General features: G+C 65.6%; 61 protein-coding genes, 2 tRNA genes and 1 pseudogene. 32 read left to right on the top strand and 32 right to left on the bottom strand.

Annotation, left to right across the window (positions count from 1 at the left end; translation table 11 throughout):
- Position 1 precedes the first annotated feature (1 nt).
- Positions 2–304, bottom strand: a pseudogene (locus tag ABEJ63_RS04445) (alpha/beta hydrolase family protein); the annotation flags it as partial.
- Between the two features lie 78 nt (positions 305–382).
- Complete coding sequence (locus ABEJ63_RS04440; protein ID WP_375795147.1) at positions 383–559, bottom strand: hypothetical protein; 177 nt, start codon at positions 557–559, stop codon at positions 383–385.
- A gap of 80 nt (positions 560–639) precedes the next feature.
- Between ABEJ63_RS04440 and yqeC the strand changes: the two genes are divergently transcribed.
- Entirely contained in the window at positions 640–1,386 is a 747-nt protein-coding gene (yqeC, locus tag ABEJ63_RS04435) for a selenium cofactor biosynthesis protein YqeC (RefSeq protein WP_375795146.1), read from the top strand.
- Here yqeC and ABEJ63_RS04430 read toward each other — a convergent pair.
- The gene (locus ABEJ63_RS04430; protein WP_375795145.1) at positions 1,362–1,982 is read right to left on the bottom strand and encodes a molybdenum cofactor guanylyltransferase; all 621 of its coding nucleotides are present in this window, start codon (positions 1,980–1,982) and stop codon (positions 1,362–1,364) included. The genes yqeC and ABEJ63_RS04430 overlap by 25 nt on opposite strands.
- Before the next feature lie 103 nt (positions 1,983–2,085).
- Here ABEJ63_RS04430 and ABEJ63_RS04425 point away from each other — a divergent pair, with 103 nt between their 5' ends.
- From ABEJ63_RS04425 to ABEJ63_RS04400, 6 genes are all read left to right on the top strand, one after another.
- A complete protein-coding gene (locus tag ABEJ63_RS04425) occupies positions 2,086–3,786 on the top strand; it encodes an aldehyde ferredoxin oxidoreductase family protein (RefSeq protein WP_375795144.1) in 1,701 nt (566 codons plus the stop codon).
- Positions 3,783–4,616, top strand: a complete 834-nt coding sequence (locus tag ABEJ63_RS04420) for a hypothetical protein (protein WP_375795143.1) — start codon at positions 3,783–3,785, stop codon at positions 4,614–4,616. The genes ABEJ63_RS04425 and ABEJ63_RS04420 overlap by 4 nt, the downstream gene beginning before the upstream one ends.
- A gap of 40 nt (positions 4,617–4,656) precedes the next feature.
- Positions 4,657–4,833, top strand: coding sequence for a hypothetical protein (locus tag ABEJ63_RS04415; protein ID WP_375795142.1), 177 nt, complete (start codon positions 4,657–4,659; stop codon positions 4,831–4,833).
- A 56-nt stretch (positions 4,834–4,889) separates the two neighbouring features.
- Positions 4,890–5,156: a hypothetical protein gene (locus tag ABEJ63_RS04410; protein ID WP_375795141.1), complete on the top strand. Its 267-nt coding sequence runs from the start codon at positions 4,890–4,892 to the stop codon at positions 5,154–5,156.
- 139 nt (positions 5,157–5,295) lie between these two features.
- On the top strand, positions 5,296–5,640 hold the full coding sequence (locus ABEJ63_RS04405; RefSeq protein WP_375795140.1) for a hypothetical protein: 345 nt from the start codon (positions 5,296–5,298) through the stop codon (positions 5,638–5,640).
- 43 nt (positions 5,641–5,683) lie between these two features.
- Entirely contained in the window at positions 5,684–5,824 is a 141-nt protein-coding gene (locus ABEJ63_RS04400) for a hypothetical protein (protein WP_375795139.1), read from the top strand.
- On the opposite strand, the gene ABEJ63_RS04395 is transcribed toward ABEJ63_RS04400, so the two are convergent.
- Positions 5,825–7,051 carry a hypothetical protein gene (locus ABEJ63_RS04395; RefSeq protein WP_375795138.1) on the bottom strand — a complete coding sequence of 409 codons (1,227 nt, stop codon included), beginning with the start codon at positions 7,049–7,051 and terminating at the stop codon, positions 5,825–5,827.
- Positions 7,052–7,138: 87 nt separating this feature from the next.
- On the opposite strand from ABEJ63_RS04395, the gene ABEJ63_RS04390 reads away from it, so the two are divergent.
- From ABEJ63_RS04390 to ABEJ63_RS04380, 3 genes are read left to right on the top strand one after another with little or no spacing between them, the layout of a single operon-like run.
- Positions 7,139–7,285 (top strand): hypothetical protein, encoded by a 147-nt coding sequence (locus ABEJ63_RS04390; protein ID WP_375795137.1) that lies wholly within the window; start codon positions 7,139–7,141, stop codon positions 7,283–7,285.
- Positions 7,285–7,563 (top strand): hypothetical protein, encoded by a 279-nt coding sequence (locus ABEJ63_RS04385; protein WP_375795136.1) that lies wholly within the window; start codon positions 7,285–7,287, stop codon positions 7,561–7,563. Before ABEJ63_RS04390 ends, ABEJ63_RS04385 begins: the two co-directional genes overlap by 1 nt.
- Positions 7,556–7,786, top strand: coding sequence for a hypothetical protein (locus ABEJ63_RS04380; protein ID WP_375795135.1), 231 nt, complete (start codon positions 7,556–7,558; stop codon positions 7,784–7,786). Before ABEJ63_RS04385 ends, ABEJ63_RS04380 begins: the two co-directional genes overlap by 8 nt.
- Here ABEJ63_RS04380 and ABEJ63_RS04375 read toward each other — a convergent pair.
- Both ABEJ63_RS04375 and ABEJ63_RS04370 read right to left on the bottom strand, forming a co-directional pair.
- Positions 7,783–8,409, bottom strand: coding sequence for a molecular chaperone (locus tag ABEJ63_RS04375; protein WP_375795134.1), 627 nt, complete (start codon positions 8,407–8,409; stop codon positions 7,783–7,785). The two genes, ABEJ63_RS04380 and ABEJ63_RS04375, sit on opposite strands and share 4 nt — an antisense overlap.
- Positions 8,406–10,520 carry a hydrogenase iron-sulfur subunit gene (locus tag ABEJ63_RS04370; RefSeq protein WP_375795133.1) on the bottom strand — a complete coding sequence of 705 codons (2,115 nt, stop codon included), beginning with the start codon at positions 10,518–10,520 and terminating at the stop codon, positions 8,406–8,408. The genes ABEJ63_RS04375 and ABEJ63_RS04370 overlap by 4 nt, the downstream gene beginning before the upstream one ends.
- A gap of 218 nt (positions 10,521–10,738) precedes the next feature.
- Between ABEJ63_RS04370 and ABEJ63_RS04365 the strand changes: the two genes are divergently transcribed.
- Genes ABEJ63_RS04365 through ABEJ63_RS04350 form a run of 4 tightly spaced genes read left to right on the top strand, consistent with a single transcriptional unit; the run spans position 10,739 to position 16,150 of the window.
- Positions 10,739–14,077 carry a molybdopterin oxidoreductase family protein gene (locus ABEJ63_RS04365; RefSeq protein ID WP_375795132.1) on the top strand — a complete coding sequence of 1,113 codons (3,339 nt, stop codon included), beginning with the start codon at positions 10,739–10,741 and terminating at the stop codon, positions 14,075–14,077.
- 11 nt (positions 14,078–14,088) lie between these two features.
- Entirely contained in the window at positions 14,089–14,757 is a 669-nt protein-coding gene (locus ABEJ63_RS04360) for a 4Fe-4S dicluster domain-containing protein (RefSeq protein WP_375795131.1), read from the top strand.
- Positions 14,754–15,149: a hypothetical protein gene (locus tag ABEJ63_RS04355; RefSeq protein WP_375795130.1), complete on the top strand. Its 396-nt coding sequence runs from the start codon at positions 14,754–14,756 to the stop codon at positions 15,147–15,149. Before ABEJ63_RS04360 ends, ABEJ63_RS04355 begins: the two co-directional genes overlap by 4 nt.
- Complete coding sequence (locus tag ABEJ63_RS04350) at positions 15,146–16,150, top strand: cytochrome b/b6 domain-containing protein (RefSeq protein WP_375795129.1); 1,005 nt, start codon at positions 15,146–15,148, stop codon at positions 16,148–16,150. The genes ABEJ63_RS04355 and ABEJ63_RS04350 overlap by 4 nt, the downstream gene beginning before the upstream one ends.
- A 1-nt stretch (position 16,151) precedes the next feature.
- Here the strand turns inward: ABEJ63_RS04350 and ABEJ63_RS04345 are convergent, their stop codons facing one another.
- The 15 genes from ABEJ63_RS04345 to ABEJ63_RS04275 are packed head-to-tail and all read right to left on the bottom strand — an operon-like array spanning position 16,152 to position 27,182.
- Positions 16,152–16,550, bottom strand: a complete 399-nt coding sequence (locus ABEJ63_RS04345; RefSeq protein ID WP_375795128.1) for a hypothetical protein — start codon at positions 16,548–16,550, stop codon at positions 16,152–16,154.
- Between the two features lie 52 nt (positions 16,551–16,602).
- Positions 16,603–17,673 carry a methionine synthase gene (locus ABEJ63_RS04340; RefSeq protein WP_375795127.1) on the bottom strand — a complete coding sequence of 357 codons (1,071 nt, stop codon included), beginning with the start codon at positions 17,671–17,673 and terminating at the stop codon, positions 16,603–16,605.
- Entirely contained in the window at positions 17,670–18,665 is a 996-nt protein-coding gene (locus ABEJ63_RS04335; protein ID WP_375795126.1) for a 5-methyltetrahydropteroyltriglutamate--homocysteine methyltransferase, read from the bottom strand. The genes ABEJ63_RS04340 and ABEJ63_RS04335 overlap by 4 nt, the downstream gene beginning before the upstream one ends.
- A gap of 44 nt (positions 18,666–18,709) precedes the next feature.
- Complete coding sequence (locus ABEJ63_RS04330) at positions 18,710–19,288, bottom strand: HemK2/MTQ2 family protein methyltransferase (protein ID WP_375795125.1); 579 nt, start codon at positions 19,286–19,288, stop codon at positions 18,710–18,712.
- Positions 19,281–20,417 carry a mechanosensitive ion channel family protein gene (locus ABEJ63_RS04325; protein ID WP_375795124.1) on the bottom strand — a complete coding sequence of 379 codons (1,137 nt, stop codon included), beginning with the start codon at positions 20,415–20,417 and terminating at the stop codon, positions 19,281–19,283. The genes ABEJ63_RS04330 and ABEJ63_RS04325 overlap by 8 nt, the downstream gene beginning before the upstream one ends.
- The gene (locus ABEJ63_RS04320; RefSeq protein WP_375795123.1) at positions 20,414–21,253 is read right to left on the bottom strand and encodes a 16S ribosomal RNA methyltransferase A; all 840 of its coding nucleotides are present in this window, start codon (positions 21,251–21,253) and stop codon (positions 20,414–20,416) included. The genes ABEJ63_RS04325 and ABEJ63_RS04320 overlap by 4 nt, the downstream gene beginning before the upstream one ends.
- 48 nt (positions 21,254–21,301) lie before the next feature.
- Positions 21,302–21,880 (bottom strand): DUF655 domain-containing protein, encoded by a 579-nt coding sequence (locus ABEJ63_RS04315; RefSeq protein WP_375795122.1) that lies wholly within the window; start codon positions 21,878–21,880, stop codon positions 21,302–21,304.
- 43 nt (positions 21,881–21,923) lie between these two features.
- The gene (locus ABEJ63_RS04310; RefSeq protein ID WP_375795121.1) at positions 21,924–22,280 is read right to left on the bottom strand and encodes an RNA polymerase Rpb4 family protein; all 357 of its coding nucleotides are present in this window, start codon (positions 22,278–22,280) and stop codon (positions 21,924–21,926) included.
- Entirely contained in the window at positions 22,280–22,576 is a 297-nt protein-coding gene (locus tag ABEJ63_RS04305) for a 50S ribosomal protein L21e (RefSeq protein WP_375795120.1), read from the bottom strand. The genes ABEJ63_RS04310 and ABEJ63_RS04305 overlap by 1 nt, the downstream gene beginning before the upstream one ends.
- 55 nt (positions 22,577–22,631) lie before the next feature.
- Positions 22,632–22,898 (bottom strand): elongation factor 1-beta, encoded by a 267-nt coding sequence (locus ABEJ63_RS04300; RefSeq protein ID WP_375795119.1) that lies wholly within the window; start codon positions 22,896–22,898, stop codon positions 22,632–22,634.
- 2 nt (positions 22,899–22,900) lie between these two features.
- A complete protein-coding gene (locus tag ABEJ63_RS04295; protein ID WP_375795118.1) occupies positions 22,901–23,080 on the bottom strand; it encodes an HVO_2753 family zinc finger protein in 180 nt (59 codons plus the stop codon).
- Positions 23,081–23,125: 45 nt separating this feature from the next.
- Positions 23,126–23,692, bottom strand: a complete 567-nt coding sequence (locus ABEJ63_RS04290; protein ID WP_375795117.1) for a DUF2391 family protein — start codon at positions 23,690–23,692, stop codon at positions 23,126–23,128.
- On the bottom strand, positions 23,689–24,558 hold the full coding sequence (locus ABEJ63_RS04285; RefSeq protein ID WP_375795116.1) for a 3-hydroxyacyl-CoA dehydrogenase family protein: 870 nt from the start codon (positions 24,556–24,558) through the stop codon (positions 23,689–23,691). The genes ABEJ63_RS04290 and ABEJ63_RS04285 overlap by 4 nt, the downstream gene beginning before the upstream one ends.
- Before the next feature lie 45 nt (positions 24,559–24,603).
- On the bottom strand, positions 24,604–26,010 hold the full coding sequence (locus ABEJ63_RS04280; protein WP_375795115.1) for a zinc ribbon domain-containing protein: 1,407 nt from the start codon (positions 26,008–26,010) through the stop codon (positions 24,604–24,606).
- Positions 26,007–27,182 carry a thiolase C-terminal domain-containing protein gene (locus ABEJ63_RS04275; protein ID WP_375795114.1) on the bottom strand — a complete coding sequence of 392 codons (1,176 nt, stop codon included), beginning with the start codon at positions 27,180–27,182 and terminating at the stop codon, positions 26,007–26,009. The genes ABEJ63_RS04280 and ABEJ63_RS04275 overlap by 4 nt, the downstream gene beginning before the upstream one ends.
- Positions 27,183–27,332: 150 nt before the next feature.
- Here ABEJ63_RS04275 and ABEJ63_RS04270 point away from each other — a divergent pair, with 150 nt between their 5' ends.
- The 3 genes from ABEJ63_RS04270 to moaA all read left to right on the top strand — a co-directional run bounded on the left by ABEJ63_RS04270 (position 27,333) and on the right by moaA (position 29,829).
- Positions 27,333–27,968 (top strand): proteasome subunit beta, encoded by a 636-nt coding sequence (locus ABEJ63_RS04270; protein WP_375795113.1) that lies wholly within the window; start codon positions 27,333–27,335, stop codon positions 27,966–27,968.
- Between the two features lies 1 nt (position 27,969).
- Positions 27,970–28,734: an archaeal proteasome endopeptidase complex subunit alpha gene (locus ABEJ63_RS04265; RefSeq protein WP_375795112.1), complete on the top strand. Its 765-nt coding sequence runs from the start codon at positions 27,970–27,972 to the stop codon at positions 28,732–28,734.
- 114 nt (positions 28,735–28,848) lie between these two features.
- Positions 28,849–29,829 carry a GTP 3',8-cyclase MoaA gene (gene moaA, locus ABEJ63_RS04260; protein ID WP_375795111.1) on the top strand — a complete coding sequence of 327 codons (981 nt, stop codon included), beginning with the start codon at positions 28,849–28,851 and terminating at the stop codon, positions 29,827–29,829.
- Here moaA and ABEJ63_RS04255 read toward each other — a convergent pair whose 3' ends face one another.
- Together ABEJ63_RS04255 and ABEJ63_RS04250 are read right to left on the bottom strand one after the other, a co-directional pair.
- Positions 29,830–30,276 (bottom strand): hypothetical protein, encoded by a 447-nt coding sequence (locus ABEJ63_RS04255; RefSeq protein ID WP_375795110.1) that lies wholly within the window; start codon positions 30,274–30,276, stop codon positions 29,830–29,832.
- Between the two features lie 43 nt (positions 30,277–30,319).
- Complete coding sequence (locus ABEJ63_RS04250; RefSeq protein WP_375795109.1) at positions 30,320–30,931, bottom strand: hypothetical protein; 612 nt, start codon at positions 30,929–30,931, stop codon at positions 30,320–30,322.
- Between the two features lie 80 nt (positions 30,932–31,011).
- Here ABEJ63_RS04250 and ABEJ63_RS04245 point away from each other — a divergent pair, with 80 nt between their 5' ends.
- The gene (locus tag ABEJ63_RS04245) at positions 31,012–33,726 is read left to right on the top strand and encodes an AAA domain-containing protein (RefSeq protein WP_375795108.1); all 2,715 of its coding nucleotides are present in this window, start codon (positions 31,012–31,014) and stop codon (positions 33,724–33,726) included.
- Between the two features lie 26 nt (positions 33,727–33,752).
- Positions 33,753–34,733 (top strand): nitrile hydratase subunit alpha, encoded by a 981-nt coding sequence (gene nthA, locus ABEJ63_RS04240; protein ID WP_375795107.1) that lies wholly within the window; start codon positions 33,753–33,755, stop codon positions 34,731–34,733.
- Here the strand turns inward: nthA and ABEJ63_RS04235 are convergent.
- Entirely contained in the window at positions 34,730–36,256 is a 1,527-nt protein-coding gene (locus ABEJ63_RS04235; protein ID WP_375795106.1) for a cryptochrome/photolyase family protein, read from the bottom strand. The two genes, nthA and ABEJ63_RS04235, sit on opposite strands and share 4 nt — an antisense overlap.
- Positions 36,257–36,343: 87 nt before the next feature.
- Here ABEJ63_RS04235 and ABEJ63_RS04230 point away from each other — a divergent pair, with 87 nt between their 5' ends.
- Both ABEJ63_RS04230 and ABEJ63_RS04225 read left to right on the top strand, forming a co-directional pair.
- Positions 36,344–36,850: a halocyanin domain-containing protein gene (locus tag ABEJ63_RS04230; RefSeq protein ID WP_375795105.1), complete on the top strand. Its 507-nt coding sequence runs from the start codon at positions 36,344–36,346 to the stop codon at positions 36,848–36,850.
- Positions 36,851–36,894: 44 nt separating this feature from the next.
- The gene (locus ABEJ63_RS04225; protein ID WP_375795104.1) at positions 36,895–37,500 is read left to right on the top strand and encodes a uracil-DNA glycosylase family protein; all 606 of its coding nucleotides are present in this window, start codon (positions 36,895–36,897) and stop codon (positions 37,498–37,500) included.
- On the opposite strand, the gene ABEJ63_RS04220 is transcribed toward ABEJ63_RS04225, so the two are convergent.
- Positions 37,501–38,385 (bottom strand): haloalkane dehalogenase, encoded by an 885-nt coding sequence (locus tag ABEJ63_RS04220; protein WP_375795103.1) that lies wholly within the window; start codon positions 38,383–38,385, stop codon positions 37,501–37,503.
- A gap of 77 nt (positions 38,386–38,462) precedes the next feature.
- Between ABEJ63_RS04220 and ABEJ63_RS04215 the strand changes: the two genes are divergently transcribed.
- Both ABEJ63_RS04215 and ABEJ63_RS04210 read left to right on the top strand, forming a co-directional pair.
- Positions 38,463–38,741 carry a ubiquitin-like small modifier protein 1 gene (locus tag ABEJ63_RS04215; protein ID WP_375795102.1) on the top strand — a complete coding sequence of 93 codons (279 nt, stop codon included), beginning with the start codon at positions 38,463–38,465 and terminating at the stop codon, positions 38,739–38,741.
- Positions 38,738–39,760, top strand: coding sequence for an MBL fold metallo-hydrolase (locus ABEJ63_RS04210; RefSeq protein WP_375795101.1), 1,023 nt, complete (start codon positions 38,738–38,740; stop codon positions 39,758–39,760). The genes ABEJ63_RS04215 and ABEJ63_RS04210 overlap by 4 nt, the downstream gene beginning before the upstream one ends.
- Here ABEJ63_RS04210 and ABEJ63_RS04205 read toward each other — a convergent pair whose 3' ends face one another.
- The 3 genes from ABEJ63_RS04205 to ABEJ63_RS04195 all read right to left on the bottom strand — a co-directional run bounded on the left by ABEJ63_RS04205 (position 39,761) and on the right by ABEJ63_RS04195 (position 41,040).
- On the bottom strand, positions 39,761–40,363 hold the full coding sequence (locus ABEJ63_RS04205) for a hypothetical protein (protein ID WP_375795100.1): 603 nt from the start codon (positions 40,361–40,363) through the stop codon (positions 39,761–39,763).
- 214 nt (positions 40,364–40,577) lie between these two features.
- Positions 40,578–40,651, bottom strand: a tRNA-Arg gene (locus tag ABEJ63_RS04200).
- Positions 40,652–40,710: 59 nt separating this feature from the next.
- A complete protein-coding gene (locus tag ABEJ63_RS04195) occupies positions 40,711–41,040 on the bottom strand; it encodes a twin-arginine translocase TatA/TatE family subunit (protein ID WP_375795099.1) in 330 nt (109 codons plus the stop codon).
- A 95-nt stretch (positions 41,041–41,135) separates the two neighbouring features.
- On the opposite strand from ABEJ63_RS04195, the gene ABEJ63_RS04190 reads away from it, so the two are divergent.
- A complete protein-coding gene (locus ABEJ63_RS04190; protein ID WP_375795098.1) occupies positions 41,136–41,945 on the top strand; it encodes an HD domain-containing protein in 810 nt (269 codons plus the stop codon).
- A gap of 116 nt (positions 41,946–42,061) precedes the next feature.
- Positions 42,062–43,312: an MFS transporter gene (locus ABEJ63_RS04185; protein ID WP_375795379.1), complete on the top strand. Its 1,251-nt coding sequence runs from the start codon at positions 42,062–42,064 to the stop codon at positions 43,310–43,312.
- Between the two features lie 7 nt (positions 43,313–43,319).
- On the opposite strand, the gene ABEJ63_RS04180 is transcribed toward ABEJ63_RS04185, so the two are convergent.
- Positions 43,320–43,390, bottom strand: a tRNA-Gly gene (locus ABEJ63_RS04180).
- Between the two features lie 25 nt (positions 43,391–43,415).
- Positions 43,416–44,069 carry a class I SAM-dependent methyltransferase gene (locus ABEJ63_RS04175; protein WP_375795097.1) on the bottom strand — a complete coding sequence of 218 codons (654 nt, stop codon included), beginning with the start codon at positions 44,067–44,069 and terminating at the stop codon, positions 43,416–43,418.
- 78 nt (positions 44,070–44,147) lie between these two features.
- Between ABEJ63_RS04175 and ABEJ63_RS04170 the strand changes: the two genes are divergently transcribed.
- The 3 genes from ABEJ63_RS04170 to ABEJ63_RS04160 are packed head-to-tail and all read left to right on the top strand — an operon-like array spanning position 44,148 to position 48,268.
- Positions 44,148–44,438, top strand: a complete 291-nt coding sequence (locus tag ABEJ63_RS04170) for a hypothetical protein (protein WP_375795096.1) — start codon at positions 44,148–44,150, stop codon at positions 44,436–44,438.
- 57 nt (positions 44,439–44,495) lie between these two features.
- Positions 44,496–46,139, top strand: coding sequence for a type II/IV secretion system ATPase subunit (locus ABEJ63_RS04165; RefSeq protein ID WP_375795095.1), 1,644 nt, complete (start codon positions 44,496–44,498; stop codon positions 46,137–46,139).
- Complete coding sequence (locus tag ABEJ63_RS04160) at positions 46,139–48,268, top strand: type II secretion system F family protein (protein WP_375795094.1); 2,130 nt, start codon at positions 46,139–46,141, stop codon at positions 48,266–48,268. Before ABEJ63_RS04165 ends, ABEJ63_RS04160 begins: the two co-directional genes overlap by 1 nt.
- Before the next feature lie 9 nt (positions 48,269–48,277).
- Here the strand turns inward: ABEJ63_RS04160 and ABEJ63_RS04155 are convergent, their stop codons facing one another.
- Entirely contained in the window at positions 48,278–48,823 is a 546-nt protein-coding gene (locus tag ABEJ63_RS04155; protein ID WP_375795093.1) for a hypothetical protein, read from the bottom strand.
- Positions 48,824–48,929: 106 nt separating this feature from the next.
- Here ABEJ63_RS04155 and ABEJ63_RS04150 point away from each other — a divergent pair, with 106 nt between their 5' ends.
- The 3 genes from ABEJ63_RS04150 (at position 48,930) to cdd (ending at position 51,239) form a co-directional block, all read left to right on the top strand.
- On the top strand, positions 48,930–49,379 hold the full coding sequence (locus ABEJ63_RS04150) for a DUF5793 family protein (protein WP_375795092.1): 450 nt from the start codon (positions 48,930–48,932) through the stop codon (positions 49,377–49,379).
- Between the two features lie 67 nt (positions 49,380–49,446).
- A complete protein-coding gene (locus ABEJ63_RS04145) occupies positions 49,447–50,802 on the top strand; it encodes a phosphomannomutase (RefSeq protein WP_375795091.1) in 1,356 nt (451 codons plus the stop codon).
- A gap of 41 nt (positions 50,803–50,843) precedes the next feature.
- Positions 50,844–51,239, top strand: a complete 396-nt coding sequence (gene cdd / locus ABEJ63_RS04140) for a cytidine deaminase (protein WP_375795090.1) — start codon at positions 50,844–50,846, stop codon at positions 51,237–51,239.
- On the opposite strand, the gene ABEJ63_RS04135 is transcribed toward cdd, so the two are convergent.
- Positions 51,240–51,638, bottom strand: coding sequence for a VOC family protein (locus ABEJ63_RS04135; protein ID WP_375795089.1), 399 nt, complete (start codon positions 51,636–51,638; stop codon positions 51,240–51,242).
- A gap of 76 nt (positions 51,639–51,714) precedes the next feature.
- Between ABEJ63_RS04135 and ABEJ63_RS04130 the strand changes: the two genes are divergently transcribed.
- Positions 51,715–52,533 carry a nucleoside phosphorylase gene (locus ABEJ63_RS04130; RefSeq protein ID WP_375795088.1) on the top strand — a complete coding sequence of 273 codons (819 nt, stop codon included), beginning with the start codon at positions 51,715–51,717 and terminating at the stop codon, positions 52,531–52,533.
- Positions 52,534–52,599 lie beyond the last annotated feature (66 nt).

Raw genomic sequence — 52,599 nt, 5'->3', positions numbered from 1 at the left:
CTTAATCCTCGTTCTCGACCGTCGGGTCGTGTCGCTCGAACCAGTCGAGCAGCGTCTCCAGCCGATGAATCGCGCGGTCGGGATCGCCGACGTTGTGGTTTTCCTCCTGGTAGACGACGAGCTTCGCGGGCACGTCCTGTTTCTTAACGCTAAGATAGAGCTGTTCGGCCTGCGTAGGGGGACAGCGCCAGTCTTGCTCGCCCGCGGTGATGAGCATCGGCGTCGTCACCTGGTCGACGCGCGTGATAGAGGAGATGTCGCGGTACGTCTCTTGGTTCTCCCACGGCAGTCCGAACTCGTCCTCGTCGTCGGCGGGTCCGACGGTCAGCGCGACGTCCCGCTCGCGGGCCGCGAGCACGCCCAGTCGGTCGCCCTCGGGCCCTCAGACGGGGGAACTCGCGTCGGAGGCCCGCGTCAGCCGGGTCGGCGCGCGGGAGCCGTCCGTCGGGACGACGAAGACGGAGCTGTGCCGCTGCTCCTCGCGCTCGCCGTCGGGCGACAGCGCCACGTCCGTGACGCCGGTGTACTCGTAGATGGCCTCCGGGGTCAGTGTCGTCATACGTCCGCGTGGGCCAGCCGCCACTAATGTCTCCCGGGTCCCGGCGTAACCGTCTTGCTCGACGGGCCCGCGGGGCCGACATGGACCTGACGGACGCGCTCGCGGCCGACGGTATCGTCTGTGCGGTCGGCGCGGGCGGCAAGAAGACGGCGATGGCGGCGCTGGCGGCCGCGAGCGACCGCGCGACGGTCACCGCGACGGTGCGCATCCCGAAGGCGTTCGCCGAGCGGCCGGAGATCCACCGGCTGGTCGAGACGCCCGACCCTGCGGGGGTCGTCGGCACCAACGACGCGTGGCCGTTGGAGGTGGTCCCCGGCCCGGCCGACGAGTCGCGCCACGCCGGCTACGAGAACGACGTGGTGGCGGGACTGCGGGAGCCGGCGCCGGGGCCCGTCCTTGTCAAGGCCGACGGCGCGCGGATGCGCCAGTTCAAAGCGCCGAGCGACCGGGAGCCGCAGATACCCGCGAACGCCGACACGGTGCTCGCCATCGCCAGCGCCCGCGCGGTGGGCGAGCCGCTCGACGAGGAGGTCGTCCACCGGCCGGAGCGGGTCGCCGCAGTCACCGACCGGGCGGTCGGCGAAGAGTTACGGCCAGTTGACGTGGCGACGGTGCTGGCGAGCGACCGCGGCGGGATGAAGCGAGTCCCCGACGGCGCGACCGCCGTCGCGGTGGTGAACATGGTCGACGACGAGCGGCTGGCGGCAGTAGGTCGGGAGGTGGCCGAGGCTACGCTCGCTCGCTCGGACCGGGTGGACCGCGTCGTGCTCACGCGGCTCGACGAGTCGCGCGTCGTCGACGTCTATGACTCCAGCCGGTCAGCGTAGGCGTCGAATGCCGCGCGGGTGTCGAGACTCTCGAAGGAGTCCAGCGAGCCGCGGGCACGCAGCTCTTCGCGCTCGACGACGACCCAGTCGAGATGCTCCAGCGGGGCGATTATCTTCCGCTCGCCGGCCGCCAGCGCCCGCTCGCAGGCGTCGGCCATTGCGCTCGCGTGGTAGACGGCGTGGGTCGTTGCGTACCACTCATCAGGCCGCGGGACGGCCGCGTCGTGGCCCGCCGCCCGCTCGAAGCAGAGTTCGACCAGCGCCGGGTCGACCAGCGGCATGTCGCAGGCAGCAACGAACGCGTACTTGGCGTCGGTCGCGGCGACTCCCCGGCAGGCCGTCCGAATGCCGGCCATCGGCCCCTCGTCGGGCTCCGGGTCCTCGGCGTAGTTGACGGGCAGCGAGAGGCCGGCGAGCGCCCGTTCGATTGCCGCCCGCTGGTCGGGGCGACAGTTGATGACGAGCGTCTCCGTCACCGCGGCGAGTCGCTCTGCGACCCGGCGTATCATCGGGACCCCGGCGAGTTCGGCGACGGCCTTGTCGGCGTCGCCGAACCGCGTCGACCGCCCCCCCGCGACGATGGCTCCAGCGCGCACGCCCGCACTCACCGTTCGTTCGACATATGGCTGTCGCCCCCTGCGAGTGGTGTCACCGGACTATCGGAAACGCTTATAGCCCGGTTTCCCCTTCCTCGGACGAATGCGCTCCGCACCCGACCGCGCCCTCCGGGTCGACCTCACCGACCGGTCGGTGACGAGCGAGCCGGTGCCGGAGGAGTGGCTGCGCCGCTACCTCGGCGGGAAGGGGCTCGGCGCCCGCTACCTGCACGAGGAACTCGAGGCCGGCGCCGACCCGCTCGGCCCGGAGAACCTGCTGTGTTTCGCGCTGGGGCCAGTGTCGGGCCTGCTCCCCGGCGAGACCCGCTATGCCGCGGTGACCAAGTCGCCGCTCACGGGCACGTTCCTCGACTCGTACGCGGGTGGGGAGTTTCCCGAGACGCTCGTCGGCGCGCTCGGCGACCACCTGCTGTTGCTCGTGGAAGGGGCCGCCGAGGAGCCGGTCCGCATCGTACTCGCGGACGGGGACGCCCGAATCGAACCAGCGGAGACGTGGGGCGCGGACGCCGCAGAGACGTGTCGCGCCCACGACGGCGCCGTGGCGTGTATCGGGCCGGCCGGCGAGGCGGGTGTCTCGTACGCCACCATCGCGTCGGGGCCGAACGCCGACCACCACGCCGGCCGCGGCGGCGCCGGCACCGTGATGGGCGCCAAGCGGCTGAAGGCCGTCATCGCCCACGGCGCGCCGCCCGACGACTTGGCGGAACTGCGGGCGGAGTACGAGCGCCGCTACGCGGAGGACGCCACCGGCCGGTGGCTCGCGGTCAGCGACACGCTGGAAACGGTCGACTTCGCCGACGAGGCGGGCGTGCTCTCGAGCCGGGGCTGGTCGGACCGCGGCTTCGACGGCACCGACGAGGTGGGCATCGAGGCGGCCAGGGCCGCCGCTCACGGCCGCGAGCGTGCTGACGCCCCCGTCGAGGGCGGGTTCCGCGTCGCGACAGAAGCGGGCGAGACGGTCCCCCGGGGCGCGACGGCGATGACGCTCGGGGCCGGCCTCGGCATCGACGACTTCGACGCTGTCGCCGAACTCGGCGAGGTGTGCAATCGGCTCGGGATGGACCTTATCTCCGCGGGCAACGCCGTCGCGTGGGCCGCCCGCGCCAGCGAGGCGGGGCTGCTCGCGGAGTCGTATGCCTTCGGCGACCCGGAAGGGGCCCGCGCCCTGCTGGAGGATATCGCCGCCCGCCGGGCGCCGCTGGGGGACGCGCTCGCCGACGGCGTCGCTGTCGCGGCACGCGAACTCGGGGGCGAGGGGCTGGTGCCGACGGTGAAGGGGATGGAACTGCCGGCCTACGACCCCCGCGGCGCCGCGAGCATGGCGCTCGCGTACGCCACCTCCGACCGCGGCGGCTGTCACCGGCGGGCCCGCCCCGTCGAGCGGGAGCCGTTCGAGGGACCGTTCACCCCGGCGGAGGCGGCCGCGGCCGTCGTCGACGCGCAGGATACCCGCTCCGTCCGGTGGAGTCTCGTTTCCGATGACTTCGCCGGCGAGACGTTGCGGGACGACGGCGCCGAGTGGCTGGCGGCCGTCGGCGCCCCCCACGACGACCTGGCGACGACCGGCGAGCGGGTGTGGAACCTCGTCCGGCTCTTCAACGTCCGCGAGGGGTTTGCCCGGGCGGACGACCGGCTGCCGGACCCCATCGACGCCGACAGCCTCGACGCCGACTTCGACGCACTGCTGGACGCCTACTACGACGCCCGCGGCTGGGACGCCGACGGCGTCCCGACCGAGGAGACGCTTGCGCGGCTCGACATCGCACATCTCGACACCGCATGACCGACAGCATCGATCTCGACGAACTGGAGGGACAGGACGACGACGAGCCGGCGGTCAACCCCGGCGACTGGCTCTGGAAGGAGGACGGCGACGCCGACCCCGAGGAGACGCCCGACGCCGACGGCGGCCTCACGGGCGAGGACCTCGGCGACCGGACGCCGCGGGTCCCGAAAGAGACCGACGGCAAACCCGTCGGCATCCCCGCCAAGCAGGGCGGGGCCGGCTCCGGCGTCGCGTCCGGCGTCCCGGAGGGAGGCGGGATGCCCGACGACGACGGCCCGGACGCGATGCCGGGCGCGCCCGAGGGGGAACCCTCGGAGACGCCCGGCGCGCCAGACGCGGGCGGCGGCGCGTCGCTCGCTGACGTGGCTGCGGGCCCCGACGGGTCGACGCCCGGCGTTCCCGGGGATGCCGACGTCTCGGGACCGGTCGGCTCCGGGAGCGCTGGCAGCGGCCCGCACGGCGGCGACGCCGACGAGATGACGCTCGCGTTTACCTACCGTGCGGCCCGCGCGCTGGCGGACCCGCAGGCGGCCTGCCGGGACGCCGCCCGGTGGACGGACTGGCTTGGCATCGTTGGCGATGTCCCCTCGCACGCACTCAACAAGTTCCAGCGGCGCCACGCCATCGATTTGGACTTCTTCAACGGGTCTGGCACCCGGCCGACCGAGCGGCTCGCGCAGGTGGACGCCTCCTCGATGTTCTACGCGAAACGGCTAGTACTGGTCGGTCTGGCCGACGAGGCGGGGATGGAACCAGACGGCTGGGAGTTCCGGCCGCTGTCGGAGGCAGCCGAGAAGGCCGACTGGGACTACGATCCCCCCGAGTGACGGGGAAGGTTTAAGAGTCGGGGCTAACCACCTCACAGGTATGGCAGGCGTACTCAATACCGTGTACATCATCGTGGCCACGCTGGTGGCAGTCCTCGGCGTGCTGTTCGTGGCCAGCACAGACACGACGGAGTCAAGCCCCCGGTGGCTGGAGGTGGGCGCGGTGGCGACCGTCCTTGTCTTCCTGCTCGCGATGGGCGCCCAGTTGCTCGCCTGACGGGACGGCACAGTTTTATTACGGACCATCACACTACGGGAGACGAGGAGATTCCAATGAGCCTCCGAACCGCACTCCAGAACTCTCGCGTGCTCACGTTCGCTATCACCGCGGCCGTCCTGTGGCTGCTGTTGACGACACTGCAGGTCGCCGCGTCGTTCGACTGGCTCTCCGCCAGCGCGAGCGACTTCGTCGGACAGAACGCGCTGGGCGGCATCCTCGGCGTGCTCGTGATGCTCGTGCTCGTGGGGGCGCTGTTCACGCTGTACAGCGAACTGAGCGAGTCCGAGCCGGCACCCCAGTCCTGGCCGCCCTCCGAATGACGTACTACAGCTGTGAGGAGTGCGGCACGATGGTCGACCTGAACGCCCTCGAGGGTGAGATGCGCCGGGAGCACTGCCCCAGTTGCGAGGAGACGACCGTCTGGACGCCGGAGTTCGAGGCCGATGAGGGGGTGTCGCTGTGAGCCTCCGGTTCACCGTCAGCGACCGGCTCTACGAGGCCGCCGAGGAGTGGGCCGACGCCCGCTTCGAGGAGATCGACGACGCGCTCGCGACGAAGGTTGAGCAGTCGCTCCTTGAGATCGAACACCTCGTCTCCGGGGGCCACGAGGTGGCGTTTGAGATCGAGGGCCGCGACATCGTCTTCGACCCCTCGGATGAGACGGCCGGGTTCCTCGAGACGCAGGCCGACCGAGCGGGCATCGACGCCGAGACGGTGCTGAAGCTCCACGTCGACCTCTACGCGAACACGTTCCTCAAGGAGGCAAAAGATCAGGAGCGGCCGCCAGGCACCCCGAAGGAGTAGCCCCGGAACAATTAACTCCTCTCGCGTTAACGGAAGAGTTAGTATGTCACACCAGGACAGCGGTTGGAAACCGAAGGGCGTCACGAACAGCTTCGACGGCTACGACGTCTGGGACCACGGCGTCCACGCCAACGAGGTCAACGAGGCCGAGGTTGATGGCGACCTGAACCTGCTCGAGGAGTAGCTACCCCGACCCCGGGAACGCCCGCTCGTCGCGGGGCGGCACGTAGAAGTTCGCCCGCGAGCGGACCGTGATGAACTCGAGGATTCCGTTGTTTGTCCGGTCTGTTATCTGACTGCTCTCATCGCGTAACCACCAACCGTTCATCGCATCCCGCACTCGTTCGAAGTCCTGTAGTTCTCGCTGGAAGGAGAGGAATTCCGTACCGGCATGCCCACCGTCCGCAGAGTCGAAATCCCGGCGGAGCAGCCGCGGTTCGCCGTTCTCGTCTCGGGCGCGGGCAGCCTTCTCGAAGTGACCGACGACTCCCTCCTCAGCCGCGTGCTCTTCAACCTTATCGGAGAAGGGCAGCGATGGGTCCATGTCTATCTCTGAAGGCTCAAAGTCAGGGCCGAACAGCTGTGCTACCTGCTCGCTGGCCGGACGCTCCCACCATGAATCAAGCGAGAGCTGCAGTTGCGAGAGATGCATCGTCGTCCCGCCGGCCCACGGGCCGTCCCGGATGGTGACCCGCTCCTCAGTTGCCTGCGTTTCGCGGCGGCCCGTGCCGAAGCCGCTGAAGTTGGGGGCGCTCTCGGGCAGCGAGTCTGGAACGCCCTCGGCGTCGGCGTGTGCCGCGGGCAGCCCCTCGCCGAGAAAACCGGTACGACGCTCTGCGACCCGGAATACATCGCCCAGCCGGTCGTTGACGGGGTCGCCGCCGAGGTCGGTCCGCGACCGGAACATCGCGCTGTCGACGGCCGCTAGGTGCGAGGGGATGTCGCTCGCGAGTACGAGCGCGGCGTCGAACGCGAGCAGGTCCGGTGTGTCGACTCGCGAGAGCACCTTCGGGTGGCGGATCGGCGAGGCCTCCAACGCGTCCAGCCGCTCGAAGTAACCGCTGCCCCACGCCAGCGCGTGGAGCAGTCCGGAAGGCCGGTAGTCGTAGGCGGCCTCAAGCGTCCGCATCGCCCGCTCGACGGTCGCAGCGCTCTCCTTGGAGATGTCGGCCTCGAGTTCGAGCAGAAGGATTCGGTAGTGACGCGGCGGAACGTGGTTGCCGTGCGCGTCGGTGTGGAGCCGGTCGTTCCAAGCGTGCTGACTAGTCGGGAGTTCGGCGGCCAGCGGGTTGGGCGGCAGGTCCGCCGTCGGTGCCTCCGCACGCTGGGCGAGCAGGCGCGAACAGCCGGAGAGTCCGGCCGCGCCCGACAGCGCGGCGAGGTGGCGCAGCAGGCCGCGTCGGGATGCCATCGGTTGTCCGAGGGAGGCGTCGGCCGCACAAAAGGGTTGCTCGCGGGGGGCGCAAGTGTTTTGACGCTACTCGCCGTCTCTGAGCACGTGACTGGACCCGGGCACGCCGGCTCTGCGCCGAGTCTCCCCTTCCCGCCCGAGCTCGGGTGGGCGGTGCTCGGGGCAGGCCTCGTCGTCCTACTCGTCATCGGCTACGACGTCTACCGTCGCGAGTCGTTCGGGGTGAACGCCTGATGGCGACCGAACAGGGACGGGGGCGGTCTGTCGACGCCGCCAGCCTGCTCGGCTACGTGGAGCTGGCGGTGTACGCGCTGGCGACGCTGCTCGCGCTGTCGCTGCTCGTCGTCGGCACCGTCGCCGTCATCGCGGCGCTGAAGGGGACGTGGCACTGGGCTATCCACCTCGAGTCGACGGTGAGCTACATGGGGCTGTTCGTGAGCCGGCTGCTCGCGGTGCTGGTGCCGCTGTTCGCGGTGATGGTCCTCGGCCGGCTGGTGGTCGAGGATGCGTGACGTTTCCGTCCAGCCCGTTGAGGCGCTGGTGGCCATCTCCGTCGGCGGGCTCTGCCTGCTGGTGGCAGCCGTCGGCGGCCTTGCACTGTGGGCCGAGTACGTGGACACGTGGCGCTCCTTCTTCGTCCTCGAGCAGACACTCGCGATGGCCGCGCCCGCGACGACGGTCGTCGCTGCGCTCGTCGTCGTCGTTGGCGCTGTCGTCGTCCTCCGCTCTGGCTAAACCATCTGTGCGACGAGTTCGTCCTCGAACTCGACGATACCCTGACAGACGAGCGCAGCCGCGAGGAACAGCCCCTCGTCGGCTTCCGCGCGCATCTCCGCGACGAAGTCGTCGACCCATACGGAGAGATGCTCGTCGAGGAACACCCGCTCGAAGCCGAACGCCTCCTCGTGGCCGTGTCGCTGCTGGTCGATGAGATATCGGAGGAATGCGAGTTCGACGGCAATGAAATCGGCCTCTTCGGGGTAGTCCTCGGGGACCGACCAGCCGGCGGCGCCGTAGCTCGCCTCCACCTCCGCGAGTCCCTCGCCGATGAACTCCGTGTCCTCGCGGTAGTTCGTCTCGTGGGGGAGAACCGGCGGGCGCGGGCCCACGAGCAGCTCCGTGTACTCGCGGCGGAGCTCCTCGTGGACCGAGGCGACGGGGCGGCCGGCGTTGGCTTCCACCCACGCCTCGACCATCGCGAACCCCTCGTCGATGGGGTCGTTCACCGACTCGCCGGGCAGCTTGACATCACCCTTGACGAGCCGTTCGACGAACGCCTCCTCGGGGGTGTCCCAGAACGCCTCGATGACGAAGTCGACCAGCTCGATGCGCGCGTCGTAGAGTGCAGTCTCGTTCATCGCTTGTCACCCTGGTCGAAGAGGAGCCGTCCGCGACAGTCGCCGCAGTACTCGAAGACGCTGTGACTGCTGTCGGGCGCGAGCCCGTCCACCCGGTCGCCCACCTCCGCTTCCACCTTGGCGGCGGAGGCGGCGCTGGTGAACGGCTTCCCACAGCGGACACACTCCAGCATCTCGTCCTCGTGGACGGTGGTCCACGCCTCCCCGTCGTTTCGCTCGGGGAGTAGGGAGAGGTCGAGGCCGGTCTCCATCGTAATGGCCGTCTCGGGACACCCCTCCTCGCAGAGCTCGCAGTTGACACATCGCTCGTGGTTGAACTGGAGTTGGCCGTCGTCGGTCCGGCGGATGGCGTCTGTCGGACAGAGGTTTGTACAGGTGGGCGTGAGCGTACACGAGTCGTTCACCGACAGCAAGCCGAAGTCCTTCAACCCCCTGATGACCTCTCGGTCGGGCTCAACGTGCTCGAGCAGTGCCCGGACGCTCTCGAGCGTCCACCCGTGGCTATCGAAGTCAGGATTGGGTCGGTCGGTGTCGATACGGCCGCTCGCCTCGTGCTCGCCGGCGGGGATGGGCGTCTCGCCGAGGCCGTCGACAAACGCCGACAGCTCAGCCGCGAAGGCGGCCGGCTCGCCGGCCTCGGGGGCGAAGAAGCCGACCCGCTCGCCCAGCCCGAGGTCGGTTGTGGCGGTGTTGAGCCGCTCAATGAGTTCCGCCTTCGGGTCAGGCCCGGAGTGAAGACACGCACCGCCACAGCCGACGATGGCGACCCCGTCTGCACCCGCGGCGAGCGCGTGCATGACGTGTGCCTCGCCGACGGTGTCGGTGCAGTTCACCTCCACCGGGAGCACGGGCGGGTACGAGAGGTCCTCTTGTCTGCGCGCGCGTCGCCCGTGTGCGCGAAGACGCTCTTTGGCCCGCTCGGAGCAGACGAACGCGACCACCTGCTCGTCGATGCCCGACGAGTCGCCGAGCAGCCCACCCGACTCCTCGCGCTCAACGAGCGTCTCCACCTCGCGGGCGATACGTTCGTTGGACGGCTCGCGCAGCCGGGTCGCGCCGGTCGGACAGGCGCTCGTGCAGGCGCCGCAGTTCTGACAGGCCGTCTCGTCGAAGGCCACCTCGTCGATCGCCGGCCGGTCGACCGCCTCGTGGGGACAGGCGTCGACGCAGGCAGTACAGCCTTGCTGACTCGACTCGCCGGCCGCACAGACGTCCATCTCCAGGTCGAGGAACTTCGGCTTCTCGATGCCGCCGAGGTGGGCCTCGACGGCGGCGATAGTGCCGGCGTCGACGGGGCCGGTGTAGTAGCCGACACGGCCACCCCGCGAGCGGGCGGTGCCGCCGGGGTGGACGACCTGGTCGAACTCGTAGCGGCGGGTCGTCCCGTCGAGGTCGATGGCGTCCGTCGGACAGACGTCGACCCAGTCGCCGTCGGGCGCCTCGGGGTGGATGTCGACGGGGAACTCCGTCACCATCCCGTCGGGTCCCTCGCGGACACACTCGAGACAGTCGATGCAGTCCTCGGTCACCTGCGCGCGGACGACAAGTTCGAACTCGCCGAACCGGCCCTCGACGGCCGCGGCGTGGCCCCGCTCGACGCGGACGTCGCCCAGCTCCTCCTCGTCGGCGAACTCGCGGCCGTCGGCGAACAGCGTCACGTCCGCCTCGTCGGAGAGCGAGCGGGCCGCCTCGGGGTCGCCGACGACGGCCACCCGCTCGCCGGCCTCCGTCGAGACGGTCCGGGAGACGGCCTCCTCCGCGAGCCCGGCCTGCTTGGCGTTGATGAGCCGCGCGGTCTTCTCGGTGGCCTCCTCGGCGTCGTGGACCCACGCGGTCGACTCCCGGTGGTCGACGAACGCCGTCGCCTCCGGGTGGAGGCCGTGGTCGTCCGCGAGTGCGCGGATACGCTCCTGACACGATGGCTCCGGCGTCGTGGCAATGAGCTGGTCGAGGTCGTACTCCTCGATGACCTGCGACATCGCCGGCCGGCCGTCCTGACACAGGAGTTCGGAGCTCGCGACGACGTCGACCTCGTCGACGCCCTCTCGGACCGCCTTGAGGTCGATGTCGCACGTGTCCCCGCACGAACACACGAACGCGCCTACGTTCATCATCCATGCGAAACCCCGCGCGCTTTTAGGAGTTGCGGGACCCGCCTTTTGGGCGGCCTAAACAACGGTCACTCACCCAACTAATACGGCCGATTTCGCCCGCGGCCCCCTCCTGACTCCCCAGCACTTATTACGTGGTACTATATATCACAGGCAGGTGTAGTCAACCAATGGGACCGGGACAGGGACGGACCACGAACGGCTGAAAATCAAATGACATGAGCACAAAACAGAATCCAAGTCCGGAGCCGGTATCGCTGGACCTCGACCGCCGCTCGTTTATGAAGGCGAGCGCGCTCGCGGGCGCGGTGGCGCTCGGAGCCGCGGGAACGGGGCGGGCCCTCCAGGAAGAGGGCGGCGAGGTCGACGGTGCCGACACGGACACGGAACTGTCGAAGACCATCTGTAACTACTGTTCGGTCGGCTGTGGCTTCCGCGGCGAGCGGGAGGGCGACTCCTTCGTCGGCATGGAGCCGTGGGAGGACCACCCGATCAACAACGGGTCGCTCTGTTCGAAGGGTGCGGGCATCTTCGCGACGGAGCACTCCGAGAAGCGACTGAAACACCCGATGATCCGCCGGAATGGCGGCTGGGAGAAGCTCACGTGGAACGAGTCCTACGACCTGCTCTCCAGCGAAATCAAGCGGGTCTGGGACGAGTACAGCCGAGAGAGCGTGATGCTCCTCGGCAGCGCCCACCACTCCAACGAGGAGTCGTACGCGATCCGGAAGCTGGCGGCGTTCATGGGGACGAACAACGTCGACCACCAGGCGCGCATCTGCCACTCCACCACGGTCGCCGGGCTGGCGAACACGTGGGGGTACGGTGCGATGACCAACACGGTCACCGACTACCGGAACTTCGACCTGAACATCATCATCGGGCAGAACCCCGCCGAGGCACACCCCATCGCGATGCAGCATATCCTCGAGGGGCAGAAGCGCGGCGGGAAAATCTTGAACCTCGACCCGCGGTTCACGAAGACGTCGGCGCACGCCGACGAGTTCATGCGGTTCCGGCCCGGCACCGACGTCGCCCTGATGATGGGCGTTATCAAGGTGCTCCGTGACAAACACGGGCTGGCGACCGACACGGACGCCGACGCGAGCGGGCAGAACATGCTCGTCGACCGCGTCCAGGGCTGGGAGGACGTCGACGCCGAGCTCGACCAGTACGACAAGGAGACCGTCTCGGAGATCACGTGGGTCTCCGAGGAGGACATCGAGCGCATCGCGGACATGATCGACGAGGCGCGGCCCAACGTCCAGATCGAGTGGGCGATGGGCGGCACCCAGCACAACAACGGGACACAGAACATCCGCTCGTACGCGGCCGCGAGTCTCGGGTCGGGCAGTGCGGCCCGCAGCGGCGGCGGCCTGCAGGTAATGCGTGGCCACGCCAACGTCCAGGGGGCGACGGACCTGGCGGTGGCGAGCCACATCCTGCCGGGCTACTACGGCCTGTCGGCGGGTGGCTGGTCCTGGTGGTCCGAGATCTGGGACAAGAACCCGTACACGAGCGGCTCGACGTCATTCGCGGACATGTACGAGCGGTTCGAGCGGATGCCCCCCGAGAAGTACGTCCGCCAAAGCCCGAGCGACGAAAGCTCCGCCGACATCGACACGTCGTTCCCGGCGGACAACTCGATGATGTTCCAGAACGGGCTGACGGTGGCCCGCTGGTTCGAGGCGGCCCTCGACAAGGAAGACCGGATGCAGGAAACGCCGATCTACCAGGACGAGCAGCTGAAGATTGCGTTCTTCTGGGGCCACTCCGCCAACTCCATCTCGCAGATGGAGCAGATGAAGGAGGGGATGGAGAACCTCGACCTGCTGGTCGTGGTCGACGTGTTCCCCTCGGTAGCGAGCGTCCTCCCCGACTACGAGGAGGGCCCGCCGGTGTTGCTGTTGCCGGCCTCGAGCCAGTACGAGCACTATCGCTCGCTGACGAATACCCACCGCGCGACCCAGTGGTCCGAGCCGGTGCGGCCGCCGGCCCACAACTCGAAGCCGGACCTGCAGATCATGCAGGAACTGGCCGGGTCGCTGGGCTTCGGCGAGCACTTCGACTGGGGCGATGGCTCCGAGCTGTACAACGGGAAGTCGACCTACGAGAACGTCATCCGGGAGTTCAACCTGGGGACGATGACCATCGGCTACCGGCAGACGCCCGAGCGGCTCCAGAAACACCTGGAGTACGACTACGCGTTCTCCGACGAGGACCTCAAGGGGGCCGCCGGCTCGCCCGTCGAGGGCGAGTACTGGATGCTCCCGTGGCCCTGCTGGGGCGAGGACCACCCGGGCACGCCCATCATCTGGAACGACGACATGGACCCCAACAACGGGGGCCAAGACTTCCGGACCCGGTGGGGCGTGCAGGCCCCGACGCCCGAGGAGTGGGAGAACATGGCGACGGACGCGGAGTACCCGTTCGACGCCACGCTCGACGCTGTCGGCGACCGCTACGAGAGCCAGGAGGACGCCCTCGACCTGACTCGGGCCCCGTACGTGCCCGAGTGGGCCGACGACGAGGACCTGGCCTCGGACGGCCGGATCCACGGCGTGCCGGAGTACCCCGGCTGGAAGACGACGCCGCCGAAGAGTCTCATCGACCCGAACCAGTCCGTCCAGTCGGACGAACTGACTATCCCCCAGCAGCACGCGCTGGGCAACGACAAGTCAGTGTACACTGCCGCAGAGGCGCTCGCGAACCCTGACACGGGGAGCGCGGCGTTCGACCGCTACATCGAGGAAAAAATCGCACCGGGCGTGGATCCCGACTTCTTCGAGGAGTACGACTACCGGCAGCCGGACGCGCCGACCGGTCGCGGGCGTGCGCGTGCGGTGGTCTGGAACTTCCTCGACAAGGTGCCCGTCCACCGCGAGCCTATCGAGAGTCCGAGCCCGAAGCTCACGGAGGAGTGGCCAGCCAACGGCCAACAACTGAACTTCTACCGGCTCGACCAGAATAACGCCGTCGAGCAGCAGAAGGCGATGGACATCATCCACAACTCCAGCGAGGGGCCGGACCTGGACACCATCATGACGACCGGCCGGCAGGTGGAACATCAGGGCGGGGGCGCGGAGACGCGGAACAACATCCACACCGCCGACCTGCAGCCGCACATGTACGCCGAAATCCATCCGGACCACGCGGAGGAACTCGGAGTCGAGGGTGGTGACCTGGTCATCATCTCCTCGACCGATCGCGGCTCGGTGCTGGTGAAGGCGCGTGTGACGAACCGCCCCAACAAGAAGGAGGTGTTCCTCCCGTACCACTGGGGCGGCGTCTTCAAGGGGAAGAGTCTCGAGGACAAGTACCCCGACGGTCACGTGCCGTACGCCATCGGCGACTCGGTGAACGCTATCACGTCGACGGGTTACGACGTCGAGACCCAGATGCAGGAGACGAAGGTGTCGATGGTCGCCGTCGAGAAGGCCACACGCGAGCGGATGGAGGAGCTGAACATGGACACGGACATCGAATTCCCGCAGGACCGCAACAACGTCGGTACCCAGAAGGACTTCGACGTCCGCGGCAACTCGACGGTGCAATGAGGTGAGCTAAGATGTCAACAGGAAAAGAACGAATGCACGACGGCGTGATGAGCGTCGGTGACGGCACCCGCATCTTCCCGGACGTGGAGGCCTGCATCGACTGTGGCGGCTGCGTCGTCTCGTGCAAGCGGACCTGGGACGTCCCGCGCGACGAACAGCGGATCAGCATCTCCACGATGCTAGAGGGCCAAGAGGCGGCCGCGGGCCTCAACACGAAGAGCGGCCGCGCGATGGAGCAGGGTGAGTCGCCCGGCGAGACGGCGGTGCCGATGCAGTGTTACCACTGCGAGAACGCCCCGTGCGTGTCGGTGTGTCCGACGGACTCGCTGGTCAAGCAGGACGAGAACGGATTCGTCGACGTGCGCGACGACCTCTGCATCGGCTGTCAGTACTGCCTGTCGGCGTGTCCGTTCGGCGCGCCTCAGTTCCCCGACTCGGACGAGGGGATGGCGAGTCTCGTCGGCAACGGCGGCAAGATGGACAAGTGTACGATGTGCACCGAGCGCCAGGACGTCGGCAAGGGGCCGGCGTGTGCCGAGGAGTGCGCCACGGACGCCATCCTCGTCGGGACGCCCGGCGAAATCGCCGACGAGCTGGAACACCGCGACAGCGGGACGTTCTTCAACGACGAGGCGATGAACATCATCTTCGGCGAGGAGGACGCCGGTGAGTTCGAATGAGCGATCAAGAACTCCCTGACACGGCCGACTACGCGCGCTGGCAGGTGGCGGTGAGTGCCGTCGTCGGCATCGCCGTCGCCCTGCTGTCTGTCTGGTGGGCACAGGGGTTCAACGTCTTCTACGAGTCGCTGTACCGCGTCAACCCGAGCGTTGAGGGCGGCGGCATCGGCGCCGACTGGGTGGCGGGAAACTCGATTCCCGCGCTTGACTTCCTCATCGCGTTCATCCACGCGGCGGACGTCATCATGGGGGTGTTCATCCTCGTGATGGTGTTCCTCCACTGGGCGGCATTCCGGCGGCTGGCTGGCCAGATGCGCGGCCCCGACGAGGACGTCAGCGACGCCGTGGCCGCGGACGGCGGCGAGGTACAGGACGGAGGTGAACCCCGATGAGCAACCTCGACCACGGGAAGTTCACGCGGGTGACGACGCTGTTCCACTCGCTGCTGGGACTGGACGTGTTCCTCCTGTTCTTCAGCGGCTACGCTATCATGTTCAACGACGAACTGTGGTGGCTGCTGGCGCTGATGGGCGGGGCGGACGGCGTCTCCGCGGTCCACCGGGTGACCGGCGTGGGCCTCATCGCGCTCATCGTGTTCTGGGTCGTGCTGCAGGTCATATCGCCGACCGGCCGCAGCAACTTCGGCGAAATCCTGCCGGGCAAGGCCGACATCGACGCGTTCATTCAGGATATCCAGTTCATGCTGGGCCGGGCCGACGAGCGACACCCGAACGCGCGGCAGTTTGGCGGCTATAAGGCCGACGAGGTGCCGCTGCTATCCTACATCGGCAAGGGCGTCATCTTCATTTTCTCGGCAGAGCTGACGCTGCTCGCCGTGTCGGGGCTGCTCATCTGGAGTAAGACCGGCGTGGCCGCCTTCTTCCAGACGAAGGCGGCCGCGGCCGCGTTCGTCACGTTCCACGGCCTGCTGGGCGTCATCATGCTGATGGGGATCATGTTCCACATCTTTGAGCACGGCTTCCACCCCGCCTTCTACCCCATCGAGACGAAGGCGTACATCCCGCGGAAGCTGGTGCCGGAGTACCACTCGGACGGCGAGCCGGAGACGACCGGCATTGAGCGGCTGTCGCTGTCGCCCTCGTGGGGCTGGGCGTCGACGGTGTTCGGCGCAATGACGATCATCGGCATCGTGTCAGTACTCGTCGGGAGCATTCTCGACGAGGGGTACCCGGTGCCGCGCGAACTCGCCATCGGCGGTGGGCCGAGCAGCCTACTGATGACCATCGGCATCAACATCGGTATCCTCGTGCTCGGCGTCGGGCTCGTGCTGTCGATGTACGGGAACGTGCTCCGTATCCGCTGGGAACGGCAGCTGGAGGAGGAAGGTGATGTCGGCGGCGGTGGTGGCGAGGCCGCGATGGACGACGACTAAACTAACCGACCAGTTTCGCTCCTTCTTCCGATAGCTCGACGGTGACGTCCTGTCGGGTCTGCTGTTGTATCTGGTCGATGTTCCGCGTGAGCACCTTGAGGATATCCTCCGGCTCCGGGTAGACGAGCATGTTGCCGTCGTCGTCTTCCATCACGAGTTGGGTGTCCGACAGCGCGACCTGCTTCCCCTCGATGCTGGCGACGATGGCCGGCAGCGCCTCGGCGCCGCCAGGATCGCCCTCTTCGACGCGAGTGATGTAGATTGCCTCCAGCCCGATGAGGTCCTTGTACTCACGTACCGTCCGGGCGCAATTGACCATATCTTGGGTGACTGCGGTCTTTTGTGGGTTACCGTGAGTCCCCTCGTAGCAGTGTTTACACACCCTCAGTTCGATGCGCATGCCCGCCCTTACCCCCCGGGGAACTTGACTCGTTGGGTCCGGGCGCAGCCGCTCAGTCGTCGGCGGGCGCGGCGGTGCCGGCGAACCCGATATCGATTTCGCCGGCGTCGAGTTCCCGTTCTACCTCGCGTGCGGCCTGCACCATGTTCTCCATTTTACCGTAGGCGATATCGCGCGGAAGGAGCTTCAGCCCGCAGTCCGGGCTGACGGTGAGCTTCTCCGGCGGGACGACCTCGAATCCGTTGAGAATGTTCTGCTTGATGTCTTCGACGGGCTCCACCTCGGCGGTATGGGCGTCGACGACGCCAAGCCCGAGGTCTGGCTCGAAGTTGCCATCGGAGAACACAGCCAACTGCTCGTACTCGCCGTTGCAGAGCTCTACGTCAAACTCGTCAATCGGGAACTCGTTAATCTGGGGGTAGACACGCGAGTAGTCACCGTAGCAGACGTGGAGCCCAATCCGGACCTCTTCGGGGATGTCGGCGGCGATACGCTCGAGACAGTCGCCGACGATGGCGTAGTCGTCTGGCGTCGTCGCCAGCGCTGGCTCGTCGATTTGGATGTACCGGGCGCCCGCCTCAACTAATTTCTCAATCTCCTCGTTGACAAGGTCCGCAAGGTCGTACGCGAGCGTCTCCTCGTCCTCATAGGCCTCGTTGAAAGACCAGTTCGCGAGCGTGTACGGTCCGGTGATGGGCACTTTTACTGGACGGTTAGCGACACCGGCTGTGAATTCGAACTCGTCAACGAGCCAGGGCTCATCGTAGGAGACCTCGCTTACCACGCTCGGCTTATCGAAGTAGTTGTGGCCCCACACCTTTACCGGCCCGTTGAACTCGTAGCCGTCGATGCGGTGGGCGAAGAACTCCACCATCTCGCTGCGCCGCATCTCGCCGTCAACTACGACATCGAGTCCTGCCCGCTCGTGTTCGTTCGTGATGACGCGGGCGGCGTCGTCGTGCGCCTCCGCGAGGTGACCGTCGGTGAACTCGTAGTCATCGTCCTCATGAAGGTCGTCCGCGCGGTTGAGCCACTTCGGCTTCGGGTATGATCCGACCACAGTAGTGAGCAGAAAGTGGTCAGTCGGGTGGTCCTCGGGCCGGAACTGCTCGCGGTTGCTCATGCTTCCACCTCTTCAAGATCCGCGGCGGTAGCAAGCGTCTCCAGCTTCTCGGTTGCCTTGTTAACCGGCAGGTAGAACAACTCTGTATTGCTCGTTAGGTACGCCCGCTCGAACGTGCTTGCGGGCACCTGTTCATCGAACCAGTCAAACCGCTCGCGTACTGTCTCTGGCTCCTCAACGAGCGTATTCTGTCCGTCGACGACGCCCAGCCCGACGGAGTCGGTTGTGCCGTACTCCTGTGCATTGTAGACGTTCGTCTCGTGATCGCTCACGAGGTCGAAACCGACTGCTTCCACATCGGCGTCGAGCAAGTGTGCGTACACCTTCTCCTCGAGTGCACCGTAGAACGGCTGTACTACCACGTCGCTGTCGACAGCGCCGGCCACCGCGTCGACGGCCTCGCTGACCTGCGCGTCAAGCCCGTCGCCCGGGGGATTTGTCACCAACGATGGCTCGGCTAGCAGGAGCGTCTCGTGAGCGGGAAACTCCGCGGCCTCCGTGGCAAGGAACTCGGCGACGGCCTCGAGGAACTCTGCCTCGGTTCCATAGTGTTCGTCGGTTGCCAGCTCTGCCAGCGTGTACGGCCCCGGCAGCACCGCCTGCAGGTCGTCTGTCTGTTCGGCGGCGGCCGCGAGCTCGGCGGCGACATCACCGTCCGCCGTCAACTCACCGGTCACGACTGGCTCCCGGTAGAAGTTGTTGTTGTCGTAGTAGCGGACGATGCCGCGCGTCTCCACATTCTCATGGACCGCAAGGGGATGCGCGAGGTTGTCGTCCCAGCGTGCCTGTCCCTCGCCGATTCGGTCGAGTCCCGCTGACTGCTGAAGCTCTATGAGCTCCGCACGAACCTGCTCGTACGTCTCGGCTATCGCTCCTCCCTCCTCACCCGAAATAAGATCGGTCTTCTGGTGACCCTTCAGGTCAGACAGTTCGTCTTTCGCCCAATCAGGTAGTGGGTACAGCCCCGGTGTCGTCGCGACCAATTCTGTCATTGTCTCGCTTTCGTCATGCCGTGGCTTAATATTTCCGAAGCAATCTAATGCTTAGTAGTTATCTGAAGGACAGCCAGTCGTTCGAATAGGAACGATTCCTCACGGGCAGTGGTTGCCGCAAGCCCTCTCTTGTCGGCGTAGGCGGCGACGGCCTCGATATCAGTTAGTGTCGAGACGACGAGTAATCCGCTCCCGCCAGGCGAAAGCACGCGGCTCACCCCGTCGAGGAATGATTTAATCACCTCCCGGCCTGTCTCGCCGCCTGTCAACGCCCGCTCCTGCCAGTCGTCGCGCTCGGCGTCAGGGTCACGCGGGAGATACGGCGGATTAAACAGTACACGGTCGAATACGCCTGCTTGGAACGGTGCTGCGAGGTTGCCACGCACGACAGCAACCGACAGCCCTGCCTCGCGCGTGTCTGCCCACGCCTGCCGGCACGCGTAAGGGTTCACGTCGCTGGCCACCACGCGTGCCCCTGTCTCCTCGGCAACGCGACCGGCGACGTAGCCAGAGCCGGTTCCCACCTCCAGCACGTGTTCGTGACCCTCAATGCGGGCGAGGGCGGTTTCGGCGAGCAATCGGGAATCCTCTGCCGGTTCGTACACGTGATTCGGCTCAGCCATCGCCGTCCCCGCCGTCCGTTGATAACCCTCCGCTTGGTGTGGGCGGCGAGGCCAGATCTGCGCCTCGCACGGCCAGTCCGTCGGTCGCTTCTCGGCCAGACAGCACCCGCTGCGGGAACGGGATAGTGATATCTGCCGCCTCAAAGGCAGCCTTCACCTGCTCCATCACGGCGTTTTGCGCTTGCCACTTCCGCTGGATGGACGGGTCGGCAACGTAGAACCGCAGCGTCAACACGACTGCGCTGTCGCCGAATGACTCCACGACTACGTCCGGCGCAGGCTGAGACTCGACCACCTCAACGTCGGCCATCGCATCGGCGGCCACCTCCATTGCCCGGCTCACATCAGTCCCGTAATCGACGCCGACATCAACCTGCACACGGAGCCGATTGCTTCGTGTTCGGTTGAGGATTGGCTGACTCGTGACCTCATCGTTCGGTATCATCACCCGCTCATCGTCGAATGTCCGAAGCTCCGTGTTTACAATCGAGACGTCGGTGACGATGCCCTCGTGATCATCTATTTCCACCCAGTCGCCCAGTTTGAATGGCCGCGAGAACAGCAAGACGAACCCCGCTAGGACGGCACCGAGCGTCTGTCGTGCGGCTAACCCAACGATGACCCCGATGACGCTCGCCGACAGCAGCAGGTTGCCCAGCGGTACGTCAAACAGCGTGAGCACAAACACCAATGCAGGGACGAACAGCGCGATCTGGACGACATGGTGGAGAATTTCGCGCTGGTGGCTGGAGATAGCGTCCCGTCGCTCGCTGATTCGAACGAACCGCTTGGTGACACGCGTCACGGTGTAAATAATGCCCACTGCGAGCAAGGCAATGAGCACCCGAACGAGTGTCCCCGCGCCGGGACGTACCTGCGTCCAAGCCTCGCTCACCGTCGCGGCTTGGTTCCACAGGTCGACCAGCGCACCGCCAGCGACAACGCCCGCGGCTACTCCGGCCGCAGCCTGGATTGCCTCGGCTGCCTCCTCAGAGATATGACGCTTTAGTGGTTCGCCGACCCGGTAAAGCCCGGCCACCAGGAGGAGGAACCCGCCGATGATAAGCGCTGAGGTTGCCACCCGGCCTGCAGTGTCGCTGACTACCCCGAGTATCTGAATAAGATTCACGGCTCGCCCACCTCCCATGCGAGCGCGGCCAGTTCGGCGAATTCGGCCGGCGAGACGTTGCCGGCCCGCCGAGACATGAGACGCTCGTCGGCGGCGACCACCACCGCCTCAGGATCGTCAAGCCCGGAGATGTGAGCCGTGTTGCGGATGGCGTTGCGCATCGTTTTACGCCGTTGGGTGAAACACGCCGTCACGAACCCGAGGAAGAACTCCTCGTTAGGCACCGTGTACTCAGGCTCGCGGGGACGACACCGCACGAGGGCACTGTCGACACGAGGTCGAGGAGAAAACGCCGTCGGCGGCACTGTCTCGACTACCTCCACGTCGGCATAGTGGCCGGCCGTTACGGAGAGTCGGCCGTACTCGTCGGTGCCGGCGTCGGCGGCCATCCGCTCGGCGAACTCCCGCTGGAACATCAACACGAGGGGTCGCTGCTCGGGGAGCAGCCGGAAGGCGAGTTCAGAGGACGCGCCGTACGGCAGGTTCGAGACGCAGGCCGTAAAATCGGGCAACGGCACCTCCAGCGCATCGCCGGCGACGACGGTCAGCCGGCCGGCGGCGATATCGTCGGCGAACTCTTCGCGAAGAAACGCCGCGAGTTCGGAGTCACGCTCGACGACCGTCACCTGGTCGCCAACCGAAAGCAGGCGGTCGGTAAGCGCACCGGCGCCGCCGCCCACTTCCAGCAGGTGGCTTCGGTCAGCCTCGCCCGGCAAGTACCCCGGTATCCGGTCGAGCACCCGGCCGTCAACCAGGAAATGCTGGTCGGCGTCGGGATTCCCGCGCTTGGCGCGCCGGATGAGCGCGTCCGGATCGCGGCGCTGGCGTTCAGTCACTACCCAGCGTTAGCAGCCGCCGTCAAAAGGCTTCACGGGTCCGGCCCGCTACTCCTCCTCGCGGGCGAAGATGCAGTATTTAAGATCGTCATCGCGCAGCTCTTCGGTGATGCGCTCAACGAGAACATCTTTCGGGTGGTGGAGTCCGGAGACACGCTCGGCGATGTCCTCGAAAGAGTCGAACGGCTCCCGTTTACGCTCGTCAAGGATATCATTTCGTAGCTTCTTACCAATTCCAGGCAGCAGGTTGAGTTGGTGAAGCCTGAGCGTGATGGGCTGGGCCTCATTGAAGAAGTCCACAAATCGGTCTTCTTCTTCTTCAATGAGCTCTTCAATAACATACTCTAGCTCCGAGCGGGCCGCCCCCGACACCTCTTCGTAGCTGGTCTCCGTCGCTGCGATCACCTCCTCATCGCGTTCCTCGTGGGGGGCGACGACGAGCCGGTTGCCAACGAGGACGTGCGCGTCCTCCGAGAGCGTCAGTTCGTAGAGGCCGAACGAATCGGTGTCGAGTGCGTATGCGACTGGCGCTCGCTGTGACGGGGGGCGGTCGTCGTCGGGCCGGCCGTTCGGCAGCACGTCCAACACGACCGTCTCGACGGTCTCGTCGCTCCCGTCTGTACTCATAACAATTGGTAGACGGAGCGAGTATTTAAAACTCCGGCGAGAGTCAGACGTACTTCGCGACCGTGTTGAGCACCTCATCGAGCTCCTCGCCCGAAAGAGAGTACCGCTCTTGTGCAAAGACGGCTCGGAGCTCGTCACGGTCCTCGGGCAACAGGTTCGCCACTTTGTACGCGGTAGCTTCGTCGACCTTCTCCAGTGTCTGGAGTTCCTCGACAAGTGCGGTGGCGTCTTCGACGGAGAGGGTGGCAAACCGGTTGGCGTGCTCGACGGCCCGCGCCAACTCATAGGGCATCTCGCGATCTTCGTCTAGCGCCCGAGTCTCCTCGACAGCCGCCAGTGCCTCCTTCACCTCGCTGGTGGTGAGATACTCCTCATCAACAATCTCCTTGAATATCGTCATTACTCGTTCGACTGTCGGCGGAGGTGGGCTGGACTCGCGATGACGGTTTTCTCCTTCCCGCCGTCGGTGATGGTCACTTTATACGCGCGGCCCTGCTCGCCCTCGACGGTCCCGGTCTGGCCGTTGAATCGAGGGTTGAACCGACCCTTCGGCACCGAGGGGTCAATCCGAAGATGGACCTTTTCGCCCGTCTCGAACTCCTCAACTGAGCGCTGCGGGGGCGAGGTACCCCGGTCGCGCGGCTTATTCTTTAGCTTGTCTCGCGTCCCCTCGAGTGGCCCGTTGGAACTCGGCATAGTCGTAGATACGGGTTGCCCGGTCAACGTTATAAAAGGTGCGTTACGGCCCGCGCTACAGCCGTCCCTGCGACTCCACGGCGATGGACTCGACGCCCTCGACGTCAGCGAACGCCTCCTCAACGGCCTCGCTTCCCCCCGCGTCGTCCGGAACAATGACCGTCGGGAGTAGTGCGACTAGCCCGAATGCGACATCGTCGCGCTCGAATCCCTGAATCTTGGCCCCCTCGGGAAGCGACTTCTCAAGCCGCTCTTGGAGCGCGTCGAGGTCGACCTCCGGGCTCTGTGGCATCACTTTGAGCTGGACGGCAACCTTCCCCATCGTTACGGCCCCGTGAACCCGCAGTCCGGGCACTCGTAGAGGTTGCTCTGCTTGCGGCACTTCGAACAGCGGAATATCTCATACCCGCAGTCCGGGCAGTCGAACCGGGCGGCAGCCGTCCCGGAAATGTTGATCCCGCAGGAGACGCACTTCCGTGCGCGCTTCTGCTGACTCTCGCTCATACATCTGGGTGGGATGCCGCGCCGTTTAACCCTTTTCAATGGGCCTCAAGAGCCGGGGAGGATGTCTCCTAAAGCCGCACCAATGGACATGGGTAGTGTCGCGACAGCGACTGAACAGACTGCCAGCCACGGCCGGCTCCAGTCGATACGGCCCCAGACCGTGAGCCCTAACAGCGCAACCAGCGCGGAGACGCCGAGCACGCCGACCAGCCGGCGCGGCACCAGTCCGAGCAATGGCTCATGGACCCGTACGTCCTGGAACTCCGCGACGTACACGAGCCCGTACACGATGGCGACGGTAGCAACGATGGTCCCGACAAGGTAGAGCGGCCGCGCCGCAATGAACTCACCAGCCTCTGCGGTCCCTCCTTCGACGAACATCGGGATGCCGAAAATGAGTGCTCCGAGCGTCGCCTCGGCGAGATCTGTTCGGTCGAACCCGACAATGGCGTTGCCCAGTCCTGGTCGCTGAAGTTCTGCTACCTGCTCCATGAGGTCGTTCACCTGCTCGCGAGCTTCCGGGTCATCCACTTGCTCGCGTAACTCCGCGAGTTCGTCGATTATTTCCTCGTGGCTCCCGTCGTCTGGGTCAATCTCTGACTGGGTGCTCATCGGTCCGCTGGCCGGACAGGCTCGCCGTCCGACCACACGTAGAACCCCTCGCCGGTCTTTCGGCCGAGTTTACCGGCTCGGACCTTACGCTTGAGCACTTGCGGCGGCCGGAACCGCTCGCCAAGCTCTTCCCGGAGGTACTCAAGGATATCGAGTCTGACGTCCAGCCCGACCAAATCCGTCAGCTCCAGCGGCCCCGTCGGGTGTCTGTAGCCGAGTTCCATCGCTGCGTCGATGTCGGCGGCACTCGCGACTCCCGACTCGACCATCCGCATCGCCTCACATCCCAGCGCGACCCCTAGCCGAGAGGATGCGAACCCCGGCGTGTCTGTTACCGTGACCGCCTGCTTACCGAGGTCTACGACAACCTCCTCAGCTCGCTCGCGGGTCCGCTCGCTCGTTCGCTCACCGATGACTACCTCAACGAGTTCCATTACGTACGCTGGGTTGAAGAAGTGGAGGCCGACGCCCCGCGTTGGGTCCGCAAGTGCGTCGGTCACGCTCGTCACCGACAGCGAGGAGGTGTTCGTCGCGATGAGGGCGTCGTCGGCGACGACGGATTCTGCCTCCGATAGTACCGCGTGTTTCAACTCTAAGTCCTCCGGTACTGCCTCAACTGCGAGATCAGCGCCGGCTGCGTCAGCTAAGTCGGTCGTCGTCGCTATCCGGTCGAGCGCAGCCGACCGGTCCTTCTCGGACAATTTCCCGCGTTCGACGCCGCCAGTGAGGTTCGCAGCGATATGTTCGCGTGCCGTGGTGAGGGCGCCTTCGTCCACGTCCCGAAGCGTCACCTCATGGCCAGCGACCGCACAGACGTGTGCGATGTCTCGGCCCATCGTCCCGGCACCAAGTACGACGGTGTGCATGCCCGGACGCGGGGGACCCTGATATGTAAGCGTTCCCGCCCTGGGTCAGCTTAGTCGAATCTTGAATCCGTAACGGGTTACGCCCTCCTGCGTGTAGATTCGTCGCTGGACTGTTTCCACGCGATCGCTGACCTCTACCTCCGCAATAGCCATGGCTGGCGCAGAGACGGTCTTACCATCGGGCGTGTCCAAAGCAACAACGCAGACACCGAACGCCCCCGAGCGGGACTGAAGTTCGGCGAACTCTGGCGGGGCGCCGCCTTGTCCAATCTCTGTACGCGCCTCGACAGTCCCTGTCCCTGGCAGCTCGACCGATTCAAACGCGACTAACCGATTGCACCCCCGACATGCACCTTCCGGTGGAAACGTGTAGGCTTCGCAGTCAGGACAACGTCCGGCGACAAGCCGATGACGCTGGGGTAACGAGCGCTGCCACGTCGGTACAGAGACATATGCACCGCCGCCATCGGGCTCCTCGGCAGTTATTTCGCCGCGGAGTCGAAGGCTGTCAGCGTACGACACCGTCTCCCCACGGTCAAGCGTAAGTGCCGTCGCGACTGGCTCCACCCGCTCGAGTACGAACGCATCCGCTCCGGCACCCGATCCCCATGCGGCCGCCAGGAGACGCTCCGCGCCGTCGGCGAGTGCGCGAGCCACGCCGAGAGGAACGGACGCCGCTCCAGTGTCGCCGAGCGTCGCGACGGTAGCGGCCGCGTTGACCGTCTCGGTGTCCAGCCCCGCCGCACTCGCTGCTCTGTAGGGGAGTTTTCCATCCGGCATCTGGAGTGCAGCCGCGTCGACACCGTCGGCGTTGACACGCCTCATAGCCGCGGCTAACGGACTGACGAACGCTTTGCGGTCGTATGCCCCGGCGTCGATGCCGTCAACACGCGTGCTTCCCCGCTCCCGAAAACGAGTCCCAGGGTATGGCTCCGCGTACTCTGCGCGGTCGGCCACACGGACGGATGCGTCGGGGCCGACAAGATAGGCCGCTGCGCCCGCACCGGCCGTGTGGCCTCGGCCATCGTGTGGCTCGCCTAACGGACAGTCGGCGACGACGAGAAGCCCACGATGCGGCCTGGCTGCCAGCGCTGCTGCGAGTGCGCGCGTGCCAGCCCGCGTACTTCCGGTAAAAACGTGATGGCTCGCGTCTGCCGGAACGGCGAGCATTGACCCGAGCCGCGCGCTAAGATCTTCCTCCTCAACAGGCGGTGTCGTGGTCGCGAACGCCAGCCAGTCCACATCGGCGCCGTCAACATCTCCCGCAGTGAGTACCCTCGTCGCCGCCTCCCATCCCATCGTGAGCGCGTCCTCATCCGCGTCGGGGACGGCTGTCTGCTCGATACCCGGCGCGTCAACGCTCCCCCACGCCTCCTCAATGGCCGTAGTCGGGAGCCGATGGCGCGGAGCATATGCGCCGACAGCGTGGAAGCCGAATCCGTCGTCGGTCACGGCCCCACCTCCGCCCGCTCAAGGACATGGACGACAGCCGCCCCGCCAGAGCCGCCGACGTTGTGGGTCAGCCCGACCGATGGGTCTGTGACCTGCCGCTCACCCGCTCGCTCAGTAAGCTGTTCGAACGCCTCCACGATCTGGCCGGCGCCGGTCGCGCCGATGGGGTGGCCCTTCGACTTCAGGCCGCCAGATGTGTTGACCGCCACGTCGCCGTCTATCCGAGTCGCGCCCGACGCAACTAAATCGCCCGCTTCTTCGGGGGTACAGAGTCCGATATCGGCATACGCCATCAATTCAGCGACCGCGAAGCAGTCGTGCACCTCTGCAAAGTCGAGGTCTTCGGGGCCGCGCTCGGCGGCCTTGTAGGCTTCCGCGGCTGCTTTCCGGGCAGCCGGCACGCCTGCGTAGGTGTCTCGCTGGAACAGGCCGACCCGGTCAGAGGCCGCGCCGACGCCCGCAATGCGGACGGGCTCGTCGGCGAACTCCGCGACGACATCCTCGCTGACGACGAGGACGGCGGCAGCACCGTCGGTGGTCGGACAGCAGTGGTAGAGCGTGAGCGGGTCGGCGACGACAGGTGCCTCCATCGCCTCCGACAACGAGCACTCGAAGCCCAGTTGTGCGTGGGTATTCTTTGCGCCATTGGCGTGGTTCTTGACGGCGACGTGTGAGAGCTGTTCGCGAGTCGTGCCATACTCGCGCATGTGCGCACTTGCCATCTGAGCGTAGACGCCAGCGAAGGTTGTGCCCGACAGGCGTTCCCACTCGGTCTCGCCGCTAACGCCCAGCCAGTAGCGAACGGCGTCGCCAGAGGCGTCAGTCATCACCTCGACGCCGCCTGCGAGGACGACATCCGCCATCCCTGACCGGACGGCTTGGACGGCCTGCCGGACGGCGTACCCCGACGCGGCACAGGCGTTCTCGACGCGCGTTGTCGGCACGCCATGGAGGCCAACGTGTTCGGTGACTGCTGGACCCGCTAGACCGAGCTGGCGGCCGCCAACGCCAAGTGTGCCAACTACGGCCTCATCGATACGCCCGGGGGCCATCCCGTCAGGAACTGATTCAAGCGCATCCTCGTAGGCGGTGCGGAACAGCGACCGATACGACTCGTCGGGGAAGCGGCCGTAATCGGACTGGCCCGCGCCAACCACGTACGCCTCGGTCACGTCATCACCTGCATACCCCTGGGGTGGGTTCGGGGGGTAAAATAAGCGGCTCTCGTGGTCGGCATCCTGCCAGCGCGTATAGCCCTTTCGTCGTCGGGCTAAAGCGGTCTTTAGCAAGAGTATTTCAGTGCCCCCACCCTTACCCGAGGTATGGATGGATTCACCTCAGGTAAGGAAGCCGCGGACGGCGCCCCCGAGGAATTGAAAACGGGGACGACCACCGTCGGTATCGTCGCCGAGGACGGCGTCGTGCTCGCGACCGACCGCCGAGCGAGCCTTGGCGGCCGATTTGTCTCGAACAAGTCTGCCGACAAGATTCTGGAGGTCCACCCGACTGCGGCCATCACTATCTCCGGCGGCGTCGGCGACGGTCAGACGTTCGCTGACCAGTTGCGCGCGCAGGCGTCGCTGTACGAGACGCGCCGTGGCGAGGAGATGAGCATGGACGCACTCGCGACGGCGGCGGCGAACGCCATTCGCGGGATGCGGGTCGTTCCATTGCTGGGTGGCGTCGACAGCGAGGGGCCGCGGTTGTTCGAACTTGACCCGCTTGGCGGCAAGATGGAAGATACCTACGGCGCCACTGGCTCAGGTATGCAGCTCGCGTACGGGGTTCTCGAGGGGGCCTATGATGAAGAGCTGAGCATAGACGAAGCCGAGTCGGTCGCGCTTGAGGCCGTCGAAGCGGCCTCAGCTCGTGACACCGCCTCGGGGAATGGTGCGATGGTGGCGCGAATCACGGCAGAGGGAGTCGACACTGAGGAAATTGGCGCGGAGGAGATCTAACATGCAGGGCAACTCACAACAGCAGGCGTACGACCGCGGAACGAACATCTTCAGCCCAGACGGGCGACTCTACCAGGTAGAGTACGCTCGCGAGGCAGTCAAGCGCGGCTCGCCGACCGTCGGTGTCCGGTATCAGGGCGGAGACGACGGTTCCGGCGTTGTCTTCGTCGCCGGTGGCCGGCTCCGCTCGTCGCTGCAGGTGGCCGAAAGCATCGAGAAGATACACAAAGCAGACGACCACGTCGGCGTCGCTAGTGCGGGCCATGTCGCCGACGCCCGTCAACTGGTCGACGTGGCTCGCCGACAGGCACAGGTCGAACAGCTCCGCTACGGCGAGCCGGCCGATATCGAATCGCTAACGAAGGAGGTCACCGGCTATATCCAAGAGTACACGCAGGCAGGTGGCGCGCGCCCATTCGGTGCGGCACTGCTTGTCGGTGGCGTCGACGCAGACGGAACTCCTCACCTCTTCGAGACTGACCCTTCGGGCACCCCCTACGAGTGGGAGGCCGTCGCAATCGGGGGCAACGCCGAGCGAATACAGGGCTATCTCGAGGCGGAGTACGAGCCCAACGTGGGGTCGGACGGCGCACTTGAGCTCGCTCTCCGTGCGCTTGAAGACGCCGCAGAGGGTGGACTTGAGTCCGAAGGAATGAGCGCGGCTGTCGTCGACGACGACGGCTTCCGTGAGTTCACTGCCGACGAGCTTGCTGATGCCATCGCAGGCCACGGTCTTGACGGCACCGACGACCCAGCCGAAGACTGACCCGGCTCGCGGCGTCGTTTGCGGTTTTCCTTCTCCGCTGATGTAACAACAAACGGTTACACCCTGCCGCGCAGTCGCGGCGGAGTTAAGTGGTGCCGGTGGTCAGAGGTGAGTATGCTTGAGGACGGGTTCGGTCGCGAGATATCGGGGGTGCGCGTCTCGCTGACCGACCGCTGTAACTTCGACTGTGTCTATTGTCACAACGAGGGGCTCGGGGACACGCGCGGCCCGATGGAGCCCAGCGACGAGGAGATGTCTACCGACGATGTAGTCCGCTTCTTGGAGGTGGCGGATGAGTTTGGCGTTGATTCGGTGAAATTCACCGGCGGCGAGCCGATGTTGCGTCAGGACCTAGAGGAGATAATCCGTCGCACCCCTGACGGGTTGGAAACATCGTTGACAACAAACGGCACATACCTGCCGGGCAGAGCAGAGGCCCTCCGCGAGGCGGGCCTCTCGCGGGTGAACGTCTCACAAGATGCCATGGACCCGGACGCGTTCGCGGAGCTAACGAAGTCCAACGGCTACGAGGACGTCATCGCAGGTGTGGAGGCAGCGCTTGACGCGGGACTGGCGCCTGTAAAGCTCAATATGGTCGTGTTCGAGCAAACGGCCGGCTACGTCCCTCGGATGGTCGACCACGTTGCCGACAATGATGGGCTCCAGCTTCAGCTCATCGAGTATATGCCTGAACTCGCGGGGCGCCCGGAGTGGGCCGTCGATATTGACCGAGTCCACGGCTGGCTTGAAGAGCAAGCAACCCGCATCGAGCGCCGCGAGATGCACGACCGCCGTCGTTACTACGTTGAGGGCGAAACCGGCGAGGGGATGGTTGAAATTGTCGATCCAGTCGAGAACCCTGATTTCTGTGCCAATTGCGGAAGAGTCCGTGTCACACACGAGGGGTATCTGAAGGGGTGTCTCAACCGCAACGACGACCTCAAGAGCATGGGTGAGATGACGAAGCCAGAGATACGCAAGACATTCCGCGCTGTCGTTGACGAGCGGGTCCCGTATTACGGCGAATACCTCGTCAAAGAAGACGGTGAGTGGGTGCTCAACGAGAAGTATCTTGAGGCACCGACGGCTGACTAACTACGCCTCGGCAGCCACGCCGAGTTCCTCGAGGGCGTCTAGAACCACCCGTGCCTCTACGAGATCGCGCTCGCTAATGTGGGGGTCCTCCCCGTAGTTCGCCACCCGTTCTTTGGCCTGCTCGCGCAGGCGCCGCTCTAAGGGCGTCTGATCCGGTTGGTCGCGCACGTCGTTCAGGAGTGCCTCGAAGTCCTCCCGAAACACCATCGACGCCCGCGCGGCGTTACACCGCCCTAAGGGGCTCAGTCCCATCTCCAAGACGAGATCACACACCAGTGACCAGTCGTCCCCACAGAAGTGCAGCGACACCTCCCCCTCGATGTCGCGCCACGCGATGGGGTCACTGTTGTTGAGGAGTTGGACGGCCCGCGGGAAGATGTCGATGCGGGCCTCCGTCTCCGGGTCGTCACAGAGACAGCAGGGTTGTTCCGTCTGCCCGGTGTACATACCCACGGTTGGGCCGCGACGGGCTTAACGGACACGACGGCGGTCAGTCGACGTCCGGCAGGGCGTCGGTGGCCGCCTCAAGGTGGTCGCGGACTGCATCAAGCGCGGCGGCGCTCTCCTCGGTGCCGGCCGACACCTGCTCGAGGTAGCCGAGCGCGAGTCCGGCGTAGACGGCCGCCTCGTCCATGTACGTGAGCCCGAGCTGGTTTGCCCAGACGTGGCCGGGGCGGTTCTGCCGGCGGTGCCAGCCGTAGGACTCGCCGAGCTCACCCTCGATTGCCGCCACCGCGAGCGTCGACAGCCGCGCGCGCGCGGCGAGCCACGTGTCGAGATGCTCGCCCCAGAAGCCGCGGTAGCGGTCCGGCTCGAAGTCGGCGACGACGCGGAACTCGCGGCCCTCCTCGTAGTCGGCGAAGGCCTCGCGCACCCGGTCGGCGGCCGCATCCGGGTCGTCGGCCGTCGCGATGACGCGGACCACCTTCGTCCCGAGCTCGTCGGTCCCCCAGAAGATGTGCGACCAGTCCTCGACGTGGCCGGCCTCGCGCAGCGCATCGAACGCGGGGGCAACGTGGTCGACGAGCGCCTCGCGCTTGGCCGCCCGCAGCGGTGCGTCGATGAAGCGTGGCCACGCGAGCGCGAAGCCGACGTAACTCATACCGGCTCCTAAACGGTCACCGCCCAAAGGGTCGCCGGTCCGACCGACAGCGTTTACACCGCCGGGCCGCAGGAGCCACCGTGAAGCTCCGGGGGCCCGTCCTCGCGGTCGACGACCCGACCACGGTAGAGACCTCCAGCGGGACGAGCGACCTCGCCGAGGTGCGAATGCGTCCCGAACGGGGCGCGGGCGAGCCGGTCACCGTGACGCTGTGGGGGAAGTGGACGGAGACGGCCGCCGTCCTCGAGCCGGGAATGGAGCTGCTCGTGGTCGACCCGGAGACCGAGGAGTTCCGCGGCGAGACGCGCTACCAGACCGGCCGCGAGACGTTCGTCGTCGTCGACCCAGACTTCCTCGTCGACGTGACGGACGTCCGCGCGTGGGTGCAGTGTCCCCGGATGTACTACCTCAACAAGATATCCGCGACGCCGCTCGCGTACCCAGTCGTGCGCGGAACGGTCGTCCACGAGGTGTTCGGCGACCTGCTCCGGGGGCGCGACCTCGAGGAGTCGGTCCACGAGCGGGTGGAGGAGGCCGGCCTTGAGGTGGGGCTGCTCGGCGAGGACGCGGACGGCGTGACTGAGGAGGTGCGACAGAACGCCGGCGCAGTCGAGGCGTGGCTTGCACAGGAGACGCTCACCGAAGAGGACGCGTGGCGCTCCGAGCAGACGCTCGTCTCGGAGCTGTTCGGCATCAAGGGCCGGGCCGACGCGGTCCGGCGCGGCGCGCCCGTCGAACTGAAGACGGGCAAGAACCTCGACCGCGAGCCGCGGTTCCACGACAAGGTGCAGGCGGCCTGTTACGCGCTCGTGCTCGGCGAACACGCCGCCCGCCGCGAAGGGACCACCGTCGGCGAGGCCGCCCCCGACACCGGCACGCTCCTATACACGAAGAACAACGCCCTCGACCGGACGGAGGCGAGCGGCGACCTCTCGCCGGCCAAGGAGTTCTCGCTGGGGACCGGCCTGCTGAAGTACGTCGTCCGCCAGCGCAACGAGATCGCCGCGATGGAGCACGACTTCGGCGTCCCGACGGGCTACGAGGCGGACGCGGTCTGCGAGTACTGCTTCGAGCAGGACACCTGCATGGTTGTCTCCGGCCGACTCAATCAGGAGTCGAAGGCGGGGCAAATCGGAACGCCGGTGCCCGAGGAGGAACGCGACTACTTCGAGCGATTCTACCGCGCCATCGAGGAGGAGCGGCGGGCGGTCCACGCGGAGTACCGGAAGCTGTGGGAACAGTCGGCCGCCGAGCGGGCCGATGCCGACCGCGCGCTCGTCAACCTCGAGCCGGCCGGCCGCGAGCAGCTCCCCGACGGCTCGTGGGAACTGCGGGCCGACCGCACCAGCGAGGCCGTCTCGAAGCTCCAGGAGGGTGACGTCGCGCTGGCCAGCGACGGTCACCCTACCCGGGGGACCGCCGAACTCGTCCGTATCCAGCGGCTCTCGGCGGGCGAGTCGGACGCCGATGTGGTCGTGACGGCCGACGAGCCGCTGGCGCTCTCGCGGCTCGACGTCTACCCCTCCGAAATCGGCATCTCGCGGCAACTGGCGGCGCTCCACGACGCGGTACTGAAGGGCGACCCCGACGGGAAGGACGTGCTGTTTGGCCGCCGGGAGCCGGCGTTCGGCAACCCGACCGGCGAGACGTACGTCGACAACAACGAGGCGCAGGACGCGGCCGTCGACCTGGCAGTGCGGGCCGAGGACTTCGCGCTCGTCCACGGCCCGCCCGGGACGGGGAAGACGTACACGCTCGCCCGGACGGTGCGCGCGCTTGTCGCGGACGGCCAGCGCGTGCTGGTGAGCGCGTTCACCAACCGCGCGGTCGACAACGCGCTGGCCGCGCTCCGCGAGCAGGGGTTCGACGACTTCCTCCGCGTCGGCACGGAGAGCGGCGTCGCGGACGCGATGCAGGACGCCCGCCTCGAGACGGCCGGCGACCCCGAGACGGTGACCGAGCGGCTCGCGGAGGCGCGGGTCGTCGGTGCGACCACCGCCTCGTGTGGTGGCCGGACGCTCCGGTCACAGGAGTTCGATGTCGCCGTCGTCGACGAGGCCGGCCAGCTGACGGAGCCGGGGACGCTCGCGGCCGTCAACCGCGCCGACCGGTTCGTGCTCGTGGGCGACCACCAGCAGCTGCCGCCGGTTGTCCGGTCGGACGCCGATGCCCTGACCACCTCGCTGTTCGAGCGGCTCATCGACGCCCACCCGGACGCGGGCGTGCTGCTCGACCGACAGTACCGGATGAGCCAGCGCATCCAGTACTTTGCCTCGCGGGAGTTCTACGACGGCCAGCTCCGGCCGGCGACGCCAGCAGTGGCCGGCCAGACGCTCGCGGACCTCGGCGTCGACGTCGACGCGCTCCCGGCGCCGCTCGACGAGTCGGTGTGTTTCCTCGACCCCGACGGGAGACAGGAGGGGAACGCGAACCCGGTCGAGGCGGACCGCGTCGCCGAGGTCGTCGACGCGTACGTCGCCGCGGGCGTCGACCGCTCGGAGATCGGCGTCATCGCGCCGTTCCGCGCACAGGTGGCCGAGATACGCCGTCGGCTCCCGGAGACGGCCGTCGACACCGTCGACCGGTTCCAGGGCTCCTCGCGGGAGGTCATCGTCGTCTCTTTCGTCGCCACCGGGACGCTCGATGGGCCGATATTCGAGGACCACCGCCGGGTAAACGTCGCACTCACGCGAGCGAAAAAGGCGCTCGCGCTCGTCGGTGATACCGATGCGCTCGCCTCCGACCCCTTCTACGCCCGCCTGCTCGAGTGGGTGGGGGAGACGCCCGAACGTTGAAGCGGTCGGCGCCGGACGGTCTGACCGTGACAGACGGAGACGACCGAGACGCGTTTGATGCTGACGCGCTCGCAGACGAGTACGGTCCCGAGCCGCGGGCCCGCGCGCTTCAGTCGCTGCTCGTTGAGGAGGGACTCCTCTCGACGGAAGCGGTCGACGAGGTGGTCGCAACCTACGAGGAAGAGATTGGCCCGCTAAATGGCGCGCGTGTCGTTGCCCGGGCGTGGACGGATGAGGCATTCCGCCGGCGACTGCTCGCAGACGGCACCGCCGCAATCGAGGAACTCGATATTGACGTGGACACGGAGACGATGGACGTGGTTGTGCAGGCAAATGACCCGGATACCCACAACTTGGTCGTCTGCACGCTGTGCTCGTGCTACCCGTGGGCAGTGCTCGGCTTGCCCCCGACGTGGTACAAGTCTCCCGAGTACCGCTCGCGGGCGGTGAAGGAGCCGCGCGCGCTGCTGCGCGAGGAGTTCGACCTCGGGCTCGATACTGGCGTTGACCTTGAGGTGTACGACTCTACCTCCGAGGTGCGCTACATGGTATTGCCCCAACAGCCGCCCGGCACCGAGGGGCTTGATGAGACTGAACTCGTTGAATACGTCACCCGCGACTCAATGATCGGCGTTGACCGGCTGGGTGGTGGCTATGCTGCCTCGGACGGGGGCACGGCGACAGAGCCCTCGCGGCTTGGCCGCGACCTTGACCGGCCGACGTTCGAGGCGCCATGGCAGGCCCGCTCGTTCGCGATGGCGGTCGCACTCACCGACGACCGGCCGTGGACGACCTTCCAGCACCGGCTTGTTGAGGAAATTGACGATGAGCGTGATTACTACGAGCAATGGCTTGCAGCTCTCGAGCGCTTCATCGTTGAGAAGGAGTTGCTTGACCCGGGGGCTGTCGACGACCGGGCCGCGTCGTTTGCGGCTGGCGACCGCACCGCCCACGAGTTCGTCGCTGGCGACCCGCATGGCCACAGCGACCACGATCACGACCACTAAAGATCGCCGTCTTCCGCCAGCCGCCGCACCTCGCTGGCCCGCTCCCGGATCGCATCGAGTTCTTCGCCGCGCTTGTCGTCCAGATGTGAGTAGACGAGCCCCATTCTGTGATTGTCGCGGAGGCGCTCCTCATTGCGCGCGAGAAAGTCCCAGTAGAGGGAGTTGAACGGGCAGGCGCCTTCGCCGCTGTCCTTCGTGTGGTAGTAGTCACATCCCGAACAGTAATCGCTCATCCGGTTGACGTAATTGGCGCTGGCGGCGTACGGCTTCGTGGCGAACAGCCCTGCGCCGAATGACCCCATCTCCACGACGTTAGGTGTCGTCACCCAGTGGTAGGCATCGACGTACCCTGCATGGAACCACTCGTTTAGCTGGTCTGGCTCGACGCCGTACAGCAGTGCGAAATTGGAGAGAATCATCAGCCGCTCGATGTGGTGGCTGTAGCCGCGTTGGCGAACTCCGTCAACGACATCTGACAGACACGCCATGTCGGTATCGCCTGTCCAGTACAGCTCCGGTAGCTCCCGGTCTGCCCCAAGCTGGTTCGCGCTCGCCAGTTGAGGCATCCCTTTGCGGTAGACGTGTCGCATGAATTCCCGCCAGCCGAGTACCTGACGGACGAACCCTTCGACGCTGTTGAGCGGGGTGTCCGGCCGCTCCCGAGCCGCTGTTATTACTGCCTCAATGACCTCCCGCGGGTGGAGCAGGCCGATGTTCAGCGCGCTCGACAGCAGGGCGTGGTTGAGGGCCCACTCGTCCGCAAGCATTGCGTCTTGATAGGGGCCGAACTCCGCAAGCCGGGCATCAACGAACTTCTCAAGCGCCTCAACTGCCTCCTCGCGGGTCACCGGCCAGAAGAACGGCTCAGGATCGGCCCACCCTGGGCCAGGCGGATCGGTGTCGTAGCTGCCCGATAACGACCGGACCCACGCCGCCACCTCACGTGTCGTCTTGTCGGGCTCGAAGCGGGGGGGCTCGGGGGGCTCGTATGCCTCTCCGGGGAACTGTCTGTTCTCCTCATCGTAGTTCCATTCCCCGCCGACAGGGTCGCCATCGGTCATCAGAAACCCCGTCTCGCGACGCATCACACGGTAGAACTCTTCGTGGCGGTACGGTGGCTCGCGGTCGCCAAACGCCTGTTCCCACTCCGATCGCGAGGAGATGAACAACGCGTTGTCGACCACGTTGAGGTGACCGCCCCGCTCGTGGACGAGTTCGCGCAGTCGATCTGTCGCGCCATAGGTGGGTGGCTCCATCACGACGAGTTCGTCGCCGGGCCGCCGCTCGAAGTGGGTGTCGAACCCTTCGGCAAACGTTTCGCACCCGTAGTAGTCGACAGTTGTCCCCCGCTCGCGCAGCTGATCGCGGAACTGCCGCATCGCGGCGAATACGAGTGTCAGCTTGTGCGGGTGGTAGGCGCGCCGGCGGGCGAACGCGCGGGCCTCCATCATCACGACGCGGTCAGCGTTCGCGACCGGCCCGTGGTCAAGGTTCAGCTGGTCGCCGAGGACGAGTACGGCCATACCTGTAGTACGTTCGCGGATGATATGAAACCAGTCACGCGGTCACCGCGACGGCCACTCTTTTTTTCAATGGGCGCTAGCTCGTCTGTGGACCAGAACGCCAGCAGACGACGGTTTCTTGGGACGAGCGGTGCGATTATCGGCGTGACGCTCGCCGGCTGTTCCGGTAGCAGCGGCGATAGTGGCGGCGACGAGTCTCCCAAGGCGAGCGATTATACGGCAGCCGAAGAGCGAGCAGTTGATTACCTCACGACGGACAACGAGACAGGCAACTTCGATGGGACGTTCGGTGACGAGACAGGAGCCGACGAGGTGGTTGTCAAGGTAGGTGCCGAGGGGAACGGTGGCAATTTCGCGTATGCGCCGCCTGCGGTAACAATCTCGACCGGGACGACTGTCTCTTGGCAGTGGACCGGCAAAGGGAACGACCACAATGTCGTGTCGACTGAGGCGTCGGACTTCGATGTCGACAGCGGCGATCCCAAAGAGAGTGGCGACCCCTTTGAGCAGTCATTCGACGACACGGGTGTTCTGCTGTACTACTGTGAACCTCACCGCACCCTCGGCATGAAGGGTGCAATCGTGGTGGTGTAACCGGGAACGCGAGCTTTTTGCCCGCTGGCGGCCCGACTACAGGCGTGGACAACGTTACGGAGGAAGTGCACAATCCCTTCGGAATAGAGGTTCCCGGCGGCGGTGCCTACGGCTACGGCGACGCCAACGCCGACTTCCACATTATCGGTGACAGCCCCGCCTGCCACGGCGGAGCGGCGACCGGCGTCCCGTTCACAGAGACGGCTGCCGGTCGTGCGGTGCAGTCAGTGCTGTATGAACTGGGCTTCGCGGCCGAACCCTACAGCGACGAGCCGGAGCTGACGAATGCGTATCTTTCGTATCTTCACCCCGGGTTCACCGACGGTGAACCGAGCGAGTCGTCGTACGCAGACCAAGAGCGGTTCCTCGACGCCGAACTGCGGGCCATCAACGCCCACGTCCTGCTGCCGGTCGGCGACCGGCCGTTCCGGTACGCGCTCGCCGAGCACACGACGCTGGCGCGGAAGCTCGCGCCCGACGCCGCCGCCCACCACGCGAGCCCCGTCCGCGGGCGCGGCTTCCTCGTCGTCCCCGTGGCCGACCCCGACGCGTGGACGGTCGGCGACCGGGCGGCGCTCGTCGAGACGCTCCGCGAGCTGCTGGCGGGCGACTACCGCCAGACGAAGGGCGTCGCGACCACCGTCGGCTAGTCAGGTCCGGTCGACGAACGCCACGATGCGGTCGGCTATCTCCTCGCCAGCGTCCTCTTGGAGGAAGTGGCCTGCCCCCTCCACCCAGACGTCCGGCTGCTCGGTGGCCGTCGGGATATGCTCGCGCAGCGGGTCGCGGTTGGGCCGGGTGATGGGGTCGGAATCGGAGAACAGCACGAACGCCGGCTTCTCCCACTCGCCGAGCCGTCTGGCGGCCGCGCGGGTCATCTCCGCCCCGTCGCCGCCGCCCTTCCGGGGGACCATGTCCGGCCACGCGCGTGCGCCGGCCTTCAGCCCCTCGTCGGGGAACGGCGCCTCGTAGGCGGCGATTACCTCCGGCGACAGCTCCGTCGTCGTCGCCTCCTGTATCAGCATCCCGACCGGTAGCTCCTCGACCCGCTCGACGAAGTCGCGGAACTCCTCCCACGCCTCGGGCATCTCCTGGTCGCCCGTCGGGATGCCGGTGTTCATCGGGACGAGCCGCGCGAACCGCTCGGGGTGGTTGGCCGCGAGCGTCAGCCCGAGGATGCCGCCCCAGTCCTGACAGACGAGCGTGACGTCGGTGAGGTCAAGCTCGGTCAGGAATCGCTCAAAGGCTTCGTAGTGGAGCCTGAAGCTGTATTCCGTGGGGTCCGTGTACTTGTCTGAGCGGCCAAAGCCAACAGCATCGGGGACGACGACCCGGCCGCGGGCCGACAGCCGGGGAATCATCTTCCGGTAGAGGTACCCCCACGTCGGCTCGCCGTGAAGACAAAGGAACGTTTCCTTGCCCTCGCCTGTGTCGACGTAGGCCATCTCGAGGTCGCCCACGGACTGGTAGGAGACGGGGTAGTCGTAGCCGGACACCGACTCGAAGGCGGACTCGGGGGTCGAACGGAGCGGCACGCCGGGGGGCCGGCCCGCGGGAACTTGGGCCTTCGGCCGTGGGTAACCCTCTTGGCGCCCCCACACCGACGCGGGGTATGCACGTCACCTGCCGGCTCCACGCGACCGCCCGGGAGGCCGTCGGCCGGAAGCACGTCGAGCGCGACGTCGCCGACGGCACGACGGTCCGGGAGCTGTTGACCGCCCTCGACGCCGAGCACGACGGGCTCGGGCCGCTGCTGTTCGACGCCGAGGGGCGGCTCCGGGCGAACGTCAACGTCCTCGTGAACGACGAGTCCGTGCGCGACCCCGACTGGTCGCTCTCGGACGGCGACACGCTGACGGTGGCCCCGTCCGTCGCCGGAGGGACGCGATGACGCTTTCTTTCGATTGTCACCGGATACGGCTCGGCAACACGGCCTTCGAGGGGCTGAACAACTGCTACGTGCTGGGGACGGAGCCGGACGCCGAACTGACGCTCGTTGACACCGGCATCGGCCACCCGGAGACGCTCGCGGAACTGCGGGCGGCGCTCGCGGAGGTGGACGCGACATTCGCGGACGTGGACCGCGTCCTGCTGACCCACTGGCACGGCGACCACGCGGGGCTCGCGGGCGAGATACAGGCCGCCGCCGGCTGTCCGGTCCACGTCCACGAGGCGGACGCGCCGCTCGTCGAACGGCCCTCCGCGGGCCACGCCGACGCGCTGTTGCGCGAGCACGTCACCGACTGGGGGATGCCCGACGAGAAGCAGGCCGAATTGTTCGACTTCCTCGCCGGCGCCGACGAGTGGCCGGCGCCAACGGTGACGCCGTTCGCTGCCGGTGACACGTTCGACATCGGCCCGGTGACGCTTGAGGCCGTCCACCTCCCTGGACACACAGCGGGGCTCTCTGGGTTCGCGTTTGACGGCACGGCCGGACGGGAACTCTTCGCCGGCGACGCTCTTCTCCCGTACTACACCCCCAACGTGGGCGGCGCAGACGTGCGCGTTGACGCACCGCTGTCGAAGTACCTCGATACGCTCGCTGGCATTGTTAGAGACGGCTACGTCCGGGCATGGCCGGGCCACCGCGGCGCGATAGTCGATCCGCCGGGCCGGGCCGCCGATATAATTGCACATCACCGCAAGCGGACGGCCCGAGTAGTCGACGTACTCGATGACGGCCCTGCAAGCCCGTGGGTGGTCTCGGCTGTACTATTCGGAGACCTGCAGAACATCCATATCCTCCACGGGCCGGGCGAGGCGTTCGCTCACCTTGACCACCTCCATGACGCAGGGCTGGTTGAGCGGTCTGGCCGCGAGTACGCGCTACGCAGCGAGAACCCGGACATTGGCCCGCTGTTCCCCGACCTGCAGGCGTACCTCCCCGCTGGCTACGAGCCGGTGGCATAGCTACTCGGCTGGAACGCCTGCGCCGGCAATGAGCAAGGCTAGCCCGACGCCGAGGGCGCAGACGGCGACGGCTGACGGCGTCACCGGTGTCTGGACCACTTGGTAGGCCATCGGGCCGATGAGGGTGAATACGGCTTCAAGAACGTCGACACCCATGTGGGCTGCGAGAACGAACGCCGCCGCAATGGCGGCCGTCCCGCCGCCGATGACAAACCCGATGAGCGACCACATTTCCTCGAATGCTAAGACTGCTTCCGCTCGTGCCTCGTCCATCGGCTCAAGCCGCGGACGAGCGATTGCCGTGATGACGAGCAGCGTCCCCGAGAGACCCATCACAGCAGCTCCGATGCTGGCGACCAGCACGACCCGCGTCAACGTCGTGTACGGGTCGACCGGGAGGAATGCGACCACTCGCGGCGGGAGTATCGAAAGGGAGAGAACCGCGACCGCAAGCAACGACGACAGCCCGCCGAGCCTGAATAGTTTCAGTCGCGTCGGCCACTTGAATGTCGATATTCGCTGCACCCGAATCCGGTCGTACGTCGACCCTTCGACCAGTGCACTGGCCACCGGGTCGTCCGGCCGTTCATCGTCGGTACTCATCCTCTAAACTCCGTGCCGTCAGTTCTCCTACGCGGTTATGGGTCTTTCGACGGCTGGTTTTGCCATCTGAAACTTTCGACTGAGTGTGGGTCGGAACACGTCAGCCGAAGAAACGAACAGTCAGGCCAAGGGAGGAGCCCCACGACTCGATTGCACTCATGCGGCATTCCTGGTTCGAATCTGCTTTGTCAATCCGCTCCCTGCGGTCGCTGCACGGACGTGGCGGGATTCGAACCCGCGGTCGAGGGGTTAGGAACCCCTCGCCCTCGTCCACTAGGCCACACGTCCCGGCCGGTCGTCCGACGGCGGGAGAAAAAACCGTTGCGGAGCGGCCGACGCGCCTGTATTCAGTTCGCTTCCTTCTCCGCGCTCGCCTCGGTCTCTGTCTCTGCGCCGGCGTCAAGGTTGGCGTCGGCGTCAACGTCGACGGAGTCGTCCTCGGCGTACTCTTGACGCTTCTCTTCAATCTCCTCTTGGCTGGCACCACTCTCACGCATCTCTTGGAGTTCCTGTTCGACCTCTTCACGGCCCTTCTGGAACTCGCCCATCGCCTCACCGGTTGAGCGTGCGAGCTTGGGAATCTTATTCGCGCCGAACAGCAGTACGGCTATCAGCAGGATGACGATGAGTTCGGGACCGCCGGGGATGCCGAACTGGGCCGGGACGATTGGAACCATCTCTGCTTGAACGTACCTCCTTGCGATTATATGCTTTTTCCTCGCGGCGTCGCCCACGCCCGAACGCTTTTCGCTGCCGCTCCGCTCGCTCGCGTATGAAGGACACAGACGCGAACGCCGGACGCGAGTACGACCCCGGGGCCGACCGCGCCTTCCCCGACGAGCGACTTAACGAGATGCTCGCGACGCTCCGGTCTGATTCCGAGGTCGATGCTTACCTCGCAGCCCAGAACGTCAACCCCGTCCAGCGGAAGGGATACAACGATCATGGTTGCAAGCATATCGAAATTGTCCGCAACCGAGCGCTGTGTCTGTATGACTTGTTGAAGCGGGGCGGTGTCGAGTTCGACGGCGCCCGCGAACAGGGCCTTGAACAGGCCGACGAGCCGGTGATAATCGCACTGGCGGCGACACTCCACGACATCGGTCACGTTGTCCACCGCGACGACCACCCCTACTATTCAATTCCGCTCGCGGCGGATATTCTCGACCGGCTGCTCGCGAGCGTGTACGACACCCCTGAAGCTGTCCGCGTGAAGGGGGAGACGCTCCACGCTATCCTCTGTCATCACACCGAAGAGACGCCGCTGACGCTCGAGGCGGGGGTCGTCCGAGTGGCCGACGCGCTCGACATGGAGCAGGGCCGTTCGCGTATCCCTTATGAGCGTGGGGGCCGCGGAATTAACACGCTCTCCTCGCAGGCGATTCAACGGGTCACGCTGGAGGCCGGCGAGGACCGGCCTGTGCTTGTCGAGATCGAGATGAGCGACGCCGCCGGCGTTTACCAGGTGGACGAACTCCTGAATGCGAAGCTCGCCGGTTCAGGGCTGGAGACATCGGTGCGTATCGTCGCAGTCAATACTCACGAGACGGGTGACCAGTTGGTTGAGCGCATCGAACTGTGAGGCGTGAGGAGTTCCCACAAACCGCCGGCGGACGGTGCAGTTTTTATACCACCAGCTAGTTCGCCCGCGTAGTGGGAAGCTCGCTTCGCGTCTTCAAGGACCCGGAGTTCCTTGCCATGTCAGGCACGGCTTTCGCCCGCGCGCAGGCGTACTCTACCGTCGCAATCGCGCTGGCGCTGTACGCCGACATCTTCAACACCACCTCCACCGTCGAGGGGCTGTTCGGCACGGCCTTCGCCGTTGTGCAGCTACTCATCGTCCTCCCGCTGGGGCGATGGATTGACACCGGCAATGCCAAGCGGTGGCTGCTCGGTGGGCTCGCATTGAACGTGCTCGTGTTCGTCGGCTACGCGATGGTCTCGACGGTAAGCCACGTCATTCTAATGCGCGTGCTTCAGGGAGTCGGAGCGAGTGTTCTCTGGCTCACTGGTTCAACAGTTATTGGCGAGATTGCCGGCGGCGATGAGCAAGGCCTCTGGCTCGGTACATACAACCAAGTGGGGGCATTCTCCTCGTTGTTCGGTGACCTCGTTGGCGGTGCGTTATTGGCACTGTACGACTTCTACGTCGCCTACGCGGCGCTTGCGGCAGTGACGCTCGGGGCAGGTGTACTCGTCTTGGTGGTCCTCCGTGACGATCCTGGAGGTCAAGCTGATTCAGAGGAGGCAACCGGGTTAGAGACGCTCTCGTCCCTGCTGTCGTTGTCGACCGTTCGCGCGCTCGTCGTCTTCCGACTTGGTCTCTCCTTCGGCAAAATGGCCGTTATCACCTTCCTCCCAATCTACGCTCGGACCGTCTTCGGAATGAATCCGTTCGTCGTTGGCGGCCTGCTCGCTGGTGGGAAGCTGACAAAGGCGCTCACGCAAGGATATGTCGGCGAACTGACCGACCGAGTCGGCGGGAAACACCGGTTTATTGCCGGAGGTGCGCTGCTGTACGCGCTTGGCGCACTGTGTATCCCGCTAGCGGAGGGGGCTGCGGCCGTCTTTCCGGAGGTTACTCTCAGACTACCAGCCGTCGCCGGCGCGCCAGCAGGGTCACTGCTGTTGCCGCCCGCGTTCTTTGTACTCGGTGGCGCATACATGCTCTGTGGCATTGCCGACTCCATCCGTCTGCCCGCCAGCATGGCGCTGTTCGTCGAGGAGGGCGAGCAGTTCGACGCTGTCGCGGGGTCAATGTCACTCCGGTCAGTGGCTTGGAAGGTAGGACAGGTGGTCGGCCCCGTAACCGTCGGGATAATCTGGGACGCGACCAGCGTGACCGTCGCCTTCACCATCGCGGCAGGATTCATAGCGGTTGCGACAGGTGTATTCCTGTTACTGTACGCGGGCCCGACGGCAGCACCACGGCCCGCGCCGGGCGACTGAGAACGGATGCGCCGGCCGGGAGTCGAACCCGGACTGTTGGCTTGGAAGGCCAACGTCCTACCATTGGACCACCGGCGCTCGTTACCGTCCCTGCCGTCTGCGGCTACCCGGCCGCGTCGTATGTGCGTTTCCCTTCGCTGCCGACGACGCCGAAACAGTTGCCAGCCTCCGTGAACGTCCGTTCCGTGACGAGTCGGCTCGCCGTGAGGTCGGCCGCGAACTCCTCCGGGTCGTAGATGTGGTAGAAGCGTCCAACGGTCTCTCCGTCTGGGAGAGTCCAGTCGACAGTGGTATCGAATCCTGTCTCGGCGTTGAATTTCGAGTGGGTGACACTCCAGACGCTCACGAGCGCCTGGCCATCTGGCCCGAGGACCCGTGCGAGTTCGTCGAGACTCCGGCGGCGCATCTCTCGATTCGGGAGGTGGTGCAGCGTCGCGATATAAACGGCGACGTCAACCGCTCCGGTCCGCACAGGAAGTCTCGCGGCATCGGCCTGGAGCAGATCGGCGCCGCCGCGATCGGCCGCCATGCTCAACAGCGCTCGTGAGAGGTCGACACCGAGCACGCGATTGCACCGTTCAGCCAGTGGGGCGATGTGTCTACCGTTGGCACAGCCAAGGTCCAGCCCGATATCCCCACATTTGTCCGTCAAGAACTCCGTTATCTGTGGCCATGGGTGGGAGCGGGTTTCAGCGAAGTGGCTGGCGATGCGGTCGTATGTCGCCTGCACGCCGCGCCGATTACCCTCCTCAACCATATGTCGGTCACGACCCCAGGCGAGTTAGCCCCTCCGGTCGGCCGGTAGCGATTTGCCCACGCACGTCGAAAATGGCTTATGGGCGACGCCGCCCCACCGGACGACCCCGATGACGACCCCGGTTCGGGCTGGCACACGAGCCGTCGCCGGCGGTCGCCGTCGCTCGTGCGGCTGTTCGCCCTGCTCGTTGTTGTCGGGGGGCTACTACTGCTCGGATACGTGCTTGCAGTGCTGTACGTGCCGAACCTGGACCCCACCGACATCCAGGTTGGCCCGCTGTACGGATTGACAAATCTCGCGATTGCTGCTATTGGAGCCATATTATTCGGCGGACTCACCTACCTCTACGCCTCGCGGGCGGGCGTCTGACGGCCGTCAGAATCACCGCGGCTATTAAATATCGGTAGAGCAAACATCACGAGACGAATGGGCTCGAGCGCATCCGAGCCAGGTATTAGACCAGACGGGCTCCTCGCCCGGTTACGGCGAGCCTACGAGAGTCTCCTCGGCGTCTCTGTCGACGCCGGTAGCTACCGGTTTGGCGACCACGAACCGCTCACGGATTATGAGGTCCCTCCAGAAGGGGAAGAGGTTGACCGCTACTGGGTCGACGTGCCGTTCGCGTACGTTTCTATCTACGACGACACGGAAGAGGATGAACTCCGCTACCACGTCGTCGAGCCGGAGTTGTCGGACGTGCAAGCGCGGCTGCTCCGCTCGCTGAAGGACGACATCCGCGACCACCTGCTGTACACCACTTCTGGGGTGAACATCGACGCCGACGACGTGCTTCGCTCACAGCTCAAAGACACACTTGAGCAGTACGGCGCAGCCGTCACCGTCGAGGAGTTCCATACGCTGCTCTACTACATCGATCGAGATTTCACCGGATATCACCGTATCCAGCCGCTGATGAACGACCCTCACATTGAGGACATCTCATGTGACGGCTACAATATCCCCATCTTCATTTACCATAACGAGTACGATGATCTAAAAACGAACGTCCAGTTCGAGAAGCGCGGGCTCGATGATCTTATAATTCGGCTGGGACAGATGTCTGACCGCCAGCTAAGCGTGGCCGAACCGATTAGCAACGCAACGCTACCGGATGGCTCCCGGGCCGAACTCGTCTATACAGAAGAAGTGTCGCCGCACGGCTCCGCGTTCACCATCCGCCAGTACGACGAGGACACGATGACTCCCGTAGATCTCATCGAGTTCGGCACCTTCACCGTTGAGCAGATGGCGTACTTCTGGCTCGCCATCGAGAACCGAATGAACCTCATCTTCGCAGGTGGTACCGCTTCGGGGAAGACCACCAGCATGAATGCTGTCTCGATGTTCCTTCCGCCGGGCTCGAAGGTCATCACCATCGAGGACACCAGGGAGATATCCCTGGCACATGACAACTGGCTTGCTAACGTTACCCGCGAGCGGCTCTCAGAGGATGCCAATATCGGGATGTACGACCTACTGCGGTCGGCGCTGCGCCACCGGCCGGAGTACATTATCGTCGGCGAGGTACGGGGCGAAGAAGCGCTCACTCTCTTCCAAGCGATGAACACCGGCCACACCACCTACTCGACGATGCACGCTGACTCTGTTCAGACAGTTATCAACCGGCTAGAGAACGACCCGATTAACGTCCCCCGCGCGATGGTGCAGTCGCTAGACATTCTCAGCGTACAGACGCTCTCCCGACAGGGTGACCAGCGGGTACGCCGCGCCGACAGTGTGGTCGAGATTGGCGGCATCGACGAGCGCACGGGCGAACTGAACTTCTCGGAGCTATACTCATGGAATCCCGCAGATGACACCGTGGCCGGCGATTATACTGACAGCGGCGTGCTGGACCGCATCCAGCAGACGAGCGGATGGTCCGAACGAGAGTTCCGGCAAGAGTTCCGCAACCGCCGGCGCGTTATCGAGTACCTCGTTGAAGAGGGCATCCACGGCTACGAACAGTTCACCGCGGTCATCAACCGTTACGCTCGCGACAAGGAATCCGTCCTCGATCGCATCGATAATCGGGTCGACGACGTCCCACCAGCGGCCCCAGAAGACTGATGGCGCCGCTCGCCCGTCTCAGCCTGCTCGCACTCGGCCTGCTTATCCTCCTCGTGGTCGGTGTCGGCTCTCGGTTTAAGTCGGTTGACAGGCAGTTCAACCGCATCGCGCTGCGATTGTTCGGCTCGTACGTCATCGACAACTCCGCGAAACAGGCCCGTCGGGAGAGTCTCGTCCAGGCGGCTCGGATGGGCGTCACATACCGGGTGTACGCTGCCAAAACGCTGGCATACGCCGGTACCGTCGCACTTGCGGGTTCTCTAATTGGCATTTACGCTATTGTCCTGCTGTTCGGTCTCCTCGCGGTGCCTCAGGAGACACTCGCCAACCAACTGCCGGACCAGTTGTCTTTCCTTGCGAGCCAACTGACACTTCCAACGCTCACGGCCGAGCAGGTAGCGCTACTCTTCGTGTTCAACGGCGCCACCTTCGGCGCTGGCTCGGGTATCGTTACCTACCTTTATCGATGGTACCGGCCAGGTCAGTTGGCCGACAACCGTGAGGTCGCCATCGACGAGTCATTGCCTCGAACTGTCGCGTTCATGTTCGCGCTGGCGCGAAGTGGGATGACGCATAAAAAACTCATCGAGATAACTGGCCGCAATAGCGCCTATTTCGGCGAGGCCGCCGAGGAGCTGGTCGTCAGTCTGCGTGACATGCAGGTGTCAAACGCCGACTTTCTTAACGCCACCCGGCGACTGGCACAGACGACTCCAAGCACGGAGTTCGCCAACTTCGCCGAAAACCTCAGCGACGTGCTCCGCACCGGCCGATCGATGGCGGAGTACTTCCGCGAGGAGTACGAAAAGTACAAAGAAGACAGACAGACCCGCCAACAACAAGTGCTGGAAGAGCTTGCGGCGCTCGCGGAAGGGTACGTCGCCCTGCTCGTCGCCGGGCCGCTCTTCCTCATCACTATCCTTGTCATCATCGGGCTGCTGTTCGGTAACACCCTCAACGCGTTGCGGACGTTCGTCTATCTTATTGTCCCGATGACCACTGCCGGCTTCATCGCGTACCTCGGCGGGCTAGCCGCCGAACTCGGTCTTGATGACCAAGCTGGCTCCATCGACCTCGATACGGACATTCTCTACGAGGCGAGCGAGGACGACGACACACCAGAGATGTCGGCCGATGGCGGCGCGGTCGTCGGCGATACGACGAATCTCGAGCGACTCTATATGTTCAATCAGATGCGAGGGCTACGCCGTGCGATCGCCGATCCCATTGAGGCGGCCGTCCGGTCACCGTTGACCGTGCTGTACGTCTCCACGTCCGTCGCGGCCCTGTACGTGCTCGTCAATCTCTACCTACTCGCGGTCGGCGACGGCATTACTATTGAGGCGGCTGACGACTACCTGATTCAGGGGACCCTGTTTGTGCTAGCGCCATTCTCGGTGGCCGAGTACATCTCCAACAGCCGGCTCCAATCCGTCGAGCGAGCGCTCCCAGACTTCATCGATCGACTGGCCGACCGAACCGAGGCCGGGATGGGGGTGACTCGCAGTATTAAGGAGTTGGACCCGGACAGCGTTCCCGGCCTCTCTGAAGAGATACGAGAACTCCGTGCGGACATCCGGCTCGGTACCAAGACATCGGAGGCGATGGTCCGCTTCGCATCGCGCACGGAGTCGCCGCTGGCGGCCCGGGCGACAGTGCTCGTCGTCAATGCTGTCCACGCCAGCGGCGACGTGGCGCCGGTCTTGCGCATCGCGGCCGACGAGGCACAGACGGACCGCCGACTCGACCGGCGCCGTCGCCAGGAATTGGTCATCTACGTGCTCATTATCTACGTCTCGTTCTTCGTGTTCATCGGCATCGTTGCTGCGCTGGTGCTCGTGTTCATTCCTGCGCTCCCCTCCGGCGGCGAGCTAACCGGCGGTATCCCGAGTGGTGGTGGTAGCGTTCCCGGGGGGGTGCCGGGCCTGCCTGGCTCCGGCGGTGGCGGCGCTGACAACCGGGGTGCGTACGCGACGGTGCTGCTCCATAGCAGCGTCATTCAGGGCGCTGTCTCAGGATTCACGGCCGGAAAGCTTAGCCAAGGCGACCTGCTCTCGGGCGCGAAGCACGCGACCCTGATGATAGCTATTGCCTACGCGGCAATGCTGCTACTATCTCTCTCCGTGTGAGGTAGGAAGCTACCCGCCCCGGTCGATCCGAAGGGCGACGGCGCCGAGCACAGGCACAATGAGTGCGCCGATGGGTGCCGTGACCCCGGCATACCCCGTCTCTGCCACCCTCAGTGCCTGCAGCATGCTCGCCGGCAAAACGAGTAGGATTGTCGCGGCAAGCAGACAGCTGCCCCCGATAGCCAGTAAACTCCCTAACAGTCGGACGAGGTCAACCGGCGATGCCGCCTCGAGAGCTGTCTCACGTGCATAGTAGCCGAGCGAGATTGCCAGCGCGATGGCAAGCACGACGGCGCCGGCAAGCCAGAGTATGAATGCCGGCCCGGCCGCAGAGCCGGGGGCTGGCAGCGCAGGGGCTTGCCAGACGAATAGCAACGGTATCTCCCCGGCCACTTTGAGGCCGAACAGCAACCGGACAGACAGAAGGGGAAACCGAACCGAAAGGAAACTTCCCCCACCGGGAGCAGATAGTGACACCGACCACGGCAGCAGGACCGACAGCCACGTCGCCACTACCGCGAACTCACCGGCGTATTCGGGGTCAACGGGCGACATACTCCCCCGGCGAGGCGGCGGGAATAAAATTCATCGGGTCGCCACATGCCACGGAGCCCTGCCGGCCCCGTTACGTTCTTGCCGGCGCGTCACCAAGGACTGCTAGATGCGGCGCGACTACTTCACGCTGGAGGCGCGGAATCTCGACTCTCCGGGGGTCCCTACGGTCGCCATTGACTTCGAGGGCCCGTCCGACCAGTTGGCCGACCGGCTGACCGATGAGGGCGGCGAGCCGCTTGCGGCCGACGAGGTAGATGTCGCCTGTCGCCTACAGGGGCCAATCGACGAATCGCCGGAGGCCGTCGTCTCTGTGACTAACCGGGTCACCGGCGAGTTCATTCTCGAACTCAACGCCGATAGTGACGACGTGCTCCGGTTCATCGACGCCGCCCGCGAGTACGGCAAAGAGACGGACGATCAACACCGCTACCGGATTCGTGTCGCCATCGACGGCAACCACCTCCTTGAGCAACACAAGGGCACCTTCCTCGTCTACGACGCCGACGGCGGGTTGCTCCGCCAGCACTCGCTCATTCCGAGCGGCGTCGAATTGTAATTTCCCCTGTCGCGTCGCGGTCCCCCCGGACGCAACCGTTGAAATACCGCCACCCGCAACGGCAGATATGAGCCGCGATTTGTTCGGAACAGCGGGTATCCGCGGTGACGTCCGCGACCGAGTAACCCCGAACCTCGCAGTGACGATTGGCCGGGCGGCCGCTGCCCACGCGCCGGCCGACCAACCAATGTTCGTTGTCGGGCGCGACGGTCGTGAAACAGGCGGGGCGTTGGCCGACGCGGCTGCGGCCGGCCTCCGCTCCGGCGGCGCGCGGGTGTGCCGTGTCGGACGCGTGCCCACACCCGCCGTCGCGCATGCCTCCCAAGGCCGCCACGGGCTGATGGTGACAGCGAGTCACAACCCTCCATCTGACAACGGACTAAAGCTGTTCGCCGATGGGGAGGAGTATGACCGGACCGCCGAGCGCGCAATAGAAGAGGGGGTCGACGCCGACGCGGGCCCGACCGCGTGGGACCGATTCGGCGGCACGGATCGGGCGGACGTTCTTCCCGACTACCGGGCTAAAGTGACCCAGTACGCCCGCAACTTTGGCGCCCCACTTGACGGCCTTCGGATCGTTGTAGACTGCGGTACTGGGGCCGCTGGACTGGCGACTCCACAGGTGCTGCGGGCGCTCGGCGGGGATGTCGTTGCGCTCAACGCACAGGTGGATGGCCACTTTCCGGCCCGCGAATCGAAGCCCACGCCAGAATCGCTAGCCGACCTCCGGGCCTTCGTGGCCAAGGATGCGGCCGGACCAGCGGTTGCCATCGGCCACGATGGCGATGCCGACCGTATCGTTGTCGTCGACGGCGACGGAAGTGTCGTTCACGAGGACACCATCCTCGCTGTACTGGCAGAGCGGTATGTCCGCGCTTCTGAGGCAGCCGACCCAGTGGTGGTGACAACGCCGAACGCCTCCGCACGGGTCGACGAGCGAGTACGGGCAGCCGGCGGCCGAACCGAGCGCGTTCGCCTCGGCGCGCTCCACGAGGGTGTTGCCGCCGCCGACGGCGAGGTGGTGTTCGCTGCTGAGCCGTGGAAGCACATCCATCCCGCACTCGGCCCGTGGATAGACGGTGTCGCGAGTGCAGCCGTGTTGGCCCGTTTGACCGCTGCCGAGGGGCTTGACGCTCTCGTCGACCCCATCACGGAGCGGCCGTATCGGAAGATATCGATACCTTGCCCGGACGACGAGAAAGAGGCCGTGATGGGGCGACTGGCCGAGTCGCTGCCGGCGGCATTCCCCGACGGGACTGTCGATACGGAGTATGGCGTCCGCGTCGAACTGCCGGACACCTCGTGGCTTCTTGTGCGCCCCTCTGGGACAGAGCCATACCTGCGGTTGTACGCCGAGGCTGAAGATGTGGACGCGCTCGTCGGACGAGCGCGCGAGATTATCGAGCGGGCTCTTGAGGGGTGACGCCACGACAGCTATTTTATCAGGCGACTGGACCAGGTCATATGGACGTTGAGGCACTGCTGGCGGCCGCTCGTGGAGCACTCGAAGACGCGTACGTTCCCTACTCGGAGTATCGAGTCGGGGCTGCGCTCCTGACCGAAGACGGCGAGACCTACGTAGGCTGTAACGTTGAGAACGCTAACTACTCCAACTCGCTACACGCTGAGGAAGTGGCCGTCGCCGAAGCGGTGAAGCGTGGTCACCGGGAGTTCGCGGCGCTGGCAGTCGCCTCTAGCGAGCAAGACGGGGTCACCCCCTGCGGGATGTGTCGCCAAACGCTCGCAGAGTTCTGCGAGGAGTCCCTGCCGGTCTACTGTGACGAGGGCGAATCTGTGAGTAAGTATAGGCTGGGGGAACTCATTCCGAACACCATTCAGCCGGCAACGCTTGGGAAGTAATTAATCTGGACTGACGAACTCGAACGGGATGCCGACGTGACCCGCCGGGGCCACGAACGCCCGCCGGTACGGGCCCAGCCCTGCCTCCGGCGGATTGCCAAGAAACGAGAGGCCGGCGGCGCTGGCGTCGGCCACTGCCGCCGCAAGATCGTCCACCTCAAAGGCGACGTGGGCCGCCGAGCGACGGCCCACGGCGTCGAGCAGGTCGTCCGCTGGTGTGCCACGCTCCTCGCGGACGATAAGGTGAAACTCAGCCGACGGCAGCTCGAAGAACGCCACTCTCACCGGGCCCTCCGTTGTCCCACGGAGTGGCAGCCCGACTGTTTCTTGATAGAACTCGACGGCAGCCGTGAACTTCGTGTTGAGCAGCTGACCGACGTGGTGGATATCGATGGCCACGTCCGCTCGTGGAGCGTCGCCGCCGAGAACCTTCCCCCAGGGATGGAAATACAAGTCCGCTAGCGAAACATGGCATATGGACAGCGAGGACCCTAACGACGACGTACAATACCACCTCGATATCGGCCCTAACGACGCCGCCGGCCCCGTGCTTCTGCCGGGCGATCCAGAGCGCGTCCCGAAAATAACCGCGCGGTGGGAGAATACAGAGGAAGTCGGGAACCACCGCGAATACCGGACCGTCACCGGCCGCTACGAGGGTGAACCGGTGACCGTCACCTCCACGGGCATCGGCTCCCCGTCTGCAACCATCGCCGTCGAAGAGCACGCCCGGGTTGGCTCGGGGACATTCATCCGGGTGGGATCGTGTGGCGCTATCCAGCCAGAGATAGATGTCGGCGATCTCGTTATCACGACCGGTGGGGTACGACAAGAGGGAACCTCCGATGAGTACGTGCGTGAAGACTATCCTGCAACGGCACATCCGGAGGTTGTGACGGCGCTCGTGACTGCTTGCGAGGAACTCGGCTACGACTACCACTGTGGAGTCACTTGCTCGACAGACTCCTTTTATGCCGGCCAGGGGCGTCCTGGTTTCGGCGGCTTTGAGGCAGCTGGCAGCGAGCAACTGGTCGAAGAACTCCAGGAGGCTGGTGTGCTCAACTTCGAGATGGAGGCGTCGGCTATCATGACGGTCGCAAATCTCTATGGGCTCCGGGCGGGGGCAGTGTGCACTGTCTACGCTAACCGGGTCACCGGCGAATTCCGCACGGAGGGCGAGCGTCGCGCCGGTGAAGTGGCCTCGCGGGCCGCCGCGGTGCTCGCGGCGATGGACCGAGTTAAGCGCGAGGCAGGAGTTGACCGCTGGCATGCTGGCCTGTCGCTGGACAGGTAAGACTTGGTCGCAAGTGACCTCCTCCTCGCCGTAAACGGCGAGGCTTCCCACGGCACCGCACCGCTG

The organism is Halosegnis sp. (genome assembly GCF_042216475.1).
Lineage (GTDB): Archaea > Halobacteriota > Halobacteria > Halobacteriales > Haloarculaceae > Halosegnis.
The sequence above is the reverse complement of the archived record's forward strand: the minus strand, read 5'-3'. Positions and strand labels throughout refer to the sequence as shown.

Excerpts from the sequence above, each read along its gene's own strand:
- ABEJ63_RS04370 (WP_375795133.1), bottom strand. The coding sequence starts at position 10,520 with ATGAACGTAGGCGCGTTCGTGTGTTCGTGCGGGGACACGTGCGACATC.
- ABEJ63_RS04215 (WP_375795102.1), top strand. The coding sequence starts at position 38,463 with ATGCACGTCACCTGCCGGCTCCACGCGACCGCCCGGGAGGCCGTCGGC.
- ABEJ63_RS04190 (WP_375795098.1), top strand. The coding sequence starts at position 41,136 with ATGAAGGACACAGACGCGAACGCCGGACGCGAGTACGACCCCGGGGCC.
- ABEJ63_RS04195 (WP_375795099.1), bottom strand. The coding sequence starts at position 41,040 with ATGGTTCCAATCGTCCCGGCCCAGTTCGGCATCCCCGGCGGTCCCGAA.
- ABEJ63_RS04310 (WP_375795121.1), bottom strand. The coding sequence starts at position 22,280 with ATGACGATATTCAAGGAGATTGTTGATGAGGAGTATCTCACCACCAGC.
- ABEJ63_RS04185 (WP_375795379.1), top strand. The coding sequence starts at position 42,062 with ATGTCAGGCACGGCTTTCGCCCGCGCGCAGGCGTACTCTACCGTCGCA.
- ABEJ63_RS04315 (WP_375795122.1), bottom strand. The coding sequence starts at position 21,880 with ATGAGTACAGACGGGAGCGACGAGACCGTCGAGACGGTCGTGTTGGAC.
- ABEJ63_RS04305 (WP_375795120.1), bottom strand. The coding sequence starts at position 22,576 with ATGCCGAGTTCCAACGGGCCACTCGAGGGGACGCGAGACAAGCTAAAG.
- ABEJ63_RS04210 (WP_375795101.1), top strand. The coding sequence starts at position 38,738 with ATGACGCTTTCTTTCGATTGTCACCGGATACGGCTCGGCAACACGGCC.
- ABEJ63_RS04295 (WP_375795118.1), bottom strand. The coding sequence starts at position 23,080 with ATGAGCGAGAGTCAGCAGAAGCGCGCACGGAAGTGCGTCTCCTGCGGG.
- ABEJ63_RS04155 (WP_375795093.1), bottom strand. The coding sequence starts at position 48,823 with ATGTCGCCCGTTGACCCCGAATACGCCGGTGAGTTCGCGGTAGTGGCG.
- yqeC (WP_375795146.1), top strand. The coding sequence starts at position 640 with ATGGACCTGACGGACGCGCTCGCGGCCGACGGTATCGTCTGTGCGGTC.
- ABEJ63_RS04425 (WP_375795144.1), top strand. The coding sequence starts at position 2,086 with ATGCGCTCCGCACCCGACCGCGCCCTCCGGGTCGACCTCACCGACCGG.
- ABEJ63_RS04440 (WP_375795147.1), bottom strand. The coding sequence starts at position 559 with ATGACGACACTGACCCCGGAGGCCATCTACGAGTACACCGGCGTCACG.
- ABEJ63_RS04360 (WP_375795131.1), top strand. The coding sequence starts at position 14,089 with ATGTCAACAGGAAAAGAACGAATGCACGACGGCGTGATGAGCGTCGGT.
- ABEJ63_RS04160 (WP_375795094.1), top strand. The coding sequence starts at position 46,139 with ATGGCGCCGCTCGCCCGTCTCAGCCTGCTCGCACTCGGCCTGCTTATC.
- ABEJ63_RS04265 (WP_375795112.1), top strand. The coding sequence starts at position 27,970 with ATGCAGGGCAACTCACAACAGCAGGCGTACGACCGCGGAACGAACATC.
- ABEJ63_RS04400 (WP_375795139.1), top strand. The coding sequence starts at position 5,684 with ATGTCACACCAGGACAGCGGTTGGAAACCGAAGGGCGTCACGAACAGC.
- cdd (WP_375795090.1), top strand. The coding sequence starts at position 50,844 with ATGGACGTTGAGGCACTGCTGGCGGCCGCTCGTGGAGCACTCGAAGAC.
- ABEJ63_RS04350 (WP_375795129.1), top strand. The coding sequence starts at position 15,146 with ATGAGCAACCTCGACCACGGGAAGTTCACGCGGGTGACGACGCTGTTC.
- ABEJ63_RS04330 (WP_375795125.1), bottom strand. The coding sequence starts at position 19,288 with ATGGCTGAGCCGAATCACGTGTACGAACCGGCAGAGGATTCCCGATTG.
- ABEJ63_RS04355 (WP_375795130.1), top strand. The coding sequence starts at position 14,754 with ATGAGCGATCAAGAACTCCCTGACACGGCCGACTACGCGCGCTGGCAG.
- moaA (WP_375795111.1), top strand. The coding sequence starts at position 28,849 with ATGCTTGAGGACGGGTTCGGTCGCGAGATATCGGGGGTGCGCGTCTCG.
- ABEJ63_RS04415 (WP_375795142.1), top strand. The coding sequence starts at position 4,657 with ATGGCAGGCGTACTCAATACCGTGTACATCATCGTGGCCACGCTGGTG.
- ABEJ63_RS04255 (WP_375795110.1), bottom strand. The coding sequence starts at position 30,276 with ATGTACACCGGGCAGACGGAACAACCCTGCTGTCTCTGTGACGACCCG.
- ABEJ63_RS04410 (WP_375795141.1), top strand. The coding sequence starts at position 4,890 with ATGAGCCTCCGAACCGCACTCCAGAACTCTCGCGTGCTCACGTTCGCT.
- ABEJ63_RS04340 (WP_375795127.1), bottom strand. The coding sequence starts at position 17,673 with ATGAGCAACCGCGAGCAGTTCCGGCCCGAGGACCACCCGACTGACCAC.
- ABEJ63_RS04375 (WP_375795134.1), bottom strand. The coding sequence starts at position 8,409 with ATGAACGAGACTGCACTCTACGACGCGCGCATCGAGCTGGTCGACTTC.
- ABEJ63_RS04170 (WP_375795096.1), top strand. The coding sequence starts at position 44,148 with ATGGGCGACGCCGCCCCACCGGACGACCCCGATGACGACCCCGGTTCG.
- ABEJ63_RS04130 (WP_375795088.1), top strand. The coding sequence starts at position 51,715 with ATGGACAGCGAGGACCCTAACGACGACGTACAATACCACCTCGATATC.
- ABEJ63_RS04205 (WP_375795100.1), bottom strand. The coding sequence starts at position 40,363 with ATGAGTACCGACGATGAACGGCCGGACGACCCGGTGGCCAGTGCACTG.
- ABEJ63_RS04235 (WP_375795106.1), bottom strand. The coding sequence starts at position 36,256 with ATGGCCGTACTCGTCCTCGGCGACCAGCTGAACCTTGACCACGGGCCG.
- ABEJ63_RS04335 (WP_375795126.1), bottom strand. The coding sequence starts at position 18,665 with ATGACAGAATTGGTCGCGACGACACCGGGGCTGTACCCACTACCTGAT.
- ABEJ63_RS04165 (WP_375795095.1), top strand. The coding sequence starts at position 44,496 with ATGGGCTCGAGCGCATCCGAGCCAGGTATTAGACCAGACGGGCTCCTC.
- ABEJ63_RS04380 (WP_375795135.1), top strand. The coding sequence starts at position 7,556 with ATGCGTGACGTTTCCGTCCAGCCCGTTGAGGCGCTGGTGGCCATCTCC.
- ABEJ63_RS04250 (WP_375795109.1), bottom strand. The coding sequence starts at position 30,931 with ATGAGTTACGTCGGCTTCGCGCTCGCGTGGCCACGCTTCATCGACGCA.
- ABEJ63_RS04420 (WP_375795143.1), top strand. The coding sequence starts at position 3,783 with ATGACCGACAGCATCGATCTCGACGAACTGGAGGGACAGGACGACGAC.
- ABEJ63_RS04385 (WP_375795136.1), top strand. The coding sequence starts at position 7,285 with ATGGCGACCGAACAGGGACGGGGGCGGTCTGTCGACGCCGCCAGCCTG.
- ABEJ63_RS04365 (WP_375795132.1), top strand. The coding sequence starts at position 10,739 with ATGAGCACAAAACAGAATCCAAGTCCGGAGCCGGTATCGCTGGACCTC.
- ABEJ63_RS04300 (WP_375795119.1), bottom strand. The coding sequence starts at position 22,898 with ATGGGGAAGGTTGCCGTCCAGCTCAAAGTGATGCCACAGAGCCCGGAG.
- ABEJ63_RS04150 (WP_375795092.1), top strand. The coding sequence starts at position 48,930 with ATGCGGCGCGACTACTTCACGCTGGAGGCGCGGAATCTCGACTCTCCG.
- ABEJ63_RS04145 (WP_375795091.1), top strand. The coding sequence starts at position 49,447 with ATGAGCCGCGATTTGTTCGGAACAGCGGGTATCCGCGGTGACGTCCGC.
- ABEJ63_RS04270 (WP_375795113.1), top strand. The coding sequence starts at position 27,333 with ATGGATGGATTCACCTCAGGTAAGGAAGCCGCGGACGGCGCCCCCGAG.
- ABEJ63_RS04395 (WP_375795138.1), bottom strand. The coding sequence starts at position 7,051 with ATGGCATCCCGACGCGGCCTGCTGCGCCACCTCGCCGCGCTGTCGGGC.
- ABEJ63_RS04290 (WP_375795117.1), bottom strand. The coding sequence starts at position 23,692 with ATGAGCACCCAGTCAGAGATTGACCCAGACGACGGGAGCCACGAGGAA.
- ABEJ63_RS04175 (WP_375795097.1), bottom strand. The coding sequence starts at position 44,069 with ATGGTTGAGGAGGGTAATCGGCGCGGCGTGCAGGCGACATACGACCGC.
- ABEJ63_RS04345 (WP_375795128.1), bottom strand. The coding sequence starts at position 16,550 with ATGCGCATCGAACTGAGGGTGTGTAAACACTGCTACGAGGGGACTCAC.
- ABEJ63_RS04285 (WP_375795116.1), bottom strand. The coding sequence starts at position 24,558 with ATGCACACCGTCGTACTTGGTGCCGGGACGATGGGCCGAGACATCGCA.